We start from the raw sequence: 44470 nt of genomic DNA on the forward strand, positions 1-44470 counted from the left end.
CGTCGGGCTCAGCTCATTGTTGTGCTCGGCGTGGTCGTCGGCGTGAGCCTGTGGCGCCAGCAGTGCGCCACACAGAACGGCAAGAACGGGGGTACATCCCATACGGGTGTCAGCAGAAAACCTGGACATAAAAAATTCCATCTATCAATCGTAAACAACACGGCCAGCAGCCTGCGGCTGTCTGTCTAAAGTCGGCCGGGCGTGGTTTTAGGGTGTGGGTGTTTACGAGGCGATGGGCGGTGCGCGGCTGCGGGCGCCGGGGAAAATGCTCTGCCGGGCATGGCCCAGGCGCGGGGAAGGGGTGATGGCGTTAGCGGGGGGCGGGGCGCCGAGGGCGACGAAGGACACGCTGCCAGGCAGGGCCGGGCAACTGAACAGTAGGCTGCAATAGCCGCATTTTTCCCACAGTACAGGGTCGGCAGTGGGAGGCTTACCGTGTTCGGGCGAGTGTTGAGGTTCGCCATGGCAACTGGCGTCCATGCTCATCGGCATGGACATGCCGGCGTGATGATCCATCGGCATCGCTTGGGAAATCAGCGGTCCGATAAAGATCATCAGCATGGCAAACAGGCTGATCCAACTGCCGCGAGCAAGGCTTACGGGCTTGGTGGACAACCTGCTGTGCGGAGCACCCATATGGGGTAGGCCTTGGGTGGTTACTGGGCGTGCATGTGCTCGTGGGCGGCCATCGGCGGCACTTTTTGCACCGACACTTGTACGTTTACCGGCCCTGCGTTTTCGAAGTTCAGGGTCAGCGGGAAATGCTTGCCGTCTTGCAAGACACTGCGGTCCTTCAGGCCCAGCAGCATCACGTGGTAGGCCATGGGGGCGAACGTCAGATCCCCTCCCGCCGGAACGGCGACGCTGGGCACCAACTGCATTTTCATCAAGTCGCCCTGCATCACATGCTCATGCAGTTCGGCCTTGGCCGCCACTGGCGTGTCGACGCTGAGCAGGCGATCAGGTTTGTCGCCCTGGTTATGAATCACAAAATACGCCGCGACAGTCGGCGCGTTGGGTGGCAGTTCCTGTGACCAGGGATCGCTCACAAGAAGGTCGCCGGCCTTGTAGTCATCGGCATTGGCGGCACACACCGGCAGCAACAACGCAGCCAGGAGCAGGGAAGATTTAAGCATGGCAATTCTCCAGAACGGTTCAAAACGCAGGTCAATTGCGAAGTGATCAGACCGTCGGAGAGGCGCGGGGATTAAGGCTTGGCCATTGCTGGCGCGGCGTGGGGGATTGCAGGGACGACAGCGGCAGGCTCTGCGCGGCGTCGAATCGAGTGACATACAACTGCGGCACATGCCCCGGCAGCGCCACCAACGGCGCCGAGCCCGAACAGTACCAGCAATGCTGCATGGTGGAGTGGTCGTCCTGCTGCGGCGCTTCTTGCTCCAGCGTTCCCAGGGAAATCGCCACCAGCTTGGTACCGCTTGAGGAGCAGAAGCTGCCCCACAGCAATTGTTCGCCAGGGCTCTTGGCTTGCTGCATCGCCCCGGCCATCGGCATGGCAAACGCATTGAACAGCACTGCAAAACAGGCGATCCAGGCAAATGCAAAGCGTTGACGGGCCATGGCGGACAATCCGTAGGGTTTAAACGATCAGATGAGTATTTAGCCTGATCGGGGTGGATAAGTAAAAACCGGGTGTGCGGTTTGGTGTCGCAGGGCTATCAGGCTAGGCCGCAGGCACTCCATGAACTTGCATATCGACGCCTAACGCCTTCCTGACCACTGCGAATATCGCAGCCAGATTGTCCATGCTTGGATTGCCTTTGGCTGAAAGCATGCGATGAAGGCTTTTACTGGGTTTTGCTGTCTCTTTCGCCAAGCCTTCGAAGCCAACTGTGGCATTGACCAAATCACGCAGGATCACGCGCGAGATTTCTGGTTCGCCGTTGAGAAATAGCGTAGCAGCCTCATCCAGAAGAGCTTGGGCAAATTCAGGATCACGCTGCGCGCGTTCGGCAATGGTGTGTTTATAACTGCGGGTGAGCGCCATGTCGGCTACCTCTGGTGTTCCGATTTTTTGCAACGCTGATACTCGTTGATCAGCGACTTTGCTGCTTTGATATCTCTTTTTTGGCTGGACTTGTCGCCACCACCAAACAGGATGATCAGCCGATGGCCTTCCTGTATCAGATAAATCCGGTAACCCGGCCCCCAGTTAATGCGGTATTCACCGAGCCCATCGAACCATTTGATATTGCTGGTATTGCCCATTTCAAGCCAAACCAATGCGTTTGAAACCTTAAGTGCCGCCTGCACACTCAAGAAAGAGAACCATTGACCGAACGGGCTGATCTGGTTTTCACGTTGGTATTCTTCGATCTCGATCATTGGCGACCCTGAAGGTAACAAATAGGTTACTATTCAAGCAAGCGAATGATCCTGACTTATCGGGCGAAGTTTTCCAACGCAGCGAGTGTTTCTTCCAGCGACAAAAACTCCCGATCCACCCCCACCAACACCGGCCGCTTCAACACCAACACCGGCACCCCACGCTCGCGCGCCACTTCCAGCTTCGGTTCGGTCGCACTGCTGCCGCTGTTCTTGCTGATCAGCACATCAATCTGCCTGCGTTCGAACAAGGCCCGTTCAGCCTCGATCAAAAACGGCCCTCGTGCGCCGATCACTTCGCAGCGTTTGTTGCCGGGATACCTATCCAGCGCCCGCAAGGTCCAGAACTGCTCGGCGGGGATTTCGTCGAGGTGTTGCAGCGGTTCGCGGCCCAGGGTGAACAGTGGGCGCTTGAAGGGCTTCAGCGCGACGATCAGCTCGGCCCAGTCGCCGACTTCCCTCCAGTCATCACCGGCCTGCGGCTGCCACGCCGGGCGGCGCAAGGCCCAGCAGGGAATGGCACACAGTTGCGCCGCACGAGCAGCGTTCTGGCTGATCTGCGCGGCGTAGGGATGGGTTGCGTCCAGCAGCAGGTCGATGCCTTGGTCGCGGATAAATTGCGCCAGGCCTTCAGCGCCACCGTAGCCGCCGACGCGAACCTGGCAGGTGAGGTCGGTGGGCACCCGGCCGATGCCGGCCAGGCTGTAGATATGCTGCGGGCCGAGGGTGCGAGCGATGGCCAGGGCTTCAGTGACGCCGCCCAGCAGGAGGATGCGCTTCATTGTGGTTTGATCACTTCCAGCAAGGTGATCGGCAGTGCCTGGCGCCATGTGTCGAAGTCACCCAAAGGCTGGGCCTGGGCAACATGGATGCGGGTCAGTTCACCGCCGTGTTGTTCGCGCCAGGCCATCAGGGTCATTTCGCTTTGCAGGGTGACGGCGTTGGCGACAAGCCGGCCACCGGGGCGCAGGTGTTGCCAGCAGGTGTCCAGCACGCCGGCGCGGGTCACGCCGCCGCCGATGAAGATGGCGTCGGGTGCTTCAAGGCCTTCGAGGGCTTGAGGCGCGCTGCCGCGAATCAATTGCAGGCCCGGCACGCCGAGGGCATCGCGGTTATGTTCGATCAAAAGTTGACGGCCTTCGTTTGCTTCGATGGCCAGCGCCCGACAGCTGGGGTGTGTGCGCATCCATTCGATGCCGATGGAGCCGCTGCCGGCGCCGACGTCCCACAGCAGTTCGCCGGGAGTGGGCGCGAGACGAGCCAGGGTCATGGCGCGCACGTCGCGCTTGGTCAGTTGGCCGTCGTGCCTGAAAGCGGCGTCTGGCAACCCAGCCAACCGTGACAGACGTGCCGTACCCGGTGCAGCCAGGCAGTCGATGGCTACCAGGTTCAACGCGGCAAACGGCGAGTCTTGCCAATCCTCGGCAATGCCGTCGATGCGACGTTCATCCGCGCCACCCAGGTGCTCGAACACACTTAAACGACTCGGGCCGAAACCACTTGAACACAACAAGGCCGCGATGGCCGCCGGGCTCTGGCCGTCGTTGCTCAGCACCAGTAAGCGCACTCCGCTGGACAGCTGGGCATTGAGCGCAGCCAACGGGCGGGCGACCACCGACAACGTCAGCACATCCTGCAACGGCCAACCCAGGCGCGCCGCCGCCAGCGAAACAGAGGAGGGCGCCGGCAGGATCAGCAGCTCATTGGCCGCCACTTGCCGTGCCAGACTGGCGCCGACGCCGTAAAACATCGGGTCACCGCTGGCCAGCACACACACCGGTTCACCACGCCGGGCCAACAGCGGTTCGAGGGAAAACGGGCTGGGCCACAGCTCTCGTTCACTGCGAATGCACGCCGGTAACAAGTCCAGCTGGCGCTGGCCGCCAATGATCCTGGAGGCGTGCAGCAGAGCGTGCCGGGCATTCCTGCCCAGGCCTTTGAAGCCGTCTTCACCGATGCCTACTACCGTCAGCCAGGGCGACATATTGATTCCTTGAACGACATCCGACGGGCAGGCTTTTCATGCTGTCGGACAAAGCAGGCATAATACCGCGCCTTTACCTGTGAACCGGTAGCCCGTTGAGTAGCCCCGTGAAGCCATTCCCACTGTCCAGCACCCTACGCCCCTCGGCTTGTCCGGGGCTGCTGCGTATTGTCCAGGCACTGGATGGCGGGATCTGCCGGATCAAGTTGGCGGGCGGTACTATTCGCGCCGAACAGGCGGTGGCCGTGGCGGACGCGGCCCGGACCTATGCCGGTGGAGTGATCGAGGCAACCAACCGCGCCAACTTGCAGATTCGCGGGATCGGCGCCGAACACGACGCGCTGATCGCCTGTCTGCTGGCCGCTGGCCTGGGACCGACCACCGCCGCCGGTGATGATGTGCGCAACGTGATGCTCAGCCCCAGCGCTGGCATCGACCGGGACATGCTGTTCGACACCCGGCCCTTGGCGGACCAGATACTTGCCACCCTGCAAACCCACCCGCGTTTGCATGAGTTGTCGGCCAAGTTCGCCGTGCAACTGGACGGCGGCGAAGCGCTGGCAATGCTCGAACACCACCATGACCTGTGGTTGTCGGCCTGGAACGTTGACGGTCAGACGCTGCTGGCCTTCGGTCTGGCTGGTTGCCCTGGCCATGATGCGCCACTGGCCGCCGTACCGCTGGCCCAAGGGCATGCACTTGTGGTGGCGGTGTTGGAGCTGTTTCTCGACCTGGCCCGCCCCGAACAGATCCGCATGCGTCACCTGTTGGCCGAAACGCCTGTGGATAACTTCATGGGGCAACTGGCGACGCGTTTGAGTGTGCCTTTGCGGGCTGTCGACGGCTTTTCCCGCCGCCTCGGCCAGGCAGCGCTGCACGTGGGAACTTATCCACAGCGTCAAAAAAACCGGGTCCATGTCGTCGCTGTCGCACCTTTGGGGCGCCTGGATTCGAATATGCTCCAGGGCGCCGCGCAGTTGGCCGCTGCCTATGGCGATGGCAGCCTGCGTCTTACCCCGTGGCAAGGCGTGCTGCTGCCCAATTTGCGGGCACAAGATGCCGCTGTCGTCAGCGAGAGCCTGGCGCAACTGGGCTTCCTCTGTTCGGCAGACCTGGCCCTGGCGCGGATGATCGCCTGTACTGGCTCCAGCGGCTGTGGCAAAGGCCTGGCCGACACCAAGGCCGACGCCCTGTACCTGGCGACGCTGCTGCAAACCAGTGGTCACGTGCTGAATGTTCACTTGTCAGGCTGCCCACGCTCCTGCGCTGCTGCCCACACCGCGCCGGTCACGTTGCTGGCGGTAAGCCCCGGTCATTACGACCTCTATTTTCGCGAAGCAGGCCAGCCGGGTTTCGGCCGCCTGCACGCGCGCACTCTTTCTATTGAAGCGACGGGCGCCCTGCTGCGCGCCCGCCCACGGAGCAACACCGATGATTGATTACATCCGCGACGGTCAGGAGATCTATCGCAACTCCTTTGCGATCATTCGCGCAGAGGCCAAGTTGGATCGCATCCCGGCCGACCTGGAAAAACTGGCCGTGCGGGTGATTCATGCCTGCGGCATGGTCGAGGCCATCGACGGTTTGCAGTTCTCTGAAGGTGCCGGCAAGGCTGGCCGCGAAGCCCTGGCCGCGGGTGCGCCGATCTTGTGTGATGCGCGGATGGTGTCCGAAGGCGTGACCCGTACCCGCCTGCCGGCCAACAATCAGGTGATCTGCACCCTGCGCGATGACAGCGTAGCGGCCCTGGCGCAGGAACTGGGCAACACCCGCTCCGCCGCCGCCCTTGAACTGTGGCGCCCGCATCTGGAAGGCAGCGTGGTGGTGATTGGCAATGCGCCCACCGCCTTGTTCTACCTGCTGGAAATGCTCGACGCGGGTGCGCCAAAGCCTGCGCTGATCCTCGGTTTTCCGGTGGGATTTGTCGGCGCCGCTGAGTCCAAGGCCATGCTTGCCGCTGACAGTCGTGGCGTGCCGTTTGTGATCATGCAAGGCCGTCTGGGCGGCAGCGCCATGGCGGCTGCTGCCGTCAACGCCCTGGCCACGGAGATCGAATAATGCAGGCACGCGGACGTTTGATTGGCCTGGGCGTTGGCCCCGGTGATCCGGAACTAATTACCCTCAAGGCCCTGCGCCTGTTGCGCGAATCGCCGGTGGTGGCGTACTTCGTCGCCAAGGGCAAGAAGGGCAACGCCTTCGGCATTATCGAAGAGCATCTGGTAGCTGAGCAGACCCTGATGCCGCTGGTTTATCCCGTGACCACCGAAGCCTTGCCTGCACCGTTGTCCTATGAGCAAGTGATCAGTGACTTCTATGACGACGCCAGCGTTAAGGTAGCCGCGCACCTGGATGCGGGGCGCGACGTGGCAGTGATCTGTGAAGGCGACCCGTTCTTCTACGGCTCCTACATGTATTTGCACGACCGCCTTGCCGAGCGCTACGACGCCCAGGTCGTCCCGGGCGTGTGCTCGATGCTCGGTGGTGCGTCGGTGCTCAGCGCGCCGCTGGTGTATCGCAATCAGAGCCTCTCAGTGCTCTCTGGCGTGTTGCCCCATGACGAACTCAAGCGTCGCCTGGCGGATGCCGATGCGGCGGTGATCATGAAGCTGGGGCGCAACTTCACCAAGGTGCGTCAGGTGCTGGAAGAGTTGGGTCTGGCCGGGCGGGCGCTGTATGTCGAGCGTGCGACCATGGCCAACCAGAAAATCGTCGCCCTGGATCAGGTCGAACCGATGTCTTCGCCGTACTTCTCGTTGATCATCGTTCCCGGTGAAAGGTGGCAAGGCTGATGACTCGTCCCGCGCCCGCGATTGTCATTCTGGGCAATGGCAGCCTCGCCACTGCTCGTAACATTCAGAAGTTGTACCCTGACGCGTTGATCCACGGCCTGGCCGAGCGGGTTGATGGCGCCGACCGGTTGTACAGCGAATTCGGCGCTACGCTGCGCCAGCTCTACCAGCAGGGCACGCCCATTATCGCCCTGTGCGCCGCTGGGATTGTCATCCGCACCCTGGCGCCGTTGCTGCTGGAAAAAGGCGAGGAACCGGCGGTGCTGGCCGTGGCCGAGGATGGCAGCGCCGTCGTGCCGCTGCTCGGCGGCCTGGGCGGGGTGAATGGGCTGGCGCGGGAAATCGCTGCGGCATTGGGGGTTGCCGCTGCGATCACCACCAGTGGTGAACTGCGTTTTGGTACGTGCCTGCTCAATCCGCCCAGCGGCTATCAGCTCGCTGATCTCGAATTGGGCAAGCGTTTTGTCTCTGACCTACTGGCCGGTGAAAGCGTACGCATCGAAGGCGTGGCGCCCTGGCTGGACCAGGCTAACCTGGTGCAGGATCAGCAGGCGCACCTGGCGATTCATGTGGGCAGTGCCGAGCGCGCGCCTGCGGCCAATGAGCTGCTGATCTATCCGAAGAGTGTGTGGGTAACGTGCCGTCCGGGAACGGGGTTGGCTTCGCGTATTCGTGTTGCCTTGCAAGAGGCCAGGATTGCCGTGCAGTCCCTGGCGTGCCTGCTGGCCAGTGACAGCGACATGGCCAATCCCGAACTGCATGAAGCGGCGATGGAACTTGCCGTGCCACTGCGCTTCGCCGACGTGGTGACGAATGCCGACATCGTCATCACGGTGGCCGACGAACCTTTGGACCTGTCGCTCATCGGCCGTCCCCGTGGCCGCTTGGCTGTGATCGGCCTGGGCCCCGGCGCTGCCGAGCTGATGGTGCCAGCGGTCAAGGCCGAGCTGGCCCGCTGCACCGATGTGCTGGGCTACGAAACCTACGTGCGCATGGCCGGGCCGTTTCGGGCCGACCAGATCCAGCACTGCACCGACAACCGTGAAGAAATGCAGCGCGCGCGCCATGCCTTTGAACTGGCGGCCCAGGGGCGTTCGGTGGTGGTGGTGTCGTCCGGCGACCCCGGCGTGTTCGCCATGGCCGCTGCGGTGCTGGAAGCCTTGCACGAATCCAGCGACCCGGCATGGCAGCGTGTCGACCTGGAGATCCTGCCGGGCGTTTCGGCCTCGCTGGCCACGGCCGCTCAGGCGGGTGCGCCGCTGGGGCATGACTTCTGCGTGATGTCGCTGTCGGACAATCTCAAGCCTTGGTCGATCATCGAGAAACGCCTGGACCTAGCAGCCCAGGCCGACCTGGCCCTGGCGTTCTACAACCCGATCTCCCGTGCCCGGCCTTGGCAGTTGGGCCGCGCCCTGGAGATCGTCGCGCAGCATCGTATGGCCGAGACGCCTGTGGTGTTGGGCCGCGACATTGGTCGTCCGGGCCAGACCCTGCGCACCACCACCCTTGGGCAACTGACGCCGGACCAGGTGGACATGCGCACCATGGTGCTGATTGGCTCGTCCACTACATGCACGTTCCCACGGGCGGGTGGCGGCGAATGGGTGTACACGCCGCGCTGGTATGGCGAAAAACCGCTCTCCTGAAACAACAGCGGCCCCGCAATGGGGCCGCTGAAGTGACGGAAAAACAAGTGTCCGACGAAAGCCGATTCTGCTTTCAACGTGGTTATAACGACTGCTTGTCGAGGACATTTCTCTTCTTGTTGAAGAGAAGGTCGGTACCGTTATTAGTCTAGGGCACCAGATAACCGCGCACGCCGGTAAAGATGATCTGCGCCGCCAGCGCGCATACAAATAAACCCATCAGCCGGCTGACAATCTGCAAGCCCTGATCGCCGAGGATACTTTCGATACGGTTGGACAGGTAAAGCACCACGCCCACAGTGAGGCTGGCCAGGGCAATGCTGAGGATGGCGGTGATCTTGTCATCCCAATGGGGTTGGCTGACACCCATCACCAGCAACGCACCGATAGTGCCGGGGCCGACCGTCAGCGGGATGGTCAGCGGGACGATGGTCACGTCCTGCTGCACGTTGTCGGTCTGCACTGCTGATTTACCCTGGGCCATACCCAGGGCCGAGATGAACAGCACGCTGCCGGCGCCGATACGAAAGGCATCCACGGTGATGCCGAACACGCTGAAAATCACCCGCCCGAACAGATAGAGCAGGACACTCGACACCAGGGTCGCCAGTCCCACCTTCCAGGCCAGGCGCCGGCGCTCCTTGCTGGAGTAACCACGGGTCAGGCTGATAAAGCAGGACAGTACGAAGAAGGGGCTGTACAGCACCAGCATCTTCAAATAAACACTGAACAACACGTGGAGCATGGTGGGAGCTCACAACGAAGGGGGCGAGCGTGAGTTTACCCGCGATGAAGGCTGCTTGTCCTGTGGCGATCCGACAAGCCCGCTCGCCACAAAAACAAACTCGCCAGGCCAATGGCCTCAGGACGTAGGGACGTGCTCAGGCCGTTGTGCGCGCCGCGCCACCCAGTACTCCACCAGCTCGCGCAGTTGCGACAGCTCCACCGGCTTGGCCATGTGCCCGTCCATCCCGGCCTGGCGTGCACGCTCTTTATGTTCCGAAAGAATGTGCGCCGTAAGCGCCACCACCGGCGTGCGGATGCGCTGGTTGCTGACTTCCCAAACCCGCAATTGCTGGGTGGCGGAGAAGCCGTCGAGGATCGGCATCTCACAGTCCATCAGCACTAGGTCGTAACGCTGGGCCTTCATCGCTTGCAACGCTTCTTCGCCGTTGCTGGCCGTGTCCGGCTGCAGGTTGAGCTTGCCGAGCATGCCGCGAATCACCTTGGTGGAGATGCTGTTGTCTTCGGCCACCAGGATGCGGAAGTCGCTGGGCACCGTCACCGCTGTCGGTGCGCTCGGGGCCGCCTGGCGCGGTTGGGTGATGCCTTTGCTGCGCTGGGTCAGTTCGTCGGCCAGGGTGGTCTTGAGGGTATAGCCGGCCACCGGCTTGGCCAGGATGCGTTTGATCCCGCAGTTGCGCGCGATGATCTTGCTCGGCGCATTGCTGATGCCGGTGAGCATGATCAGCAGGATGTCGTGGTTCAGGCTTGGGTCTTCCTTGATCTTCGCCGCCAACTGCATGCCGGTCATGCCGGGCATGTTCTGGTCCAGCAGGACCACGTCGAAGTAGTCTCGCAGGTGCGCCTTGGTGCGCAGCAGGGCCAGGGCTTCCTTACCCGACGGTACGGCGCTGACATTCAGGCCCCAGGCCGTGCATTGCTGCACCAGCACCTTGCGGCAGGTGTCGTTGTCGTCTACCACCAGTACCCGTGCGCCCTGGAGCGGGCCGTCGAGGTCCGAGGTCGGGTGTTCCAGGCGTTCCGGATCCAGCGGCAAGGTCAGCCACAAGGTGCTGCCCTGTTGGCTGCCACTCTTGATACCGAACTCGCCGTGCATCAACAGGATCAACTGACGGGCGATAACCAGGCCCAGGTGGCCGCTCAAGCGTGTGGCAGAGAGGAAATTCTTGCTGTGCAGTTCGCTGTGCAGCAGGGCGTCGCGCTCGGCGGGCTCCATCGGCAGGCCGCTGTCCTGTACGGCAATGCGCAGGCGCGGTTTGCTGCTGCGTTCATCCAGGGCGACAACGATCAGCACTTCACCTTCATCGGTCTTGTGCAGGGCGTTTTCCAGCAGGCTCAACAACGCCTGGCGCAGGCGCGTCGGATCGCCGCTGACGACCCGAGGTACCTGAGGCTGGATAAAGCTGATCAGCTCGACGTTCTGCTGTTCGGCCTTGGCACGGAAGATACTCAGGCAATCTTCGATCAACGCGTTGAGGTCGAACTGCACGTCATCCAGTTCGATTTGCCCGGATTCGAGCTTGGATATGTCGAGAATCTCGTTGATCAGGGTCAGCAGCTCGTTGCCGGCGGTGTGGATGGTCTGCACATAGTCGCGCTGCTTGACCGACAAGGGGGTGCCCAGCAGCAGCTCGGTCATGCCCAGCACGCCGTTCATGGGGGTGCGGATTTCGTGGCTGATTTTCGCCAGGAACTCGGCCTTGGCGGCGATTTCCGCGTTGCTGGCGGCCAGGTCGCGACTGAGGCTGAAGCGGTCTTCGACGATGCTGCGTTGGCGTTCGCCCAGGGCCAGGCTCATCAATAGGCCGCTGATACAGATAAAACCGAGCAGGGTGACGATCAACCCTTGCGGTGCCACCAGTGTCAGGCCCAGCAATGCTGGCAGGATAATCAGCGTGCCTATATTGAAAATCACCATGGCAAGCATGAACAGCCGCGCCGGCCGGTAGCCTTTCTGCCAGTGATACGCCGAGACGAACAACATGCTCAGGCCGGCCAGCGCCACCAGCGCGTAGGTAATGATGTTCAGCGGCAGGGTGTTGACGAACAGCAGCAACAACCCGCAGAGGATGATCAGCAGGATATCCCCCATCAGCAGCTTGTTCAGCGGATGGGGCCCCAGCGGCGAGAAGAAGCGATAGGCGAACATCAGCCCGCACGGTGCGGTCAGCAGCAAGGCCAGGTAGGCGCTGGGGGTTTGAATCGCGTGCCAGTTCGGCAGCCACGGGCCGAGCAGGTTGAGCAACAGCATCAGGCTGAGCAACAACAACCCTTCGCACGCCGCCAGCCACAGACTGCTACGTGAGCGATGGTAGGCGTAGCGGGTTAGGTTGTGCAGGATCAGCATCACCAGGCAGCCGAAGAGCAGTCCATACGCCAGCGCCTGATTCTGGTTGGCGGCAGCAATGACCGCCGGTTCCAGGGTGATGTAAGGGCGCAGTTCATGTTCCGAGACCAGGCGCACGTAGACGTCCAGAGGCTTCTGGATTTGCGGCAGGGGCAGCATGAAGTCGCTGCTGGGCAGCGGGCGTTCGGCCTGGGGTTGGCGGGTGCCGGAGTTCAGTTGCTCCACCAGCGTGTCGCCGTCCAGCACGTACAGGTTCAGGTGCGCCAGGTCTGGCGCGAAGACCCGCAGCACTTGCTCGTGCTTGCCGGGTTGCAGCTTGAAACGTATCCACAACGCACTGTTGGGCTCGGCTGCGGTGATCCGGTCCAGTTCGATGGGGCTGAATTGATTGGTGTAGCGGGGGGAGCGAATGTCGCTCAGTTGCAGATCGGCCTGTTCATCAAGCAATACGGCCCAGCCACTGCCTTGCGTGGCGGCCTGGGCCGAGAGCATGCAGAGCAGGGTCAGCAGGCTGACAGTGAAACCTATGGCGATCCTGAGCCAGCGCACGGCGAAATCCCTTCGTAGGTTGATACACGGGTTTAACTATGCGCGGGGCCGCAATAGTACGGCAAGGGCCAAGGGCCCTTGCCTAACCGAACGGCTAGCTGGTTATTGATCTTCGCCACGCTCACGGGCAATGGCGCGATAGCCAATGTCCTTGCGGTAGAAGCAGCCCTGCCAGTTGATTTTAGCTGCCAATTTGTAAGCCTGCTGCTGGGCAGCATCGACACTGGCGCCCATTGCGGTGGCGCACAATACGCGTCCGCCTGCGGTCACCACGTTGCCATCCTTGAGCGCGGTGCCGGCGTGGAACACTTTACCTTCCAGAGAAGCCGCTGCGTCCAGGCCTTGAATCACATCGCCCTTGGCGTAATCGGCAGGATAACCGCCGGCCGCCAGCACAATGCCAACGCTGGGGCGCGGGTCCCACTGGGCTTCAACCTTGTCCAGGGCTTGGGCGAGGGCAGCCTCCACCAGCAGCACCAGGCTCGATTGCAGGCGCAGCATCACCGGTTGGGTTTCCGGATCACCGAAGCGGCAGTTGAACTCGATAACCTTCGGGTTGCCGGCCTTGTCGATCATCAAGCCGGCGTACAGGAAGCCGGTGTAGACGTTGCCTTCGTCGGCCATGCCGCGCACGGTCGGCCAGATCACCAGGTCCATCACACGCTTGTGAACCTCGGCGGTGACCACCGGGGCAGGGGAGTAGGCACCCATGCCGCCCGTGTTCGGGCCAGTGTCACCGTCGCCGACGCGTTTGTGGTCTTGGCTGGTGGCCATCGGCAGGACGTTCTTGCCGTCGACCATGACGATAAAGCTGGCTTCTTCGCCGTCGAGGAATTCTTCGATCACCACGCGCGAACCGGCCTCACCAAAGGCGTTGCCGGCGAGCATGTCGCGCACAGCGTCTTCGGCTTCGGTCAGGGTCATGGCGACGATCACGCCTTTACCGGCGGCCAGGCCGTCGGCCTTGATCACGATTGGCGCGCCTTTTTCACGCAGATAAGCCAGGGCTGGCTCGATCTCGGTGAAGTTCTGGTAGTCGGCGGTCGGGATCTTGTGGCGAGCCAGGAAGTCCTTGGCGAAGGCTTTCGAACCTTCCAGCTGGGCGGCGCCGGCGGTAGGGCCGAAGCAATCCAGGCCACGGGCGCGGAACAGGTCCACGACGCCGGCTACCAATGGGACTTCCGGACCGACGATGGTCAGGGAGACGTTTTTCTCGGCGAAATCGGCCAACTGCTCAAGGGCCAATACGTCGATGGCGACGTTTTCGCACTTGGCTTCAATGGCGGTACCGGCGTTGCCGGGTGCGACGAAAACTTTCTGGATGCGCGGGTCCTGGGCAACTTTCCAGGCCAGAGCGTGTTCACGGCCACCGCTGCCAATGATCAAAACATTCATTTCAAAAACCTCGGATGACGCAAATCTGGGAAACACAGTGATTTTCTGTAGGAGCGAGCTTGCTCGCGATGGTGGCTAACGATAGCGCGGGGTCTCTGAAACAGCGCGGCGCGTTATCGTTCTTCGCGAGCAAGCTCGCTCCTACAGGTGAAAGCAGTGCTGTTAGTGACGGAAGTGGCGCATGCCGGTGAAGACCATGGCGATGCCAGCTTCATCAGCGGCAGCAATCACTTCGTTATCACGCATCGAGCCGCCCGGCTGGATCACCGCAGTGACGCCCGCTTTGGCGGCATTGTCCAGGCCATCACGGAACGGGAAGAACGCATCCGATGCCATGACCGAACCCTGTACCTGCAAGCCTGCATGTTCAGCCTTGATCGCGGCAATGCGCGCGGAGTTCACGCGGCTCATCTGGCCTGCGCCGACGCCGATGGTCTGGCGGTTCTTGGCGTAGACGATGGCGTTGGACTTAACGTACTTGGCCACTTTCCAGGCGAAAATCAGGTCGTTGATTTCCTGCTCGGTCGGGGCGCGCTTGGTCACTACCTTGAGGTCTTCGCTGCCGATCATGCCGATGTCGCGGCTCTGTACCAGCAAGCCGCCGTTGACGCGCTTGTAGTCCCAGGCAGCGGCACGGTCCGTCGACCACTCGCCGCAGGTCAGCAGGCGCACGTTGGCCTTGGCGGCAACGATGGCGCGGGCTTCTTCGCTAACGGAAGGCGCGATGATCACTTCAACAAACTGACGCTCGACGATGGCCTTGGCCGTTTCGGCGTCCAGCTCACGGTTGAAGGCGATGATGCCGCCGAACGCCGATTCGGTGTCGGTGGCGTAGGCCAACTCATAGGCCTGGCGGATACCGCCTTCAGCGTCCGGGCTCACGGCCACGCCGCATGGATTGGCATGCTTGACGATCACGCAGGCTGGTTTGACGAAGCTCTTCACACACTCCAGCGCAGCGTCGGTGTCGGCTACGTTGTTGTAGGACAGCTCCTTGCCTTGCAGTTGGGTCGCGGTGGCGATGCCGACTTCGGCAGGCGTCGCTTCCACGTAGAACGCCGCGCTCTGGTGCGGGTTCTCGCCGTAACGCATTTCCTGGGCCTTGATGAACTGGCTGTTGAAAGTGCGCGGGAACTGGCTGCGATCGGAGGTCGAGAGGGATTCGGCGGCCTGGTTCACGGTGCCCATGTAGTTGGCGATCATGCCGTCGTAGGCAGCGGTGTGTTCGAAGGCCTTGAGCATCAGGTCGAAGCGCTGAGCGTAGGTCAGGCCGCCGGCCTTGAGGCTTTCCAGGACTTGGCCGTAATCGCTGGCGTTGACCACGATGGCCACGTCCTTGTGATTCTTGGCTGCCGAGCGAACCATGGTCGGGCCGCCGATATCGATGTTCTCGATGGCGGTTGGCAGGTCGCAACCTGGCTTGTTGATGGTGGATTGGAACGGGTAGAGGTTAACGGCCACCAAGTCGATCGGCTTGATGCCGTGTTCGGTCATGATGGCATCGTCGATACCGCGACGACCGAGGATACCGCCGTGGATTTTCGGGTGCAGGGTCTTGACCCGACCGTCCATCATTTCTGCGAAACCGGTGTAGTCCGCCACTTCCACTGCGGCCACGCCGTTGTCCTGCAGCAGTTTGAAGGTCCCGCCGGTGGAGAGAATCTCCACGCCCAGGGCTTCCAGCCCCCGGGCAAATTCGAGGATACCGGTCTTGTCGGAGACGCTGATCAAGGCACGGCGGATCGGCAGGCGGGTAGTCTGGTCGGTCATTTCAATTTCCATCAAAAGCAAAGGAGTCAGCAAAAAAGGCGACCGTTTTTACGCGGACGCCTTTCTGGTTTGATTGAATGCTTACAGCAAATCGTACTGCTTGAGTTTCTTGCGCAGCGTGCCACGGTTGAGACCGAGCAGCTCACTGGCCTTGGTCTGGTTGCCCTTGACGTAGTTCATCACGCTTTCGAGCAAGGGCGCCTCGACTTCGGAGAGCACCAGGTTGTACACGTCCGTGACGGCAGCGCCCTCAAGGTGGGCGAAATAATTGTGCAGCGCCTTCTCGACACTCCCGCGAAGGGTCTGGCCTTCTTCGCTCGGCGTGTTGAGGTGCTGTTTCAAATTGACGTTGTCGCTCACGGGTGTTGTTCCACTCACTAAAGTCTCGGTCATCATCGTCATGCGGCCACCCCTTCTCCGTCCCCTGTCACCAGGCTCTTGTAACGTTCGGCGAAAAACTCACGAACGTTGGCGACCTGTGCTTGCGTATCATCCAAACGATTGAAGTGGGCGCGAAACTCCCTGGCGCCCGGCAAGGTTGCGAGATACCAGCCGACATGCTTGCGAGCAATGCGTACTCCCATCACGTCTCCGTAGAAGACGTGCAGGGCGGCCAGATGCTCTAGCAGAATACGTTCCACCTCGATCAACTCCGGTGCCGGCAAAATTTCGCCGGTACGCAGAAAATGATCGATTTCACGAAAAATCCATGGCCGCCCTTGGGCCGCCCGGCCAATCAACAGACCGTCGGCCCCGGTCGCGTGCAGCACGCGCCGGGCTTTCTCGGCCGAGTCGATGTCGCCGTTGGCAAAGACCGGAATCGACACTGCCTGCTTGATCGCGGCAATGGTGTCGTATTCGGCTTCACCGGTATAAAGGTCGGCGCGGGTGCGGCCATGCACCGCCAGCGCTGTAATGCCGGCCTGTTCGGCGATCTTCGCCACCGTCAGGCCGTTCTTGTTCTCCCGGTCCCACCCGGTGCGAATCTTCAGGGTGACCGGCACATCCACTGCAGCGACAACGGCATGCAGGATCTCGCGTACCAACGCTTCATCCTTGAGCAAAGCAGAACCGGCTGCTTTGTTGCAGACTTTTTTTGCCGGGCAGCCCATGTTGATATCAATAATCTGCGCCCCCAACTCGACGTTGGCCCGGGCGGCATCCGCCAGCATTTGCGCATCACCACCGGCGATCTGTACCGAGCGGGGCTCGGGATCGCCTTCGTGGATCATGCGCATCCGCGACTTGCGGGTATTCCACAAACTCATGTCGCTGGTGACCATTTCTGAGACCACAAGGCCTGCACCCAGTCGTTTGCACAGCTGACGAAAGGGCTGGTCGGTGACGCCCGCCATAGGGGCGAGAATCAAGCCGTTGTGCAATGTGTATGGGCCGATGCGTACCGCCGACATAGGACTTCCCTGTTGTGGGGCCGGATCATTAGAGTTCGAAAAAGGGTTGGCATGATACCCGCTCTCGATGACTGGATAAAGGCTGAATTGGATAAAATCTGAACAGTTATTTTCTTATCGCTGCCGGTTTGGTAGCGAACGGCGTAGTCAATAATCTGCCGTCAAACCCTGGTGCCTGAGCCGATTCATTCGGGAGAGTGGAAGCTCAGGCTGTAATTCACCGCCTTGTTGCCGGGATCGAGGATGTCCAGGGCGATGTGAATCGGAGTCTGGGACGGCATCTCGGTCACGCCCGCCAGCTCGCCGCTGAGGTATTCGGCGGGTTTGAAGCGTCGGCTGGCGATCATCTGCCCGTTAAGGTCAGCAAAGCGTAGCTCCAGCAGCGGAAATGGTTGGGAGAACGTCGCACGGTTATAGATGATTGCGTCGACCACCAGGGCGCCGGCGAACTCCGGGTGGCTGCGTACCACCAGGTTACTGCTCTTGATGTGGGCGATATCGACCCTGGAAGGCACGGTGCAGCCCAGTTTCGGGCACAGCTCCTGGAACCAGGGCCGGTATTTATCCTGGCGCGCCAGGTCGTCGAATTGGTAGGCAATATATTGGCCGGCCAGGGCGGCAGCGGCCAGTAGCACCAGCAGAATCCAGAGCAGGCGACGGCCCCAGCCGGAAGGGCGCTTCTGGGTGTAGAGGTGCAGGGGGTCGTCTTCCAGCTCCTGCAGCATGTCATCGTGGGCGCTTGCGGCGGGATGGGGTCGTTTGCGGCGTGACTGCGGCTGTTCTTGAGGCTCGTCGGTTACCGGTGGCTCGGACGGGTCGAAGTGGTCATCGGTTTTTCTGGTGTGCAGCGTTGGCTCATCGTCCGACTCCAGGGTGTCGGACGACATCGAGGGTTCGGTTCGCTTGGGTTTTCCTGCTACAGCCTTTGCCGGTTCAGGTTCATTGTCCGCCGCTTGTGGCGCTGGAGTCCGCTCATCAGGCGGATCACTGAACAGGCTGGCAGCCCATTGTTCTTCTTCAGAGTTGGCTGTATTGCGGCTGGCGCTGAGGGAATCTTCATTTTGCCGACGGTCGGAGCCTGGTTGCCGACGGTCTGCACCCAGAGGCTGGGTGTGCTGAATCTCGCGACGCTCCAGCTTGGCCAGTTCTTCGTCCAGGTCCAGGTTGTCTAGGTCCAGCTCTTCAGCGGTCCATTGTTTCTGGCTGACGGCGCGCGGTGCTGCTTCTGCCGTTGCCGCAGCTTGAGGCTCAGGCGCGCTGGCGCGCTGCTCCAGCAATTGCCGGGCGGCATTAAACACTTGCAGGCAAGAGCCACAACGAACCACGCCGCGGGCCACGCTCAGTTGTGCGTGGCTTACGCGAAAGCGGGCGTGGCAATGCGGGCACTGGGTGACGAAACTGTCGGTCATGCGGCCATCCGATTCATGCAGGCGCTCATTCTAGCGCCGACGACCACTGATGCGTACCCAGCCGTCACGGTTGGCGATCGGGTCCAGCTCGAAATCCTGGGCGTAAGCGGCGGCGACGTCTTCGCCCTGCTCGGCGAGGATACCTGACAGCGCCAGGCGGCCACCCGGCTTGACCAGGCTGGACAGCTGCGGGGCCAGCGACACCAGTGGGCCGGCCAGAATGTTGGCCACCAGCACGTCGGCCTGTACCTGTGGCAGTTGCTCCGGCAGGTACAGGGGGAATTTATCTTCGGCGATGTTATTACGCCCGGCGTTATCGCGGGAGGCTTCCAGGGCTTGCACGTCGATGTCGGTACCGACCGCTTCCTTCGCGCCCAGCAGCAGGGCAGCGATGGCCAGGATTCCCGAGCCACAGCCGAAGTCCAGTACGTTGCAGTCCTGCAAGTCCTGGCCATCGAGCCATTCCAGGCACAGGGCGGTGGTCGGGTGGGTGCCGGTGCCAAATGCCAGGCCAGGGTCCAGCAGCAGATTCACCGCGTCAGGCTCGGGGGCGGCGTGCCAGCTCGGTACGATCCACAGGCGCTGGCCGAAACGCATGGGATGGAAATTGTCCATCCAGCTGCGTTCCCAGTCCTGGTCTTCGATGATCTCGCTGTGGTGTTCGGGCAGCGGGCTGCCGGTCAACAGCTCCATATGGGCCAGCACGCTGGCGGCCTCGGTGCCGTCTTCGAACAGCGCCAACAGATGGGTGTGGGACCACAGCGGGGTGGTGTTCAGCTCGGGTTCGAAGATGGGTTGATCTTCGGCGTCCATGAAGGTCACCGACACCGCGCCCACTTCAAGGAACGCGTCTTCGTAGGTTTCGGCTTGTTCTGGGCTGATGGCGAGACGGACTTGCAGCCAAGGCATGGCGGGCACCTTTGAAAAAATGAGTGTGCAGCGGGGTGGGGCTGCGGGAAGCGCGCCAGTTTACGCGAGGTGGGGGCAGAAGACGACACCGCTGGACACACGCAGATCAATGTGGGAGACAGGCAAGCCCGGCTCCCACATTGATCGTGCGTTGATTCTGATACCTCAGAGACAACAAAACCGCCCGAAGGCGGCCTTGTTGGGTGGATCACTTCGCTTACTGATTAGCCAGCTTGTGTTCCAGGTAGTGAATGTTCACACCACCTTCGCAGAAGCCTTCATCGCGAACCAGATCCCGATGCAACGGGATGTTGGTCTTGATGCCGTCAACCACGATTTCGTCCAGGGCATTGCGCATGCGTGCCATGGCTTCGTCGCGGGTCGAGCCCCAGGTGATCAGCTTGCCGATCAGGGAGTCGTAGTTCGACGGGACCTTGTAGCCGCTGTACAGGTGCGAATCGACGCGAACGCCGTTGCCACCTGGTGCATGGAAGTGCTTGACCATGCCCGGGCTCGGCATAAAGGTTTTCGGGTCTTCGGCGTTGATCCGGCACTCCAGCGAGTGGCCGTGGATCTTCACGTCATCCTGGGTAAACGACAGCGCGTTGCCAGCGGCGATGCTGAGCATCTCCTTGACGATGTCGATGCCAGTGACCATTTCCGATACTGGATGCTCTACCTGCACACGAGTGTTCATCTCGATGAAGTAGAAACTGCCGTTCTCGTAGAGGAACTCGAAGGTGCCAGCGCCACGGTAGTTGATGTCGATGCACGCCTTGACGCAGCGCGCCAGGACTTCTGCACGAGCGGTTTCATCCAGGCCTGGTGCCGGTGCTTCTTCCAGAACCTTCTGGTGACGGCGCTGCAGCGAGCAGTCGCGGTCGCCCAGGTGAATGGCGTGGCCCTGGCCGTCGGAAAGCACCTGAACTTCCACGTGACGTGGGTTGGTCAGGTATTTTTCGAGGTAGACCATCGGGTTGCTGAACCAGGCGCCTGCTTCTTCGCGGGTCTGCTTGGCTGCTTCAATCAGGTCTTCTTCGCGATGCACCACACGCATGCCGCGACCACCACCGCCGCCAGCGGCCTTGATGATCACCGGGTAACCGACTTCGCGACCAATGCGCAGGGCGGTTTCCGGGTCTTCGGGCAACGGGCCGTCAGAGCCTGGAACGGTCGGCACGCCGGCAGCGATCATGGCGTGCTTGGCCGAAACCTTGTCGCCCATCAGGCGAATGGTGTCAGCTTTCGGGCCGATGAAGGCAAAACCGGATTTTTCCACCTGTTCGGCGAAATCGGCGTTTTCCGCGAGGAAACCGTAGCCTGGGTGAATGGCGGTAGCGCCGGTCACTTCAGCTGCTGCGATGATCGCCGGGATGTGCAGGTAAGACAGGCTGGCAGGCGCAGGGCCTATGCAAACCGTCTCGTCCGCCAGGCCCAGGTGCATCAGCTCTTTGTCGGCAGTCGAGTACACCGCGACGGTCTTGATACCCATTTCCTTGCACGCGCGCAAGATCCGCAGGGCGATTTCGCCGCGGTTGGCGATCAGGACTTTTTCCAGCTTCGCAGGTTTCAACATCGTTGGTTCTCCGCGGTTCAAACGATGGTGAACAGCGGTTGGTCGAATTCAACCGGCTGACCGTTTTCTACCAGGATGGATTCGATCACACCGGCTTTTTCAGCCTGGATGTGGTTCATCATCTTCATCGCTTCAACGATGCAGATGGTGTCGCCCACTTTGACGGTCTGGCCGATTTCAGCAAAGGCTGGCGAGGTCGGTGCCGGGGTGCGGTAGAACGTACCGACCATTGGCGACTTGACCACGAAACCGTTCAGTTTCGGTGCTGCTGGGGCTTCAGCGACAGTAGCAACCGGAGCAGCGGCCACTGGGGCAGGTGCCGGTGCTTGCATCTGTGGCGCGTAGAACTGTTGGGCCGGGGTCTTGCTGTGACGGCTGATCCGTACGGATTCCTCGCCTTCCTTGATTTCCAGCTCGTCGATACCGGATTCTTCCAGCAGTTCGATCAATTTCTTAACTTTACGGATATCCATGAATCGTCAACTCCCAAGGGTCGGTCAGGGGCGCTTGGCCTGTTCTTCAAGCTGTTCCAGGGCGGCCTCCAGGGCCAGTCGGTAACCGCTGGCGCCAAGGCCGCAGATCACTCCTACTGCAACGTCGGAGAAGTAAGAGTGATGGCGGAAAGGTTCGCGTTTGTGCACGTTCGATAAATGCACTTCGATGAATGGGATGCTCACCGCCAGCAGCGCGTCACGTAATGCAACGCTTGTGTGCGTAAAAGCGGCGGGATTGATCAGGATGAAGTCCACGCCTTCGCTGCGCGCGGCGTGAATGCGATCAATCAATTCGTACTCGGCATTGCTTTGCAGGTAGAGCAAATGGTGGCCGGCATCACGAGCCCGTCGCTCCAGATCGAGGTTGATCTGTTCGAGGGTCACTGCACCGTAGACGCCCGGTTCACGGGTGCCGAGCAGGTTCAGGTTGGGTCCGTGCAGAACCAGTAAGGTCGCCATCGGCTGTTCCTTGTTATTGGTGTGGGTGCGGCAGAACCCGGCGACTATGCCGCAAAGCCTTTGTGACTGTCCAGTTCCCTACAATAGGCAGCACGATTAGCGAGGATTACGCAAAATATGTGACTGGGGTATCGTATCCGGTCACTGGGAGCACTCTGTACGCCATGTGGGAAATGTCAGACGCGAAAGGCCTGCACGGCGGTATTGAGTTGCCCACCGAGCGCCAGCAAATGCTCGCCCTGGCTACGACCCTGGCCAATACGCAGTAAGTTATCCTCGCCCAACTGATGAATCCGCTCACTGTTATCCCGGATCTCACTGACCGCGCCGCTTTGCTGGGCGGTGGCATCAGCAATGCGTACGGCAGTGTCGGAAATGGTCTGGATCGCGCCGACGATTTCATCCAGCGCACCATCGGCGGCCTGGGCTTGCTGGGCGGTGGCTTCGGCGTGTTCGACCTGGGCGCGCATGCCTTCCACCGATTGCCGGGCGGCGGTTTGCAAGTTGGCAATCAGGGTCTGGATTTCTGCAGTGGCACCCGCTGTGCGCTGGGCCAGTGATCGGACTTCGTCAGCGACCACGGCAAACCCGCGGCCGGCCTCACCGGCACGGGCCGCTTCGATCGCAGCGTTGAGGGCCAGCAGGTTGGTCTGGTCGGCAATCGAGCGGATCACCGTCAATACACCGCCAATGGTGGCGGACTCTTCGGCCAGCTTTTCGATCATCTGTGCGTTCTCCTGGACCTCCCCGACCAGCGCGTACAACCCGGTCAGGCTCAAGCCAATCACCCGCTGGCCTTGTTCCACGGCTTGGCCGGCACTACGGCTGGCCCCGGCGGCCTGGCTGGCATCGCCTGCCACTTGTTGAATGGTGGCTTCCAGCTCCCCAAGGGAATCACGAATCTGCGCGGTATCACCGGCCTGGCGCTCGGCACCGTCATGCAGGCCACCACTCAGTTCAGCGAGGGCCCGGCTGCTGCCGGCTACTTGTTCGGCGTTTTCGCGAATGGTGCCCACCAGGTTCACCAGATAAACCCGTAAACGATTGAGAGAGGCCTCGATGTCGTGCAGTTCGCGGTTGGTCGCGCCCAATGCTATCGCCTGGCTGAAATCACCTTCGGCCCAGTTCGACAACGCCGGCGCCAGATTGGTCAGCACCCGCGCTAGGCGCCGCTGCAAGGTGTCGATCAGCAGGGCGATCAACAGGATCAAGCCAATCATCACACCCTGCATTACCCGCACTTCACCCTGGATCTGCCCGTGCTGGGCCCGCACCACGGGCTCCAGTGCTGCGATGGCTTGTTGCACTGCGTCGATTTTCAGGCGAGTGGCAGCGGCCAGTTCACCCCGTTGGCGGATTTGCTCGCGGGTACGTTTCAGCTCTGCCGGATAGCGGGTCAGCAGGCTGTTGAGTTCGCGCTTGAGGTCGACGCCGGTGTCCTGGGCCACGGTTTTTTCGCTGCCTTGCAAACCCATCATCGCCGAGAAGTCGTCGCTATTGGACTCGCTGTTGCCCGTCACACCCAGCAATGGCAGTTGTTCCAGCAAGTCAGTCTGGCTGCGGATGCTGGCCACTTCCCGCTCGACATCGTCGGCCAGTTCACTGCGTCCACTGCTGACCAGCTTGTCCCTGGCCAGGGACAGTTTGGCCAAATGTTGGGATGCCGCCAGCAAGGGCGGTAGATAACGTGCCGCCTCAGGAGTATTGACGCCTGCGGCGTACTGACTCAGTTGCTCCAGGTTAGCCCCCAGCTCCCGCTCGGCTTGCAGCAGCAGGGCTTGCGGATCGCCCGCCAGCTTGCCGGCGGCCAGCAGCTCGGTCTTGCTGAAACCATCCAGGTCGGCAAGGCTGGGGCGCAGGTTGTGAGCGAGGTCAGGAGGCAGTTCGTCGAGGTCTTGCAGCAGGTTTTCCAGGCTCTGGCTGGCGCTGCTCAGGCGCAGTGCATCGCCGCTGGCCAGGTAGTCGTCGATATTGCGAGCGGCCTGATTCTGGAAGGTCTGAGACAAGCCCAGATAGCGTTCCATCAATAGGTAAGGGCGCTCCAGCGCCCGTTGCGACCACCAGAGCGTAGCGCCCAGGGCCAGGCAAACGGCGACCAGCAGAAGGGTGTTCAGATTCGTCAGCAGCTTCAGGCGCATGCGTGGTTTCAACCAACGGCAGAAGGATAAGTGCCTGAAGTTATTGCGCTTTCGTTACAAGGTTATGACAGGCTGAGTAGAATCCGATGAAAAGGTGGCACTTTGCCGTGATTGTTCGGCGGCCTGCACACGATTGCGCCCGGCATGCTTGGCGCGGTACAGCGCTTCATCGGCCTGGGCGGCCATCATCAGGCTGTCGGAGCCATCGCATAGTTCAACTACTCCGGCGCTGAAGGTGCACCAGAGGTCCTGGGGTTGGGCCGGGTAATGAATTTCAGCAAAACGCCCACGAATTTCATCGAGTACTTTGTAGGCAGAGTCCATGTCGGTGTCGGGCATGACGATGGCGAACTCTTCGCCGCCATAGCGGCCGATAAAGTCAGTCTTGCGCAGTCGCTGCTTGAGAAACAGCGCTAGGCTCTTGATCACGCGGTCGCCCATGGGATGGCCGTGGCTGTCGTTGACCCGCTTAAAGTGGTCGATGTCGAGCATGGCAAAACTCAACGGCTTGGCCTCGCGACGGGCGCGGAAGCTGCAGTCTTCCAGCAGTTGCAGGATATGGGTGTGGTTGTACAGCCCAGTCAGGCTGTCGCGCACCATCCGCGCCTTTAGATGCCGGGCCCTTGCTGCGCGGTTGCGTACGGTGGTGATCAGGTGCCGTGGCTTGATCGGTTTGGTGAGGAAGTCGTCGCCGCCTTCACTCATGGCGTCCAGTTGCTTGTCCAGGTCGTCTTCGGCCGACAGGTAAATAATCGGCACGCTGACATAGCGGTCGTTGTGGCGAATGACCTTGGCCAATTCGGTGCCAGTACAGGCGGGCATGTACATGTCGAGGATGATCAGGTCAGGCTGGAAGTCCGCCAGCTCGGCCATGGCCTGGATCGGCTCGATCAGGGTGCGGGTGACGATGCCGGCACTGTTGAGCAGGCGCTCGGTGTGCATAGCCTGGGCACGGGAGTCGTCGATGATCAGCACTTTATAGGGTTCATACTGGGCGACGCAGGTCAGCACCTCGATTTTTTCCAGCAGGCTCGATGCTTCCAGCGTGCCGGTCAGAAACTCCTGGCCTCCAGCGCGCACGGCGGCCAGGCGAGTCGGGGTGTCGGTTTCGTGCAGGCTGAAAAACAGCAGCGGCAGTTTCTGCTCCAGACCTTCCTGGGCTTCGGCCGCCAATAGCAGGCCCAGGCCTGTGCCGCAGAAATCCACGTCCATCACAATCGCCGCCGGCAAGCGCTCGGCCATGGATGAGCGAAATGCCGCCACGCTGTCCAGGGATTGTGCGCTCAAGCCGAAGAACTCCAGCTGCTTGGCCAGGCGCTCGGCGCGGTCGTGATCGGCCAGCATCACGTAGATCGGTTTGCGCATCGGTGGCAGTGAGGTTTGTTCCAGCTGGTCGCCCTGGCGCAAGCCGGTGCGAGAAAGGCGCTGCATCAAACGGTTGAGTTCGGTGATCAGGTTGCTGCTCAAGCGGCCGCGATTATCGTCCACAGCCTTGAGTGCTTCAATGATGTGCCGTGCCAGTTGGCCGTGTTCCGGCTGTTCGAAACGCTCGGCGAAACGCAGCAGGCGCAGGTTGGCTTCGCTGAGTTCGGATAAATCGGCGCTCGACCACTCGCTGCGCTGCAGGCGCTGCCAGATCTCAAGAATTTGACGCGCCTGATGAATTACCCGCTGGGCAAAATGGTGCTTGAGGCGCTCACGGCTGGGGTCTTCTGGCTCGGTCATATCCTGACTACTAGTAAGGGTGCACGCTGAGGTCGATTGATGGCCCTATGCTAGCACCTCTTTCCATTCGCACGAGTGTCATACATCAATTAACTGCAAGGTCCTGCTTTTTCACTTACTGATCGCTGGGTCGCGCAGACGTAAAAGCGCCCATCCTTTATAGTTGAACGCCGCCCCAGCGCCACCTTGATTTAAAAGCCCCGCACAGACTGGCACGATGGGGTAGGGTTATGGTCGTAGCTATTGAACGCACGCCATCGACTCAAGTGCATGAACTCAAGTGATTGAAAGGATATCGCCATGCTGGACTGGAAAAACCGTGCAGGCAGCGCACCGGGCCCAAGCCCTGCGCCCAAGTCAGCTCCCCGCAGCTATTTGCGTGGCCTGCTGATGAGCCGCGCCTTGCTCACCCTGGTGGCCCTTTACCTGCTGGTCAGCGGTGGCCTGGGCTGGTATTGGAGCCAGGAGCCGGCCTTGTTCCCGGTCCAGCAGAACGCCCAGATTGCCGCCGAGAAAGACGGCAAGCAAATGGTGTTGGGCTTCACCACCGTCGAAACCCTCAAGACCGTCGTTGGCACGTTGCTCAACAAGCCGGGCGGTTATATCTCCAATGATCGATTCCCGCCGGGCCTGTGGATGGACAACACTCCGAGTTGGGAATATGGCGTGCTGGTCCAGGTCCGTGACCTGACCCGCGCTCTGCGCAAGGACTTTGCTCGGTCCCAGTCGCAGTCGGCGGAAGATGCGGACTTGGCCAAGGCTGAGCCGCGCTTCAACTTCGACAACAGGAGTTGGGTGCTGCCGTCCAGCGAATCGGAATACCAGGATGGCATCAACTCCCTGAGCCGCTATGAAGCGCGGTTGTCGGACCCTAATCAGAAAGGCGCGCTGTTTTATGCCCGCGCCGACAACCTGAATAACTGGCTCGGTGATGTTGCCACTCGCCTGGGGTCGTTGTCGCAACGGCTGTCGGCCAGCGTCGGCCGGGTCAAGCTCAATACCGCACTGAAAACCGAAGCCCTGGCGCCGGGTGAAGTGCCGCAGGTCGATGAGGAAGTGGTGGAAACCCCATGGATGCAGATCGACAACGTGTTCTATGAGGCGCGTGGCCAGGCCTGGGCGCTGTCTCATTTGTTGCGTGCCATCGAAGTCGACTTCGCCGACGTACTGGCCAAGAAGAACGCCACGGTCAGCGTGCGTCAGATCATTCGTGAACTGGAAGCCTCGCAAGAGCCGGTGTGGAGCCCAATGATCCTCAATGGCAGCGGCTTCGGCGTGTTGGCTAACCACTCGCTGGTGATGGCCAACTATATTTCCCGGGCCAACGCGGCGGTGATCGATTTGCGTCAACTGCTTAACCAGGGTTGAGTCATGGTTGATAGTACCCAAGAGGCCGCCCACCGTGCGGCCTCGGATGCCGAACAGATTGCCTGGGTCGACGAGCAGGACAACCTGCTCGGCGCTCTGGTGCGCTCCGATTTACGCCAGCGTGGCCTGATCGGGCGAGGCACCTACATCATGCTGTTCAATTCTGTCGGTGAGCTGTGTGTGCATCGGCGAACTCTGAGCAAGGCTATTTACCCCGGTTACTGGGATGTGGCCGCGGGCGGCATGGTTGCTGCCGGAGAGACCTACGCCGATTCGGCGGCCCGTGAGTTGGAAGAGGAGTTGGGCGTCAGCGGTGTTGAACTGACCGCCCATGACCACTTCTTCTTTGAAGACACCGGCAACCGGCTGTGGTGTTCGGCGTTCTCTGCGGTGTGGGACGGGCCTTTGCATCTGCAGCCTGAAGAAGTGCTGGAAGCGCGCTTCATGCCTGTCGAAGCGGTGCTCAAGGATATCGAAGAAAAGCCCTACTGCCCGGACTCCCTGGCCGCGCTGCATCGTTATCTGGCCTCACGTCGCTAAAGTTGCATAAAATTGCGCTATTTGACTCTTAGCAAGTGGGCTTTTTGTCGTTACACTGCGCGACTTTTCAAGCTGAACCGCCTTTGCTTCATCATGTAGGAGCGAGCTTGCTCGCGAAGGACGTCAACGATAACGCGGGCTGCCAGACAGCACGCACCGTCCTCAGGTTTTTCGCGAGCAAGCTCGCTCCTACAGGTTTTTGAAGTGTTTGCGGTTCAGTAGCGCTGCCCCTGCCTGAGTGGGGCTTCGCGGTCGGTGACCCTTTTACGGGCGCTGATCAGTCTTTGTCCTCCCAAGAGGATTGCCGGTGGCCAAAAAAGCCGCATCCTTCGCCGCCCTTGGTGGCCTGGTATTTTCCACCGACGCAGGTCGACATTGCCCGGACTGTCGCCAGCCCGTGGACGCCTGTACCTGCAAACAAGCCCTGATCCCTGAAGGCGATGGTATTGCCCGCGTACGTCGCGAGAGCAAGGGCCGCGGCGGCAAGACGGTGACGACCATCACCGGCGTACCGTTGGCCGAGGATGCGCTCAAGGAGTTGGTCACCACGCTGAAGAAGCGTTGTGGCACCGGTGGCGCCCTGAAAGACGGGGTCATCGAAATCCAGGGCGATCACGTCGAATTGCTGTTGGCCGAGCTGATCAAGCTCGGTTACAAGGCGAAGAAGTCCGGCGGTTAGCAGCCTCTGTGAAAACCACCTCCCCGATGAGCCCGATGCCTTGCAGTTCAAGGCCAGGCCGTCGCTCTCATGGTTTTCACAGAGCCTGTTCCTGACTGGTGTCTAAACTCTGTCCTGCAAGTGGGGTCTACCCCTCTCACAGGCAAATCGTCATTTTCACTCTTTAGACTGCGCCAGCCTCTGAATTGGGTGGCGCTCTTCGACTTTATATAGGGGACTTCGATGTCCGTACGACGCACACGCAAAGACGATGGCAGCCAATGGACAGTTGCGGACAGCCGTAGTGTTTACGGAATTCGCCATTGGGGGGCCGGGTATTTCGCGATCAATGACGCCGGTCGCGTCGAAGTTCGTCCGAACGGCCCCAGCAGTTCACCCATCGATTTGTACGAGCAAGTGGACCAGTTGCGCAAAAGCGGCCTGTCCTTGCCTCTGTTGGTGCGCTTCCCGGACATTCTTCAAGACCGCGTGCGTCAGTTGACCGGTGCCTTCGACGCCAATATCGAGCGCCTGGAATACCAGAGCAAATACACCGCGCTGTACCCGATCAAGGTCAACCAGCAGGAAGCGGTGATTGAAAACATCATCGCCACCCAGGACGTGTCCATCGGCCTGGAAGCCGGCTCCAAGCCGGAACTGCTGGCAGTCCTGGCCCTGGCGCCGAAGGGTGGCACCATCGTCTGCAACGGCTACAAGGACCGCGAGTTCATCCGCCTGGCGCTGATGGGCCAGAAGCTGGGCCACAACGTCTTTATCGTGATCGAGAAAGAGTCCGAAGTCGGCCTGGTGATCGAAGAAGCCGCCAACCTCAAGGTCAAGCCTCAGATCGGGCTGCGAGTGCGTCTGTCGTCGCTGGCGTCGAGCAAGTGGGCGGACACCGGAGGCGAGAAATCCAAGTTCGGCTTGTCGGCCGCGCAGTTGTTGTCGGTGGTTGAGCGTTTCCGCGCCGCCAGCCTGGACCAGGGCGTTCGCCTGCTGCACTTCCATATGGGCTCGCAGATCGCCAACCTGGCGGACTACCAGCACGGGTTCAAGGAAGCCATTCGTTACTACGGCGAACTGCGCAACCTCGGCCTGCCGGTGGACCACATCGACGTCGGCGGCGGCCTGGGTGTCGACTACGACGGTACTCATTCGCGCAACGCCAGCTCGATCAACTACGACATGGACGATTACGCCGGTGTCGTGGTCGGCATGCTCAAAGAATTCTGCGACGCCCAGAACCTGCCGCACCCGAATATTTTCTCCGAGAGCGGCCGTTCCCTGACCGCCCACCACGCCATCCTGGTGGTGCAAGTCACCGACGTCGAGAAACACAACGACGACGTGCCGGCGATCGAGAACAGGGAAAATCTGCCGGAGACCGTGCAATGGCTGGCGGACCTGCTGGGTCCGACCGACATTGAAATGGTCACCGAAACCTACTGGCGCGCCACCCACTACATGAGCGACGTGGCCTCCCAGTACGCCGACGGCAAACTGACCCTGGCAGAAAAAGCCCTGGCCGAGCAGTGCTACTTCGCCGTGTGCCGCCGTCTGCACAATTCGTTGAAGGCTCGTCAGCGCTCCCATCGCCAAGTGTTGGACGAACTCAACGACAAGCTCGCCGACAAGTACATCTGCAACTTCTCGGTGTTCCAGAGCCTGCCGGACACCTGGGCCATCGGCCAGGTGCTGCCGATCCTGCCGTTGCACCGTCTCGACGAAGAGCCGATGCGCCGCGCCGTGCTGCAAGACCTGACCTGCGACTCCGACGGCAAGATCAAGCAATACGTCGACGAGCAGAGCATTGAAACCAGCCTGCCGGTCCATGCTTTGAACGAAGGAGAGGATTACCTGCTGGGGATTTTCCTGGTGGGCGCCTACCAGGAAATTCTTGGTGACATGCACAACCTGTTCGGTGACACCGACTCGGTGAACCTCTACCAGAAGGAGGACGGTTCGGTGTACAGCGCTGGGATCGAAACCCACGACACCATCGAAGACATGCTGCGCTATGTGCACTTGTCGCCGGAAGAGTTGATGACTCACTACCGTGACAAGTGCGCCAGCGCCAAGATCACGGCAGCGGAGCGGACCCAGTTCCTCGATGCATTACGTCTGGGGCTGACGCGGTCTTCGTACCTGTCGTCTTGAGTCGTTAGCGGCTAAACAAAACCCACCGTTGCTGGTGGGTTTTTTTATGTTCGCTCGGCGGACTCAACCTTGGGAGAACCATCGATCCTGGCGGCTCAAGTGCCAGGCGAAGGCGGCCAGGATCACGCTGCGCAGGACCATGAACAACAGGAAGGTCAGCCAGAGTCCGTGATTGCCAAAACCTTGCAGTGCCCAGGCAAACGGTAGCAAAAGGGCGACACTCAGCAGCATGCCGTTGCGCATTTCGCGCGCACGGGTGGCACCGATGAACAGCCCATCCAGCAGATAACTCCACACCGCAAGCAGCGGCAGTACCGCCAGGTACGGTAAGTAGATGAACGCCGTTTCGCGCACGCTGGGAATGTCGGTCTGCATGGCAATAAACAAGTGGCCGGCAACGGCGAAGAGCAGGGCGAAGGCGGCGCTGGCCAGCAGTGACCAACCGCAGGCGACCACCAGCGTGCGGCGCAAGGCCTGACGGTCATGGGCGCCGATGGCATGGCCGCATAGCGCTTCGACGGCGTGGGCCAGTCCGTCCAGTGCATGGGCGGTGAGCAACAGGCCGTTGAGCAGTAGCGCATTAGCCGCCACGGTGGCATCGCCCAAACGAGCACCTTGCACGGTGATCATGAAAAACACCGATTGCAGGGCCAGGCTGCGGATAAAGATGTCGCGGTTGACCGCCAATAAAGGGCGCCAGCTTGCCCAAAGCTTCAAGGCAGCCCAGGCAATATGGCCGGGGTAAGCGCGCAGGGCTTTTTGCGTCAGCGCCAGGCCCAGCAGGGCGCCGGTCCATTCGGCGATCACCGAGGCGCGAGCCGAACCCACCACGCCCCAATCCAGGCCCATGACGAACCACAGGTTCAGGGCGATGTTCACCAGGTTGGTGGTCAACAGGATTGCCAGCGGTGCGCGGGCGTTCTGGGTGCCGAGGAACCAGCCAACCAAGGCATAAGTGGCCAGGGCGGCGGGCAGGCCGAACAAACGAGTGTGGAAAAATTCGCGAGTCAGCTGACTCAACTCAGGCGAAGGTTGCATCCAGTCCAGTACCAGGCCGCTCAATGGAACCCCAATGGTCCCCAGCACCATCGCTAATCCCAGCGCCAGCAGCAAACCCTGCAACAGAATCTGCCGCAACGCCGCACCATCCCCGCGCCCGGCAGCCTGGGCGGCAAACCCGGTGGAACCCATGCGCAGAAAACCCATGGCCCAGGCCAGGAAGGTATACAGGCTGGCGCCGACGGCCACGGCACCGAGTTGATGAGCATGGGGCAGATGGCCGATGACCATGCTGTCCACCAGCGCTACCAGCGGCACTGAGATATTCGACAGAATCATCGGCGCCGCCAGGGCCCAGACGCGGCGATGGGTGGAGCGGTGGCGCCAGTCGGTAAGTAGGGTGGACATGCAGACTCCTTTGGGGAGCAGCATTGTAACTGGGCCTGTGGCATACGCGACTTGATCATTCCCACGCGGAGCATGGGAACGATCAGTGCCCTGCGTCGGTCAATGTGAGCAGCGCCACAGCCGGTTTGGTGCCACTGATATATAGTTCACCCCTCAGACACCCCTGACAACGAGTGCCCCATGCTTAACAAAGGACTGTTCCTGGCTTGCGCGCTGGCCCTGCTGAGCGCCTGCGATTCATCTGATAAACCGGTTGCTCCTCCCGCACCTGCGGCGGCGACAGCACCGAAACAGGTCAAGCCAGCGGTAGACGTGGCGGCGCTCAAGCAGCGCTATGCCGGTCGTGAGTTAAGTGTGGTGGACGTGTCCGAAGTCCAACTGGACGGCGCGAGTACCTTGTCGGTGAGTTTCTCGATCCCGCTGGACCCCGAGCAGAAGTTCGAAGGCAAACTGCATTTGGTGGACAGCAAGGCAGGCAAGGTCGATGGGGCCTGGGAGCTGTCGGACAACCTCATGGAACTGCGCCTGCGCCACCTTGAGCCCCAGCGCAAACTGGTGCTGACCGTGGACGCCGGCCTGCGTGGGGTCAACGACGCCAAGCTCGCCGCCGAGTACGTCAGCCGCCTGGAAACCCGTGACCTGCAAGCCACCGTCGGTTTCGCCAGCCGTGGCACCTTGTTGCCGACCCGCTTGGCCGAAGGCCTGCCGGTGATTGCGCTGAACGTCGACAAGATCGACGTCGAATTCTTCCGCATCAAGCCCGAATCCCTGCCGGCGTTCCTCGCCCAGTGGGGCCGCAACACCAGCCTGCAAAGTTATGAGTCCCGCGAACTGCTGCCCATGGCCGACCTGGTGTATGGCGGCCGCTTTGACCTCAATCCAGCGCGCAATACCCGTGAAACCCTGTTGCTGCCGATTGCCGGCCTCAAGCAATTGCAAGAGCCTGGCGTCTACCTCGCGGTCATGCGCGCCTCGGGCACCTACAACTATTCTCAACCGGCCACGCTGTTCACCTTGAGTGATATCGGCCTGTCGGTGCACCGCTACCAGAATCGCCTGGACGTCTTCACCCAGGCCCTGGAAGGCGGCAAGGCTCTGGACGGTGTCGAGCTGGAAATCCTCGATGCCGAAGGCCGCGTGCTCGGCCAGGGTAAAACCGAGAAGGGCGGCCATGCCCAGTTGCCGTTGCCGAAAAAGGCCCAGGTGCTGCTGGCCAAGCAGGGCGAGCAAACCAGCCTGCTGCGTCTGGACAGTGCTGCTCTGGACCTGGCGGAGTTCGACATCGGCGGCCAGCCGGCACACCCGCTGCAATTTTTTGTATTTGGCCCCCGTGACCTGTATCGCCCCGGCGAAACCGTGCTGCTCAACGCCTTGCTACGGGACAAGGACGGTCAGGCCGTCAAGCCGCAGCCGGTGAGCGTGGAAGTACGTCGCCCCGATGAGCAGGTCAGCCGCAAGTTTGTCTGGGACGCTGACGCTTCTGGTCTGTATCAATACCAACTGCAACTGGCCGGTGAAGCGCCGACCGGGCGCTGGCAGTTGGTGTTCGACCTGGGTGACGGCAAGCCGCAACTCTATGAATTCCTCGTCGAAGACTTCCTGCCCGAACGCCTGGCCCTGGAACTCAAGGGTAGCGACACACCGCTGAGCCCTGCTGACAACGCCACCATTCACGTCAATGGCCGCTACCTGTATGGCGCGCCAGCGTCCGGCAATCGGGTCAGTGGGCAAGTCTATGTGCGACCGCTGCGCGAGGCGGTCAAGTCGCTGCCGGGTTATCAGTTTGGTTCGGTGACTGAAGAAGAACTGAGCCAGGATTTCGAACTGGACGAAAGCGTACTCGACGCCAAGGGCGAAGAACTGCTGACCTTGGAAAGCAAATGGCGCGATGCCAAGTCGCCGCTGCAACTAATCGTCCAGGCCAGCCTGCAAGAGTCCGGCGGTCGCCCGATCACTCGCCGGTTGGTGCAACCGATATGGCCGGCCGAGCAACTGCCGGGCTTGCGCGGCTTGTTCGACGGCACCGAGACCAATGGCGATGGCCCTGCGGAATTCGAAGTGCTGGTGGCCAACCAGGAAGGCCAGAAACTTGCCGCCGAGAACCTCAAGGTGCGACTGGTGCGCGAGCGTCGCGACTATTACTGGAACTACTCGGACAACGACGGCTGGAGCTATCACTACAACGAGAAATTCCTCAACCTCGACGAACAGACCGTCAACATCAAGGCCGGCGACACCGCCAAGGTCAGCTTCCAGGTGGAGTGGGGCCCGTACCGTGTCGAGGTCGAAGACCCGCAGACCGGGCTGATCAGCAGCGTGCGTTTCTGGGCTGGCTACCAGGCCCAGGACAACACCGAAGGCGGCGCCGTGCGTCCGGATCAGGTCAAGCTGGCGCTGGATAAACCGGCCTATGGCGACGGCGACACCGCCAACGTTACGGTCACGCCACCGGCTGCGGGCAAAGGTTACTTGCTGGTGGAATCCAGCGAAGGCCCGTTGTGGTGGCAGGAAATCGATGTGCCGGCCGAAGGCAAAAGCTTTGCGGTGAAGCTCGATCCGAAATGGTCACGTCATGATCTGTACGTCAGCGCCCTGGTGATTCGCCCTGGCGAGCGCAAGGCCAATATCACGCCAAAACGTGCAGTGGGCTTGCTCCATCTGCCGCTTGATCGCACCCAGCGCAAGCTTGGCCTGACGCTCACAGCACCGGAAAAAATGCGTCCCAAGCAGCCACTGACGGTGAAGATTACGGCTAAAAATGCCGACGGCAGCGTGCCGAAACAAGTCCATGTGCTGCTGGCAGCGGTGGACGTGGGCATTCTCAATATCACTGAGTACCCGACCCCGGACCCGTACTCCAGCCTGTTTGGCCGCAAGGCTTACGGCGTGGACCAGTTCGACATCTATGGCCAACTGATCGAAGCCGGGCAGGGCCGTCTGGCCAGCCTGGCGTTCGGCGGCGATGCGGCGCTGGCCAAAGGCGGCAAGCGCCCGGACACCAGTGTGACCATCGTCGCGTTGCAGAGCGCGCCGGTCACGTTGAACGAGAAAGGCGAGGGCGAAGTCAGCGTCAATATCCCCGACTTCAACGGTGAACTGCGCCTGATGGCCCAAGCCTGGAGTGACGATCGCTACGGTATGGCCGAAGGCAAGACGGTGATTGCCGCGCCACTGATTGCCGAGCTGTCGGCGCCGCGCTTCCTGGCTGGCGGTGACCAGACACGCCTGGCCCTGGACTTGTCCAACCTGTCGGGCAAGTCGCAGAAGCTGGATGTGCAATTGACTGCCGAAGGGCAGTTGGCCCTGCTCGGCGAGCCATCCCATAGCGTGCAACTGACTCAAGGCCAGCGCACCACCTTGCAGATTCCCGTGCGGGCGTTGGGTGGGTTTGGCCAGGGCAAGGTCAAGGTCACCGTCAATGGCCTCGACTTGCCGGGTGAGAACCTGCCGCCGTTTACCCGCGAATGGACCCTGGGCGTGCGTCCGGCTTATCCGGCGCTGCTCAAGCAATACCGCGCGGTGCTCAAGGATGAAACCTGGAGCTTGCCAGACGCCGAACTGGCGCTGTTCGAACCGGCCGGACGCGAAGCGTTACTGAGCCTGTCGAGCCGTCCGCCGTTGAACCTCGGTGAACAGATTCGAGCGCTCAAGGCTTACCCCTATGGTTGCCTGGAGCAAACCGCCAGCGGTCTGTACCCGTCGTTGTATGCCGATGCGGCGGTGCTCACGCGCCTGGGCCTCAAGGGTGAGCCGGATGCCGAGCGCAAGCGCAAGATCGAGATAGGCATTGAGCGCCTGCTGGGCATGCAGCGCTACAACGGCAGCTTTGGTCTGTGGGGCGCCGATGGTGAGGAAGAGTACTGGCTGACGGCTTATGTCACCGACTTCCTGCTGCGGGCTCGCGAGCAAGGTTTTGCCGTGCCGCCTGAAGCACTGAAAAAGGCCAGCGAGCGACTGCTGCGTTATGTTCAGGAACGCAACCTGATCGAAGTCGACTACAGCGACAACGCCGACCACACCCGCTTTGCAGTGCAGGCCTACGCAGGCATGGTCCTGGCCCGCAGTCAGCAGGCGCCGCTGGGAGCGTTGCGCAGTTTGTTCGAACGGCGTACCGACGCCCGTTCTGGTTTGCCGTTGGTGCAACTGTCCATCGCCTTGCAAAAAATGGGCGATCAGCCCCGTGCCGATCAAGCCTTGGTGGCTGGGCTGGCGGCTACCCGTAAAGGTAATGAGTGGCTGGCCGACTACGGCAGCCCGCTTCGGGACCAGGCGATGATTCTGGCGTTGCTGGAAGAGAACGACTTGGCCAAGGGCAAGCGCGAGGAGCGGCTGTTCGACCTGTCGGACCAGATGGCCGCCAATCAGTGGCTGTCGACCCAGGAGCGTAATTCGCTGTTCCTCGCTGGTCGTGGCCTGCTGGGCAAGCCGGAATCCAACTGGACCGCCCAGTTCACCAGCGGCGGCGAAACCCGCGAGCTGAACAACGGGCAATCGGGCTTGAAGCTGGAAGGTGCGTTGCTGGCCTCGCCGCTGACCTTACGTAACGAGGGCAGCGAGCCGGTCTACCAGCAACTGAGCATTTCCGGTTATCCACTGCAGCCACCGGCCGCTGGTGGTGAGAACCTGAGTATTCGTCGTGAATACCTGGGGATGAATGGCCAGCCGCTGAACCTGCGCAATCTCAACAGTGGTGATCTGGTGCTGGTGCACCTGGCAGTCAGTGCCAATAAGCAGCGGGTGCCGGATGCCCTGGTGGTGGACTTGTTGCCAGCCGGCCTGGAGCTGGAAAACCAGAACCTGGCACAAAGTGCCGCCAGCCTGGAAAACGCCAGCAGCCAGGTCAAGGAATGGCGCGAGTCGATGCAGAACGCGTCCCTCAAGCATCAGGAGTTCCGCGATGACCGCTACGTGGCGGCGCTGAATCTGGACGGCTACGGCACCACACACCTGCTGTACCTGGCCCGTGCGGTGACGCCCGGCACCTATCGTGTGCCGCCGCCGCAAGTGGAGTCGATGTATCGGCCGAACTGGCAGGCAGTGGGGGAAACCCCGGCGGACATGGTGATCAAGGGGCGTTGATATACACCTCCTGTAGGCGCGAGCAAGCTCGCTCCACAGGAGGTTGGGTCGTTAGTGAACCACCCAACTCAACAGCCACAACCCAAGCATCAGCCAGATAATGCCCATGATGATCGAGGCCCGCATAAAGGCGCGAACCGCCGAGTACAACAGCATCAGGCCGATGATCAGGGTGATGATGCTGATGATCGAGGTGTCCATGCCCAGGGTGCGGGACAGGCCTTCGATAAAGTTGCCGCCGGCATGAGTCAACGCATTGAACAACCCACTGAGCCCATCGACGATAAACCGGATGACGGAACCGAGCGCCTGGCCCAGCCATTCGAAAAAGCTTTCTACCTGCATGTGTGTGTCCTGATAAAAAGGTGGGCGTATCTGCCGGACCTGAGCCTTTGGTCGTTAATTCCACGGGCTAGTTCCCTTGAAGCATAGAGGTTTGCAGGTTTGAGTTTGCGATTAGTTGCGCGTTGGACGCTGGGCAGTGTGGTGCTGGTGGTTGCCTTGTTATGGCTCGCCGACCGTCTCTGGCCGTTGCCGCTGCCCAAGGACGACCTGGCCCGCGTGGTGCTGGCTGAAGACGGTACGCCGCTGTGGCGCTTTGCCGATGCCAACGGCGTGTGGCGCTACCCGGTGGAAAACGGCGAAGTCTCGCCGTACTACCTTGACGCCCTGCTGACCTACGAAGACCGCTGGTTTTATCAGCATCCCGGCGTTAACCCGCTCGCGTTGGTACGCGCCACCTGGCAGAACCTCACCGGTGCGCGGGTGGTGTCCGGCGGCAGCACCTTGTCGATGCAAGTGGCGCGCTTGCTCGATCCCCACTCGCGGACTTTGCACGGCAAGCTGCGGCAACTGTGGCGCACGGCCCAGCTGGAATGGCACCTGTCCAAGGAGCAGATCCTCAACCTCTACCTCAATCGCGCGCCCTTCGGCGGCACCTTGCAGGGTGTGGCTGCTGCCAGTTGGGCTTATCTGGGCAAGTCGCCGCAGCAACTGACCCACGCTGAAGCCGCCTTGCTCGCGGTGTTGCCCCAGGCACCGAGCCGTTTACGCCCGGATCGTCATCCGTTGCGTGCCCAGCAAGCGCGGGACAAGGTGTTACGCCGGCTGGCTGAGTTTCAGGTGTGGCCGCAATCTGCCGTCGACGAAGCTCTTGAAGAACCGTTGTTGCTGGCGCCACGCCTGGAGCCGAGCCTCGCGCCGTTGCTGGCCCGCCGGCTAAACCGTCCCGACAGCCCACCGCTGATTCGCACCACCCTGGATGCCACCCTGCAACGTCGCCTCGAAGACCTGCTGCTGGGCTGGCGTGCGCGCCTGCCAGAGCACACCTCGGCGGCGATTCTGGTGGTGGAAGAGGAAACCATGGTGGTGCGCGCCTATCTGGGTTCAGTGGACATCAACGACGCCCGGCGCTTTGGCCATGTCGACATGATCAGCGCCATGCGCTCGCCGGGGTCGACGCTCAAACCCTTCCTTTATGGCATGGCGCTGGACGCCGGGTTGATTCATTCCGAGTCCTTGTTGCAGGACGTGCCACGGCGTTACGGTGATTACCGGCCGGGCAACTTTTCCATGGGATTCAGCGGTGCGGTACCGGCCAGTACAGCGTTGTCCAGCTCCTTGAACCTGCCGGCGGTGCAATTGCTGGAAGCCTATGGACCGAAGTGCTTTGCCGCGCAAATGCGCATCGGCGGCATGCCCCTGGCGCTGCCGGCCCTGGCCGAACCAAATCTGGCGCTGATCCTTGGCGGCGCCGGCAGCCGTCTGGAAGATCTGGTCAGCGGCTACAGCGCCTTCGCCCGCGACGGCAAGAGCGCCAACATTCGTTTGCAGCCGGACGATGCGCTAAGAGAGCGGCCATTACTGTCGCCAGGGTCCGCCTGGATTGTGCGGCGCATCCTCAGCGGCCAGGCGCGGCCGGACCGTGACCCTCGGGCCGAGCTGGTGCAGCGGCCGGTGCTGGCCTGGAAAACCGGCACCAGTTATGGCTTTCGCGATGCCTGGGCTATTGGTGTCGGGCCGCGTTACTTGATCGGTGTGTGGATCGGCCGCCCGGACGGCACGCCGGTGCCGGGCCAGTTCGGCCTGGCCTCGGCGGCGCCCTTGATGCTGCAAGTGCATGATGTATTGACCAACCGCGACAGCCAGCGTGGCATCAGTGCGCCCGTTAAACCGGTGCCGATGAACGTCGGCGTCGCGGCGATCTGCTGGCCGTTGGGTCAACCGATGAGCCGTAGCGATCCTAACTGCCGCCGCCAACGCTTCGCCTGGACGCTGGACAAGACCACGCCGCCGACCTTGCAGGCATTGGATCAGCCGTTGGGTGTCGGGTTGATGGAGACAATCTGGGTCAATGCCAGGGGCCTGCGGGTAGCCGCTAATTGTCCCGGGGCGGTATCTCGGGACGTTGCGCTGTGGCCGGCACCGCTGGAGCCGTGGCTGCCCAGGGTCGAGCGACGGGACGCGCGCATTCCCGCAGATGATCCCGATTGCCCGCCACCCGCGCTGGCGGCGTCGTCGCCGTTGTCCATCGTTGGCGTACGCGAGGGCGATCAACTGCGTCTTCCGGCCGCCAGCCTGCAACGCCTAAGCCTGAAAATCTCCGCCCTGGGCGGCAGCGGCCGGCGCTGGTGGTTTCTCAACGGCGCACCGCTGGGAGACAGCGCCAACCAGGACAGCATCAACGCCAGCTTCGAACGACTGGGCCGCTACCAACTCAGCGTGCTCGATGAAGCGGGGCAGACGGCCCGAGTCGAATTCAGCGTCGTTGACTAACCCACAGGTGCTTGCCTTCCCCGATCATCCGCCCGAAGCTATACACCTTCAGGAGCCCCCCATGAACCTCGAACACCTCACCGAACGCCTGCACCGCATCCGCGATAACAACGACTGGAAGCCATTCCACAGTCCGAAAAACCTGGCCATGGCCGCCAGCGTGGAAATGTCCGAACTGGTGGAGATTTTCCAGTGGCTGAGCGAAGACCAATCGCGCCAGCTACCCGCAGACAAACTCGCCCATGCCGGCCAGGAAGTCGGTGACATCGTGCTGTATCTACTGCTGCTGTGCAGTGAGCTGGGGCTGGACATGGATCAAGTGGTACGCGCCAAGCTGGCGGACAGCGAGCGGCGGTTTGCCCATGAGTGATCGCCATTTCGACCAGCTTGCCACCCGTTTTGCCGAAAAAATCTACGGTGGCGCCAAGGGTGCTATTCGCCTGGCGGTGTTGCAGGCCGACTTGATAGAAACCCTGCCGGACCGCCCGCTGCGGGTGCTGGATATCGGCGCGGGCCTTGGTCATATGTCGCTGTGGCTGGCCGAGCGCGGTCATCAGGTGACCCTGGCCGAGCCCGCCGCGCCGATGCTCGACGGCGCCCGCCAGCGCTTTGCCGAAGCCGGTCAGAGGGCCACCTTTATCCAGGCGCCCTGGCAGGACCTGCTGGGCCAACTCACCGAACCTTATGACCTGGTGTTGTGCCACGCCGTGCTGGAGTGGCTGGCCGAGCCCCATGGGATCCTGCCGGTGCTGCACCAACTGACGGCACCCGGTGGCTGGTTGTCTCTGGCCTTCTACAACCGCGACGCGCTGATTTACCGCAACCTGCTCAAAGGCCACTTCCGCAAAATGCGCAAGAACGACATGGCCGGCGAAAAGCAGAGCCTGACGCCGCAGCAACCCCTTGATCCACGGGAGTTGGCGGCGCAACTAGATGGCCTGTGGCAGGTCGAAAGTCAGAGTGGCGTGCGGGTGTTCCACGACTATATGCCGGTGGAATTCCAGGCCCGCGTTAATTTGCAGGATTTAGTCGAGATGGAGCTCGCTCACCGTCGACACCCAAGCTTTGCCGGACTTGGGCGTTATTTGCACTGGATCTGCCGTCCGGTTTAAGCGGCCCAGTCTGCGGAGGTTGAAATGAAGCGCCGTGTCGGATTTATCCTGCTCTGCCTGGGGCTTGGCGCCTGCCAGAGCAACAACCCTTATGTAGCTGCCTCCAACCCCATTCCTGCGGCGCCTGCCCAGGCAGCCAATACCTTTGATGCCAGCGCCTACCCGGCGCCAGTGCGCGACTATGGCGCCTACCGCAACTGGGCCTGGCGCAACGGCCAGTTGCCGGCGGGCTCGGCTTGGGCCGACTCGGCGCAGATTGCCGAAGCGGTCAGTGGCGCCCTGGATCAACGCGGCTTGCGCCCGATGCATGACAACCGCGTGCCCGACCTGTTGGTCAGCGCTGATGTGCACCAGGAAAAACGCCTGCGTCAGGTCCAGGACGACTATGGTTATGGCTACGGCGGCTACAACCGCTATGGCAACGGTTACGGCATGTACAACTCGGTGCCGATGGTGCGCACCTATGAAGTGCAGGTCGTGGTGGTGCGGGTCAATTTGTTTGATGCCCGCAGCGGCCAGCCAGTCTGGAGCGCCAGCGCTGAAACCAGCAGCCAGGGAAGTCTGAGTGAACGCGGTGATGCCTTGCGCCAGGCTGTGCAAAAGGCAATGACGGCGTATCCTCCAAGTTAACAACTATTCTCATCTCAGGCTCAGATAGCGCCTCAGATAGCCCTCAAATAGCCTCTTGGAGAACAATCATGTTGCGTCGTATCGCTTTGCTTGCTTTTGCCGTGCTGCTGGGCGGCTGCCAGACGAATCAGGTCAACCACGACTTTGATGCCAGCCGCGATTTTGGTGCCTACCGCAGTTGGAGCTGGAAAGACCCCGCGTTGCAGTACCGTCCCGATGATCCGCGGATCAAGAGCGACCTCACCGAACAGCGCATCCGCCAGGCAGTAGGCGAGCAACTGGAACAGCGTGGCTTGCGTCCTGCCGCAGCGGGCACCAAGGCTGACCTGAACGTGCAGACTTACCTGATCGTCGAGGATCGCCAGCAACAAGTCACCACCAACTACGGTGGCGCCTGGGGCGGGCCGTGGAACGGATACTGGGGCGCGCCGATGTACAACGAAACCCGCAACATCACCTACAAGGTTGCGACCATTCAGATCGACCTGCTGGACGGCAAGGACGGCAAGCTGGTGTGGCGCGGCAGCGATGAGCAAATGATGAGCAGCACGCCTAATCCACAGGACCGTAGTGCGGCTGTTCGGGCGACGGTGGCCAAGGTTCTTTCCAACTATCCACCGCGTTGATTACCTGAAGCGGTCCTGAAAATACCGCAAATTTCAGTTCACACCACTCCAGGAGTCGGTAAAAGTGGCGACATGCCAGCGTACTCCCCAACCCTTGTCTACACTGCTGTTCAACACAGGAGAGTAAGCGCTCGGCAGTTCGCCGGCAAAGGAGTGCTCGATGTCTCCCCGACTTCGTTCTGGCCGCCTGGCCGGTTATTCCGGGCAACGTGGTGCGATTGGCCTGATCGCCGTTTGCGTAATGGCGTTGGCCTTGGTGTGCACGTTGCTTGTGGTCGATAGCGGACGCTTGTACCTGGAAAAGCGCAAGTTGCAGTCGATTGCCGATACCGCCGCCCTGGAAGCAGCCGGTCGCGGCGGACAATGCGCGCCCAGTACCACGGCCACCGATTACGCCAAGCAAAACGCCACGCGCAATGGCTTCACCGTAATTGCCAACGACAACAGCCGCGGGCTTGCCGTGACGTGTGGCACCTTGGTGACCAACGCCAGCAATATCCGCGTCTTTAACGCCGACGCCAGTAAAAACGATGCAATTCGTGTGGTGGCGTCGCACACGGTGACCAACAGCATCGCCAATGGCGTGTGGAACCTCTTCAGCGGTACGCCTCAAACCACTACGACGTTGTCGGCGACGGCGGTGGGGGCACTGGCGCCACCCGTAGCGCAACTGACTATTCGAAGCACGTTGGGTACGATCAACTCCGCCAAGTCAGAGATTTTGAATAAGACAATCGGCGGTTTACTTGGGGGTAGCCTTGCTCTCACTGCTGTCGGCTGGGAGGGGTTGGCCAATACCGATGTCAATCTGCTCAGTTATCTGGATCAGTTGGCCATTCAATTACATGTAACAGCAGGGGACTATCAGGCGTTGTTGAACGCCGCCGTATCCCCGACTCAATTGATCAATGCTGCGGTCAAGGTCTTGCAAGTAAACGGTACGGTGGCAGCGGCCATCATTAACAATGCAGTTTCGATTGAGGCAATTGCCCCGAATACACAACTGTTGAAAGTTGGGGACTTATTGAAGGTCGCGACCGGAACACCGGCCGCTGCCCTGAACACCAACGTGAAGTTGTTCGAATTGATTCAGGGTGTGGCCCAGCTCTCGAGTAGCAAGAGTGCTGTGAGTGCCGCGTTCCAATTGAATATTCCATTGGTGGGCAATGCTTCGATAACAACGAAAGTCATCGAGCCGCCGCAGCTTTCGGCTATCGGAAACCCAGCCTTGGCAAAGGCAGGCCTGCTGACGGGGACTAATCAGATTTTCGTGCGTACTGCACAAGTCAGGACCTTGATATCTCTCGAAATTCCCGTACTAAAGGGCGTTTCTTCGATCGCGTCGGCGGTTGTCGGCTTGACCACGCCGGTGACCGGAGTGGTAAACAGTCTGTTGCACCTGAATCTGGCAGGGGTGCTGAATGCTGTTCTATGTCTGATTTCCTGTGAATATACCGATGTCGATATCGCCTCCAAACTGGACATCTACATAGAAGCTGCCAGCGGAGAAAGCCATGTCACTGATTTCAGTTGTGCGAATCCAGCGACAAAGTCTTTAACGGTCCTAGCCAGCAGTTCTCTTGCCACGCTGGCCATCGGTAATATTGATCCTACTAAAGCTTTCTCCTCGTTAGTGCCGGTAGACGTCCAGCCGATACGGCTGATCGATATTGGTACGAGGCATTGTGTGGCGATAGTGGTGTGCAGTGCTAAACGCACACCAAATGTGGGTGGTGGTTTTCTATTGAAAGCGCAATCCACCGTGGGGCAGCGAACTGAAAGTTTGTTCTACTCACCGGTAGCTGAAATGAATTTGCTACCGACCTATAAAAGCATTTCCAGTGTCAACATCATCAATAGCCTTGGCGCGACGTTGAGCGGCCTTCAAGTGACTTATGCACCTCCTACAGGCACCGTATCAAGTGGCGCGCTTGCGTCAGTCGCGGGATTACTCACGACGGTTACCAATATCCTTGTGGAAGCGATTCAGGGCCTTCTGGCACCGCTACTGGATCCACTCGTCAATACCCTGCTGAGCGCTCTGGGTATCAGCCTGGGAAATGCCGAAATTGGCGCCAACCTAAGTTGCCATATGGGACAGGCTTACCTGGTGATCTAACCCCCCACCACCGGTAACTCCACACAAAACCTCGCCCCATGCTCACTGTTGGCAACGCTCAGCCGTCCGCCCATGTTTTCCACAATCCCATAGCTCACCGACAACCCCAATCCGGTGCCCACGCCAATCGGCTTGGTGGTAAAAAACGGCTCGAAAATCCGTTCGAGCAACCGTGGGTCAATCGTAAGCGATCCACCGTGCCCACATTCAAATCCGTCAGTTGAAGCCTGAAGCTGTGCTCCCGATCTCTTTCAGGAGCCTGCAACCATGATGCGTCCCGACGCCAAAGTTGAAAAAGTGTACCTCTACC

38 protein-coding genes and 2 pseudogenes (1 of these 40 running past the window's edge) are annotated in these 44470 nt (G+C 61.0%); 16 read left to right on the forward strand and 24 right to left on the reverse strand.

All coding sequences use genetic code 11. From position 1 onward, the window contains the following. The 8 genes from FQ182_RS06135 to cbiE all read right to left on the reverse strand — a co-directional run. Positions 1-129, reverse strand: the beginning of a protein-coding gene (locus FQ182_RS06135) for a TonB-dependent copper receptor (RefSeq protein WP_149411098.1). The gene continues 1947 nt to the left of window position 1, outside the view; 129 of the gene's 2076 nt are visible here — the first part of the coding sequence; it begins with the start codon at positions 127-129; its stop codon lies beyond the left edge, outside the window. Between the two features lie 93 nt (positions 130-222). Beyond that, entirely contained in the window at positions 223-636 is a 414-nt protein-coding gene (locus FQ182_RS06140; protein ID WP_149411097.1) for a DUF2946 domain-containing protein, read from the reverse strand. Between the two features lie 20 nt (positions 637-656). Continuing rightward, positions 657-1136, reverse strand: coding sequence for a copper chaperone PCu(A)C (locus FQ182_RS06145; protein ID WP_149411096.1), 480 nt, complete (start codon positions 1134-1136; stop codon positions 657-659). Positions 1137-1182: 46 nt separating this feature from the next. Further along, the gene (locus tag FQ182_RS06150; RefSeq protein WP_149411095.1) at positions 1183-1578 is read right to left on the reverse strand and encodes a DUF2946 domain-containing protein; all 396 of its coding nucleotides are present in this window, start codon (positions 1576-1578) and stop codon (positions 1183-1185) included. A gap of 103 nt (positions 1579-1681) precedes the next feature. After that, entirely contained in the window at positions 1682-2005 is a 324-nt protein-coding gene (locus FQ182_RS06155; protein ID WP_149411094.1) for a DNA-binding protein, read from the reverse strand. Positions 2006-2010: 5 nt separating this feature from the next. Next, positions 2011-2343 (reverse strand): type II toxin-antitoxin system RelE/ParE family toxin, encoded by a 333-nt coding sequence (locus FQ182_RS06160; protein WP_149411093.1) that lies wholly within the window; start codon positions 2341-2343, stop codon positions 2011-2013. 56 nt (positions 2344-2399) lie between these two features. After that, a complete protein-coding gene (locus tag FQ182_RS06165) occupies positions 2400-3125 on the reverse strand; it encodes a cobalt-precorrin-6A reductase (protein ID WP_149411092.1) in 726 nt (241 codons plus the stop codon). After that, positions 3122-4327, reverse strand: coding sequence for a precorrin-6y C5,15-methyltransferase (decarboxylating) subunit CbiE (gene cbiE, locus FQ182_RS06170; protein ID WP_149411091.1), 1206 nt, complete (start codon positions 4325-4327; stop codon positions 3122-3124). Before cbiE ends, FQ182_RS06165 begins: the two co-directional genes overlap by 4 nt. 122 nt (positions 4328-4449) lie before the next feature. On the opposite strand from cbiE, the gene cobG reads away from it, so the two are divergent. The 4 genes from cobG to cobJ are packed head-to-tail and all read left to right on the forward strand — an operon-like array spanning position 4450 to position 8762. Then, entirely contained in the window at positions 4450-5766 is a 1317-nt protein-coding gene (cobG, locus tag FQ182_RS06175; protein WP_149411364.1) for a precorrin-3B synthase, read from the forward strand. Further along, positions 5759-6385 (forward strand): precorrin-8X methylmutase, encoded by a 627-nt coding sequence (locus tag FQ182_RS06180; protein ID WP_149411090.1) that lies wholly within the window; start codon positions 5759-5761, stop codon positions 6383-6385. The genes cobG and FQ182_RS06180 overlap by 8 nt, the downstream gene beginning before the upstream one ends. Further along, positions 6385-7116 (forward strand): precorrin-2 C(20)-methyltransferase, encoded by a 732-nt coding sequence (locus FQ182_RS06185; protein ID WP_149411089.1) that lies wholly within the window; start codon positions 6385-6387, stop codon positions 7114-7116. Before FQ182_RS06180 ends, FQ182_RS06185 begins: the two co-directional genes overlap by 1 nt. Next, positions 7116-8762 (forward strand): precorrin-3B C(17)-methyltransferase, encoded by a 1647-nt coding sequence (cobJ, locus tag FQ182_RS06190; protein WP_149411088.1) that lies wholly within the window; start codon positions 7116-7118, stop codon positions 8760-8762. Before FQ182_RS06185 ends, cobJ begins: the two co-directional genes overlap by 1 nt. Before the next feature lie 148 nt (positions 8763-8910). Here cobJ and FQ182_RS06195 read toward each other — a convergent pair whose 3' ends face one another. The 3 genes from FQ182_RS06195 to purD all read right to left on the reverse strand — a co-directional run bounded on the left by FQ182_RS06195 (position 8911) and on the right by purD (position 13797). Further along, entirely contained in the window at positions 8911-9507 is a 597-nt protein-coding gene (locus FQ182_RS06195; RefSeq protein ID WP_149411087.1) for a MarC family protein, read from the reverse strand. 117 nt (positions 9508-9624) lie between these two features. Beyond that, a complete protein-coding gene (locus FQ182_RS06200) occupies positions 9625-12402 on the reverse strand; it encodes a hybrid sensor histidine kinase/response regulator (protein WP_149411086.1) in 2778 nt (925 codons plus the stop codon). Between the two features lie 102 nt (positions 12403-12504). Further along, entirely contained in the window at positions 12505-13797 is a 1293-nt protein-coding gene (purD, locus tag FQ182_RS06205) for a phosphoribosylamine--glycine ligase (RefSeq protein ID WP_149411085.1), read from the reverse strand. Between the two features lie 68 nt (positions 13798-13865). Between purD and FQ182_RS30650 the strand changes: the two are divergent. Beyond that, a pseudogene (locus tag FQ182_RS30650) lies at positions 13866-13943 on the forward strand (outer membrane lipoprotein carrier protein LolA); the annotation flags it as partial. A 16-nt stretch (positions 13944-13959) separates the two neighbouring features. Here FQ182_RS30650 and purH read toward each other — a convergent pair. From purH to FQ182_RS06260, 10 genes are all read right to left on the reverse strand, one after another. After that, positions 13960-15567, reverse strand: coding sequence for a bifunctional phosphoribosylaminoimidazolecarboxamide formyltransferase/IMP cyclohydrolase (gene purH, locus FQ182_RS06210; RefSeq protein WP_149411084.1), 1608 nt, complete (start codon positions 15565-15567; stop codon positions 13960-13962). Between the two features lie 81 nt (positions 15568-15648). Then, the gene (gene fis / locus FQ182_RS06215; protein WP_003186237.1) at positions 15649-15969 is read right to left on the reverse strand and encodes a DNA-binding transcriptional regulator Fis; all 321 of its coding nucleotides are present in this window, start codon (positions 15967-15969) and stop codon (positions 15649-15651) included. Beyond that, positions 15966-16979 carry a tRNA dihydrouridine synthase DusB gene (gene dusB, locus FQ182_RS06220; protein ID WP_149411083.1) on the reverse strand — a complete coding sequence of 338 codons (1014 nt, stop codon included), beginning with the start codon at positions 16977-16979 and terminating at the stop codon, positions 15966-15968. The genes fis and dusB overlap by 4 nt, the downstream gene beginning before the upstream one ends. Before the next feature lie 185 nt (positions 16980-17164). Then, a complete protein-coding gene (locus tag FQ182_RS06230; protein ID WP_149411082.1) occupies positions 17165-18388 on the reverse strand; it encodes a DUF3426 domain-containing protein in 1224 nt (407 codons plus the stop codon). A gap of 30 nt (positions 18389-18418) precedes the next feature. After that, positions 18419-19297 (reverse strand): 50S ribosomal protein L11 methyltransferase, encoded by an 879-nt coding sequence (gene prmA, locus FQ182_RS06235; protein WP_149411081.1) that lies wholly within the window; start codon positions 19295-19297, stop codon positions 18419-18421. A gap of 217 nt (positions 19298-19514) precedes the next feature. Continuing rightward, entirely contained in the window at positions 19515-20873 is a 1359-nt protein-coding gene (gene accC, locus FQ182_RS06240) for an acetyl-CoA carboxylase biotin carboxylase subunit (protein WP_149411080.1), read from the reverse strand. Positions 20874-20890: 17 nt separating this feature from the next. Further along, positions 20891-21346: an acetyl-CoA carboxylase biotin carboxyl carrier protein gene (gene accB / locus FQ182_RS06245; RefSeq protein WP_133101508.1), complete on the reverse strand. Its 456-nt coding sequence runs from the start codon at positions 21344-21346 to the stop codon at positions 20891-20893. Positions 21347-21370: 24 nt separating this feature from the next. After that, complete coding sequence (gene aroQ / locus FQ182_RS06250) at positions 21371-21826, reverse strand: type II 3-dehydroquinate dehydratase (protein ID WP_133101509.1); 456 nt, start codon at positions 21824-21826, stop codon at positions 21371-21373. 176 nt (positions 21827-22002) lie between these two features. Next, on the reverse strand, positions 22003-23964 hold the full coding sequence (locus FQ182_RS06255; protein ID WP_149411079.1) for a methyl-accepting chemotaxis protein: 1962 nt from the start codon (positions 23962-23964) through the stop codon (positions 22003-22005). 54 nt (positions 23965-24018) lie between these two features. Beyond that, entirely contained in the window at positions 24019-25689 is a 1671-nt protein-coding gene (locus FQ182_RS06260) for a PleD family two-component system response regulator (protein ID WP_149411078.1), read from the reverse strand. A 300-nt stretch (positions 25690-25989) separates the two neighbouring features. Here FQ182_RS06260 and FQ182_RS06265 point away from each other — a divergent pair, with 300 nt between their 5' ends. From FQ182_RS06265 to speA, 4 genes are all read left to right on the forward strand, one after another. Then, positions 25990-27057 (forward strand): DUF2333 family protein, encoded by a 1068-nt coding sequence (locus FQ182_RS06265; protein ID WP_149411077.1) that lies wholly within the window; start codon positions 25990-25992, stop codon positions 27055-27057. Positions 27058-27060: 3 nt separating this feature from the next. Then, positions 27061-27597 carry an NUDIX hydrolase gene (locus FQ182_RS06270; RefSeq protein ID WP_149411076.1) on the forward strand — a complete coding sequence of 179 codons (537 nt, stop codon included), beginning with the start codon at positions 27061-27063 and terminating at the stop codon, positions 27595-27597. 307 nt (positions 27598-27904) lie between these two features. After that, positions 27905-28276 (forward strand): translation initiation factor Sui1, encoded by a 372-nt coding sequence (locus FQ182_RS06275; protein ID WP_149411075.1) that lies wholly within the window; start codon positions 27905-27907, stop codon positions 28274-28276. A 222-nt stretch (positions 28277-28498) separates the two neighbouring features. Then, the gene (gene speA / locus FQ182_RS06280) at positions 28499-30412 is read left to right on the forward strand and encodes an arginine decarboxylase (RefSeq protein ID WP_149411074.1); all 1914 of its coding nucleotides are present in this window, start codon (positions 28499-28501) and stop codon (positions 30410-30412) included. Positions 30413-30475: 63 nt separating this feature from the next. Here the strand turns inward: speA and FQ182_RS06285 are convergent, their stop codons facing one another. Further along, entirely contained in the window at positions 30476-31819 is a 1344-nt protein-coding gene (locus FQ182_RS06285; RefSeq protein WP_149411073.1) for an MATE family efflux transporter, read from the reverse strand. Positions 31820-31999: 180 nt separating this feature from the next. On the opposite strand from FQ182_RS06285, the gene FQ182_RS06290 reads away from it, so the two are divergent. Beyond that, entirely contained in the window at positions 32000-36898 is a 4899-nt protein-coding gene (locus FQ182_RS06290) for an alpha-2-macroglobulin (RefSeq protein ID WP_149411072.1), read from the forward strand. Positions 36899-36949: 51 nt separating this feature from the next. Here the strand turns inward: FQ182_RS06290 and FQ182_RS06295 are convergent, their stop codons facing one another. Beyond that, complete coding sequence (locus tag FQ182_RS06295; protein ID WP_133101518.1) at positions 36950-37243, reverse strand: hypothetical protein; 294 nt, start codon at positions 37241-37243, stop codon at positions 36950-36952. A 99-nt stretch (positions 37244-37342) separates the two neighbouring features. Between FQ182_RS06295 and pbpC the strand changes: the two genes are divergently transcribed. From pbpC to FQ182_RS06325, 6 genes are all read left to right on the forward strand, one after another. Further along, positions 37343-39673, forward strand: a complete 2331-nt coding sequence (gene pbpC / locus FQ182_RS06300; RefSeq protein WP_149411071.1) for a peptidoglycan glycosyltransferase PbpC — start codon at positions 37343-37345, stop codon at positions 39671-39673. 61 nt (positions 39674-39734) lie between these two features. Then, on the forward strand, positions 39735-40043 hold the full coding sequence (locus FQ182_RS06305) for a MazG-like family protein (protein WP_149411070.1): 309 nt from the start codon (positions 39735-39737) through the stop codon (positions 40041-40043). Further along, a complete protein-coding gene (locus tag FQ182_RS06310; RefSeq protein WP_149411069.1) occupies positions 40036-40785 on the forward strand; it encodes a methyltransferase in 750 nt (249 codons plus the stop codon). The genes FQ182_RS06305 and FQ182_RS06310 overlap by 8 nt, the downstream gene beginning before the upstream one ends. A gap of 24 nt (positions 40786-40809) precedes the next feature. Continuing rightward, positions 40810-41415 carry a DUF4136 domain-containing protein gene (locus FQ182_RS06315; protein ID WP_149411068.1) on the forward strand — a complete coding sequence of 202 codons (606 nt, stop codon included), beginning with the start codon at positions 40810-40812 and terminating at the stop codon, positions 41413-41415. Between the two features lie 68 nt (positions 41416-41483). Then, complete coding sequence (locus FQ182_RS06320; protein WP_149411067.1) at positions 41484-42041, forward strand: DUF4136 domain-containing protein; 558 nt, start codon at positions 41484-41486, stop codon at positions 42039-42041. A 160-nt stretch (positions 42042-42201) separates the two neighbouring features. Beyond that, the gene (locus tag FQ182_RS06325) at positions 42202-44160 is read left to right on the forward strand and encodes a pilus assembly protein TadG-related protein (protein WP_149411066.1); all 1959 of its coding nucleotides are present in this window, start codon (positions 42202-42204) and stop codon (positions 44158-44160) included. On the opposite strand, the pseudogene FQ182_RS06330 reads toward FQ182_RS06325, so the two are convergent. Continuing rightward, positions 44157-44324, reverse strand: a pseudogene (locus FQ182_RS06330) (ATP-binding protein); the annotation flags it as partial. The gene FQ182_RS06325 and the pseudogene FQ182_RS06330 sit on opposite strands and share 4 nt — an antisense overlap. Positions 44325-44470 lie beyond the last annotated feature (146 nt).

This window comes from Pseudomonas sp. ANT_H4 (assembly GCF_008369295.1).
GTDB lineage: Bacteria > Pseudomonadota > Gammaproteobacteria > Pseudomonadales > Pseudomonadaceae > Aquipseudomonas.

Bases quoted from the DNA above. Each gene is read 5' to 3' on its own strand.
- FQ182_RS06140 (WP_149411097.1), bottom strand. From the start codon at position 636: ATGGGTGCTCCGCACAGCAGGTTGTCCACCAAGCCCGTAAGCCTTGCT.
- FQ182_RS06145 (WP_149411096.1), bottom strand. From the start codon at position 1,136: ATGCTTAAATCTTCCCTGCTCCTGGCTGCGTTGTTGCTGCCGGTGTGT.
- FQ182_RS06150 (WP_149411095.1), bottom strand. From the start codon at position 1,578: ATGGCCCGTCAACGCTTTGCATTTGCCTGGATCGCCTGTTTTGCAGTG.
- FQ182_RS06155 (WP_149411094.1), bottom strand. From the start codon at position 2,005: ATGGCGCTCACCCGCAGTTATAAACACACCATTGCCGAACGCGCGCAG.
- FQ182_RS06160 (WP_149411093.1), bottom strand. From the start codon at position 2,343: ATGATCGAGATCGAAGAATACCAACGTGAAAACCAGATCAGCCCGTTC.
- FQ182_RS06165 (WP_149411092.1), bottom strand. From the start codon at position 3,125: ATGAAGCGCATCCTCCTGCTGGGCGGCGTCACTGAAGCCCTGGCCATC.
- cbiE (WP_149411091.1), bottom strand. From the start codon at position 4,327: ATGTCGCCCTGGCTGACGGTAGTAGGCATCGGTGAAGACGGCTTCAAA.
- FQ182_RS06180 (WP_149411090.1), top strand. From the start codon at position 5,759: ATGATTGATTACATCCGCGACGGTCAGGAGATCTATCGCAACTCCTTT.
- FQ182_RS06185 (WP_149411089.1), top strand. From the start codon at position 6,385: ATGCAGGCACGCGGACGTTTGATTGGCCTGGGCGTTGGCCCCGGTGAT.
- cobJ (WP_149411088.1), top strand. From the start codon at position 7,116: ATGACTCGTCCCGCGCCCGCGATTGTCATTCTGGGCAATGGCAGCCTC.
- FQ182_RS06195 (WP_149411087.1), bottom strand. From the start codon at position 9,507: ATGCTCCACGTGTTGTTCAGTGTTTATTTGAAGATGCTGGTGCTGTAC.
- purD (WP_149411085.1), bottom strand. From the start codon at position 13,797: ATGAATGTTTTGATCATTGGCAGCGGTGGCCGTGAACACGCTCTGGCC.
- purH (WP_149411084.1), bottom strand. From the start codon at position 15,567: ATGACCGACCAGACTACCCGCCTGCCGATCCGCCGTGCCTTGATCAGC.
- fis (WP_003186237.1), bottom strand. From the start codon at position 15,969: ATGACGATGATGACCGAGACTTTAGTGAGTGGAACAACACCCGTGAGC.
- dusB (WP_149411083.1), bottom strand. From the start codon at position 16,979: ATGTCGGCGGTACGCATCGGCCCATACACATTGCACAACGGCTTGATT.
- FQ182_RS06230 (WP_149411082.1), bottom strand. From the start codon at position 18,388: ATGACCGACAGTTTCGTCACCCAGTGCCCGCATTGCCACGCCCGCTTT.
- prmA (WP_149411081.1), bottom strand. From the start codon at position 19,297: ATGCCTTGGCTGCAAGTCCGTCTCGCCATCAGCCCAGAACAAGCCGAA.
- accC (WP_149411080.1), bottom strand. From the start codon at position 20,873: ATGTTGAAACCTGCGAAGCTGGAAAAAGTCCTGATCGCCAACCGCGGC.
- accB (WP_133101508.1), bottom strand. From the start codon at position 21,346: ATGGATATCCGTAAAGTTAAGAAATTGATCGAACTGCTGGAAGAATCC.
- aroQ (WP_133101509.1), bottom strand. From the start codon at position 21,826: ATGGCGACCTTACTGGTTCTGCACGGACCCAACCTGAACCTGCTCGGC.
- FQ182_RS06255 (WP_149411079.1), bottom strand. From the start codon at position 23,964: ATGCGCCTGAAGCTGCTGACGAATCTGAACACCCTTCTGCTGGTCGCC.
- FQ182_RS06260 (WP_149411078.1), bottom strand. From the start codon at position 25,689: ATGACCGAGCCAGAAGACCCCAGCCGTGAGCGCCTCAAGCACCATTTT.
- FQ182_RS06265 (WP_149411077.1), top strand. From the start codon at position 25,990: ATGCTGGACTGGAAAAACCGTGCAGGCAGCGCACCGGGCCCAAGCCCT.
- FQ182_RS06270 (WP_149411076.1), top strand. From the start codon at position 27,061: ATGGTTGATAGTACCCAAGAGGCCGCCCACCGTGCGGCCTCGGATGCC.
- speA (WP_149411074.1), top strand. From the start codon at position 28,499: ATGTCCGTACGACGCACACGCAAAGACGATGGCAGCCAATGGACAGTT.
- FQ182_RS06285 (WP_149411073.1), bottom strand. From the start codon at position 31,819: ATGTCCACCCTACTTACCGACTGGCGCCACCGCTCCACCCATCGCCGC.
- FQ182_RS06290 (WP_149411072.1), top strand. From the start codon at position 32,000: ATGCTTAACAAAGGACTGTTCCTGGCTTGCGCGCTGGCCCTGCTGAGC.
- FQ182_RS06295 (WP_133101518.1), bottom strand. From the start codon at position 37,243: ATGCAGGTAGAAAGCTTTTTCGAATGGCTGGGCCAGGCGCTCGGTTCC.
- FQ182_RS06305 (WP_149411070.1), top strand. From the start codon at position 39,735: ATGAACCTCGAACACCTCACCGAACGCCTGCACCGCATCCGCGATAAC.
- FQ182_RS06310 (WP_149411069.1), top strand. From the start codon at position 40,036: ATGAGTGATCGCCATTTCGACCAGCTTGCCACCCGTTTTGCCGAAAAA.
- FQ182_RS06315 (WP_149411068.1), top strand. From the start codon at position 40,810: ATGAAGCGCCGTGTCGGATTTATCCTGCTCTGCCTGGGGCTTGGCGCC.
- FQ182_RS06320 (WP_149411067.1), top strand. From the start codon at position 41,484: ATGTTGCGTCGTATCGCTTTGCTTGCTTTTGCCGTGCTGCTGGGCGGC.
- FQ182_RS06325 (WP_149411066.1), top strand. From the start codon at position 42,202: ATGTCTCCCCGACTTCGTTCTGGCCGCCTGGCCGGTTATTCCGGGCAA.